The following is a 57,671-nucleotide window of genomic DNA, read 5'->3' as shown; positions in this document are numbered from 1 at the left end:
AAAAGAACGCAATATCGCTGGGATTATGACCCTTCGCGAAGAAGCCATTCTATGGACAGCTTTGGCTGCAAAAAAAATCAATACTCCAAGTATTGAACCAGAAGTAGCAGCATTAACCAGAAACAAATATCTCATGCGTCAAGCTTTTGCTAAAGCAGGCTTAAGAACACCAAAATTTCTGTATATAGATAATCCAGAAGACCTATCACAAACACAAACCTTAGACTATCCGCTCGTTATTAAACCCGTCTCTGGATGGGCGAGTACAGGCGTCATGTTAGCTAAAAATCCTGAAGAATTTTCTAAGCTCATCAAAGCTGTATGGAATATTCAGCATAAAGATATGGCACGTTTTAATGATAAAAATAAACCTGTAGGTTTAATTGTAGAACAATATTTGCCAGGAAAAGAATTTGTCGTAGAATGTTTTGTTGATACAACAGGTGTGCATGTTTTAGCCGTTGGCGACAAAGGACAACCTGAAGGACCATGGTTTGAAGAAACAATTTATCGTCAACGCTGTGATATAGATGATCCTTTAATTATTGCTTTATGTGAGGCTGCATGCTCTGGAGTCAAAGCTCTTGGTATAAATATGGGGGCTGCCCATGTAGAGCTACGCCTAGATGCTAATAATTTACCTTATATCATTGAGATCGGCGCTCGTATAGGTGGGTCAGGTGTCTCCCATTTTATTGTAGAACAAGGTACAGGAATTTCATTTGCAAAACTCTGTATGAAAGCGGCTTTAGCTGAACAAAATTTAGATCTTCCTGATGTCCTCCCAGCTAAAAAAGTGGCTGCAAATTATATTATTCCTCTTCATGGGTATGGACGCTTCTCTGGATTTTTAGGTCTCGATAAGGTCGTACAACATCCACAAACTAGCAGAACTATCATTTTCTTTGAAACGGATCATATTTCACCACCGCCACCAGCATTTGGTGGATATCCTGGTTTTATTTTCTCTGTTCATGCCTCAAACGAAGAAGCACGCAATTACCATAAATGGCTTGATGATACTTTAAGCATCATATGGCAAAATACTGACTTATAAAAACAATTTATTTTTTTGTATGTTGAATGAGCGTTCCCAATATTGAAGAACTCTCTCATCCCAACCCTGTTTATATTAAATCAGTCAAAACAATTTTCTTACACGTTACAAAAGAAGTAAAAATGCCTCTTATGCATCATCTTACGACAAGAGCTGTAGCAAAAAACATTGGAAGCTGGCAAAGTGTGTGATGGTGCCAGCTTGTTACTTCATAAGCATAAAGATGGGAGGCTCAATGGATTTACCGTTAGACTATTCAAAAACGCCGTCGCGAAAGGACTTTTGGAACGTTGAGAGAACTCTCTTTAAAACAAGCGCGTAAAACTGCACCCACTGGAAATACCACGTTTATCAATAAGCCGATAAAGATATTTCTCTTACCCTTTTCAAAACCTAATGATTGAGGAAGCGATGATCTACTTTTACACCCCATTTTAATAGACTCTCTTCAATATCTCCATATTTCAAACCATAAAGAAAACTTGTCATCGACTTTTTCGATATGATCAATCTCTTCTCCCCACGCCTTAAAGAAAGAAGAAAATCTTACCACTTTCACTCCGATTTAAAAGTTATATTTCATCTCTATTTAACAAACAAAACAACGGCCTTGTTCATCTATTCAGCAACAATTCTAACAATTTCTTCAAAGGATTTATCTTGATTTTAAAATTAAAGATAGTGAATCTTATGGTGAAAGGAAGCACACTTTACCACTTTTCTTATTCCCCACTTACAATAATGCACTCGATTCCAAAGCTTCAAAAACGCTTTTTGCAAAATTTAAAAGTAGAAAAATGCCCATTATCCATGAAACTATAGAGTTGTGCATTCTTTCCCTTCACATATCCTTAAAAGCAAAGGCTCTCAATCAGCACAAACAATATTCCCCTGCCTTTTTTCATGCCTGATATCAGCATACCTTACACAACGGTGTTTTATGGCATAATAAGATAACAATGCTGTTCTTTTAAAAAGATGATAACGAAGGTATCCCAAATATTTATAGCCAAAACAAGACAAAAAAATTTAAAATCTAATAGACCAATTTTTTAAAAGCATTTAAGAAATGCTATACTCAATAAAAATAAATCAACGTGATACCTTCATATTTATTAAAGTACATGGGACTCTTGTTAAAAAATTCTGCACAAACAGTGGTTTTAGTTCTCGACAACAGAACAAGATTTTGAAAATCACATTTATTATTTTTAAAAAGAGTGATTAAAAATGATAGCGCAATCCACCAGAAAAACGAACTCCAGAAAAACCCGCCTTTGTTAACGTATGCTGATAGCCAAGATCACTGTAAAGTGTAACTTTAGAAGAAAACTGTGAATTGACACCCAAGCCAACCTCTAAGGAAGAACCAAAAGAACTCAACTGGAAAACATCTTTAAAATGAACAAATTTTTCTTTATCAAAACAATGAGTAAGATGAATATTGCCATAAAAAGAAGTGATACGATCCTTTTCAGATGCTGAAAATGTTTTATTTAAACGCCCACCGATACGCACCAACCATTGACCTATTTTTTTCATCTCAACATCAAATCCATCAATATCACGAAACTTATTAAATTGAAGATGTTGATAAATAAGCTGAAGTTGCGGATCAAAAATAAGATCTTCATATCCTGTCATAAACACTTTACCAGCAGAAAAGGAAACGTTCAAAGGACTTGCTTTTAATGTCGCCGTCTTACCCCAAGCATGGGTAAGCACATCCCCTTTAAACAAACCATAAGATAAAAGACCATCTACATAAAAACCAGTGTTGTTTTCCACACTAGCGTATGCCGTAAATGACCATTTATTAAACGTACTCTTTTGGCTTCGTTCCACGTTACGAGGTTGTAAGGAAAGCTTTCCATAGGTTCCCATAATCCCAAAAAATGTCGTACTATATGCGCTTTCTATTGTTTTGAGCAAAATATCTGTTTTTATAGCGTTATAATCAACATGACCATCGTACCCATATTTAAGTGTAGAAAGATCTGAGACATAACGATAACGCCCACCATAACTGTGAATAGATAAAGCAAAATTCTCTTCGTTTTTTAACAATTTACGAGAAATAGACCGCGTAGCTTGCAACTGTTTTTGTTGATGACGAATATCCATGAGTCCAACATGAAACAAAGCATTTGGTAACAAAAGATAGGTCGGAACTTGTGGAACAACCTCTCTGACCTTTAACTCAGAAGGGGGAATAGCAGACACCTCTAAAACAGGCTGAATATATTTACTTTCAAGGCGGAAATCCCAAAAGTCTCCATCTCCTTCAACCAATCTTTGAGAAGTTTGTGCATTTCCAAGAGAAGAATTCGGACCATAAGCATGAAGATAATATTGGTAAGGCAAACCCTCTAATGCAATATAAGCACGATCTAACTGAAAAGAATCTTCTGCCGCTTTTCCAGAAACCTGAATAAGTGAAATACTATGAGCCTTTTCACCGGTTGCTATCTCCCCCTGATTTCCTGGAACAAATTGCACATAAACTGTGGTTTTCCCAGAAACATCACCATGTACCAAAAGTCGGTCAGTCTGTTTATTATCAAGCAAACCATCACGACTGAGATGTGTATTGAGATAAATATCTGCACTATCTTGCGCACTATAAACTTCTTTCTCTCCCTTCCCAATATAAAGTGTCTGATACTCCTGAAACATTGGCGTTTCAAAAGCAATCAAACTATCAGAAAGTTTTACAAATGAAATAAATGAACTTGTACGGTTTGCAATATGTGAATCTATCGCCCTTCTTTTTGTTACGAACCATTTTGATCCTCCTGTTAAATAAAGCTCAGCAATAGAATCATCAGCAACACGAGTTCCTCCTATCAATGAAGAAGAATCAGCCAAAATCGCTACAGCCCCCCCCTTTTCAGCTGTTAATAATAAGTCACCAAAAATTTTTGTGCCTTCTGTTACTGCAATATAACTACGACTGTTATGACTATGAATAGCTGTTCCATCTGCAACCTCAAAAACCGTCCTTTTCAAAAAAACTAGTCCTTGTTCGTACGCATTGTTCCCTCCCCCCATCTCAAAATGCATACCATGTTTGTTACCGATTGCCTTAATTGTTGAATCTTCAATATTAACCCGCGAAATTAAAATATTTTCATTCCAGCCAACATTGGATTGTGCCTTAGAATCTTGTCCAACCATTAAAACATGAACATTTGTAGAAACAATATTAGTCTTCTTCAAATAAACAGAACCACGCTGGTCTACATTGAAAACTGTATACGCAATTTTTTCATTTGTATTTTCTTTATCTTCTGTTTTTTGACGTTTTGAAGTAATGGTAACATCATCTAAAGTTGCATTTCCCCTTATACCCACATAAAGTGCAGCGGCATCATTTACATCAATAAATCCACCCGTCATCTGAATGCCCGCATCAGCACCAACGAAAAGAGCACTCTCTCGACCAATACCCTGACCTTCTACTTTAATTTTTGTATTCGTTAACCTAACAGCTGCTTCTTGCTTCTCTGCATAAGCAGCTATATGAGAAGCTTCAATTGTTCCACGATTGACCTCAATTATTCCACTATCAGCTTTAAGACCTACTGATACATTTTTAAAAGCTGAATCGCTTAAAACAATTCTTCCCCCTCGTGATACAACAGCACCATAAATATCTTCTATACCTGAAATTCCTTCAACCTCTACACGCATTGCCTGAATAACTGTATTAGGCTCCTGTACTACTATAGCAGCAGGCAATATGAGAGAACTACCTTCCCCATTCTTTTCTTTAACAGGTGCAGTGAACTTATATATTTTATCACTAATTGTATGCTTTGCACCATCTCTGCATTCATAAGGTAATTTGTTTTCATCACATGACAGTAATACAAATGAACGAGAATGTGCCTCAATATTTGTGTTTAACAAAAAAGAAAAAATAGCTGCCGTAAAAACACACGAATATAAGCGATTTTTAGATACCTTGCTTATCATTATTTTCAAAACTTTCTTTTTCTCAACAAACACAAAAAATGCCGGTAAAAAATAAACCATACATTAAATACGATAAGAATAAAATAAACAAAGTTATTTTACTATTTTACTGATAAATGACAGCATTTCATAATATGTTTTGTATTTTATGTAAAGAAAGAACAAAAAACTTAATAATACCATTTAGGATTACGCTCTCTTAAAGAACTAATCCCCCAATTGCTGAGAATGGCAACACAAAGTGTCGGAAAAATAATCTCAAAAAAACTTGAAGAAAGGCAAACTTTGGAGAGATATAATCTTAAATTTCTTTCACTACCCAAAAATAAAAATACAATAAAATGAGAATAATTGTTAAGATTTAAAAACTCAAAATGTCTTAATAAAAACACAACACTATGAAATAAACTATACAAAAGTTATAATTGCACCATTTCTTCTACAACAAAAACCTAAGGAAATGCTCACTAGCGTATAAGTTAATGTAGGTATCTAATTCTATATAAAAGCTGTAAACTACCTAGTGAAAAAATTGAATAAATTTTCTCGTAAGTTCCTATCATCAATGTTTTCAATTCATCAATAAACCACTCTAAAAGATATCATCTCGAAATAGACCATAAAATGAAAAGATATTTACATCAAAATTACTTGCATAACGCTTTAATATCTTCTGATAAAATTTAAAATACAATAAAACACTCACTTTCCTGAAATTAAAAAACATCAAAATAAAATATTTCATCAAACTCATTTCTATAAAAATAATCTATTTATTATCGTTAAAGAGGATATTTTAGCAAAGCTATTCTTTGCCATTTTTTATATTGAATAATCTTCTCTAAAAATGCTAACCATCCCCCAATATTATTATCATCTGAAAATAATACATTGCTAAGCTAGTTTCTAATGAATATAACTATATCGAGGGTAAAAGAGCAGCACTTTTACTCCCTCACCCCTATTAATATTTTCATTGAACTATTACTTTAAAGATGAATATATTTTACTGTTATGTCACTTTTTCAAAACTTTTCTATTTTTTATCATTCTGAAGACGTAACATCAAATCTTGTTTTTGTTTCAAAGTATCATTGTCCATAACCTTCTGATACCCTGCTACCATTAAATTGACTAAAAATGAATCACTTCGCGGTGTTGATGAAAAATAGATTCCCTTTGAATCCTGCAATTTGTACCGATAACCTGCTTTAGTCATACACTCATAAATTGCTGCAAATTCACTTGCACGCGAATCCATATTTTCAGAAGAAACGTAGATTGGTTTCCATCCACATTTTAACAGTGCTTGTTGAACCATAGATTTATTGACACCAGGCTTTTCCCCTCATGCCAATATCGATGGGGGAGATTTACTAACACATCCCACAGAGCTTAAAAAAAATCATAGCACTCAATAATTTCAATATTTTTTTCATTTTCCCCCTCCCTCAATATTTACGAATAAAAAAGCCTATAACTCTGTGCTAATTTTTTCACATGTAAGATTGCTAGTCTATTGAGAAAAACAATCCCGCCCCCCTTGCGAGAACAAAAATATAAGGATTATTGATTACAACAGCATCAATATTTAAGGTTGACATTCGGGCTGCTCTTTGTTCTCTTCACAATGAGGACTATTCAAGCGCCTCTCTACACTTCGCTGAGGAATAACAGCATCAGGCTGACAAATTGGAAGATTTTCATACTTTTCACACCACTTTACCCTTCCCAATTTATCTTGGAAACCTGCTTGTATCATGCATGCATTCACAGACTCCTCTGCATTGAATCTCTCATCAGTACTTGTTTCTGTATCAAAACGACCATCAAGATACTGTATTCCACACTCTAACAGAGCTTTTTTTATCTCAAGTTGATCAGCACCAGACTTTTCCCATGCATCTACAGCTGTTTGAGAAGGCTTTTCTGGATAACATCCAGCCATAACAAATAGGGTCATCCCACTTAATAATTTTAAAATCTGCTTCATTTTCCTATCCTTGAATAATTTGATATTATGAAACAATCCATAAATTACTTTACATGCTGTTTTTTCACTTCCAAAATAACGATGAACATTATCAACCTTCATGGTTATTTATCTCTTTCCGATAATTATGCCACCGATATTATATCAAAAATACAGCAAAATTACTACTTAAATCGTATTCTATCAACGTTATGCATATAATTATTCTCAATATTTTGATTACAACCAAGATAGATATTTTATATTATTGCGCCAACAGTTGTAGTCCCCATAAATAAATAGCATTGACATGCTGAATTAAGCCATCCCCACACGGGCATGAGAAACATGAAGGTAGGGATTGTTGATCGTCACAAACAGCAAGACTTAAGGTTTGCATTCAGGTGCATTTTTATATTTTTTACAAAAAGGGCTGTTTAAGCGCTTCTTGACACTGCGCTGTGGAACAACAGCGCCTGGACGACAAATCGGGAGATCTTCGGCTTTATGATTCTCGCACCAAGTCCCTCCCCCCACTTTATCACGAAATCCCGATTGAACCATACAGGCATCAATAGTTGCCCATGCATTGTAGCTGAGTTTTCTGTTTTCTGGATCGGCATCAATAAGGCTTGGCATACCACATTCTAACAAAGCTTTTCCTACCTCAGTAAAATCAGTAACACCATTTTTCTCCCACGTAGCCACCTCTCCTGGAGGAGGTTTATTAAACTGGCACCCAGCTATACCCAATAGAATTATCGCACTTAATAATTTTAAGGTTTGTTTCATTTTTTCCTCCATGATTTAATTCAAGGCTTTTGTTCTAAATGAGATGTGCCATAAAACTTTTGGCATTTCGGACCCGCATCTCCAAGACAGGTATGGGAGCTTATGGGATTCATGATCACTCTCCACCATTCTGTCCACCAGTTACTACCAGCAGGTGCTGTCTCGTAAGTATAGTCATTGCCGCCAATAATTCTGCTTACAAAGTCAAATCTATGCCCATCAAAACCTGTTTCATGCCTCTGTGAATGACCGCTATGATGGTCTGTCATGCTAACAACCGTCATACTTTCTTCCATTACATTGATATCTTGACCAGAAATCAGATGAGAAGCAATAATCGTAGCATCTCATTGTACATCCATATCAACTTTGCCTGTTACCTCAAGGATAAACGGAATCGTTGTTGTGTGTGTTTCAGAGCTATTGGAAGACTTCTCGTGTAAAAAGCCACTTTCCGATGATTGTTTTTTCTGGTCGTAGTGTTCTTGAGCGCCTTTTATGGTAATATTGAATAATTTTGCACCGAAATACAATTGCGGAGTACATTTTGTCCGCCTCCACTTGTAATAAAAACTACTCTCGTATCAATATTATAAAAAATAAGTTTGATCCTTCCTCTTGTGAGAGCAATAATAATAAGAATCGTAAAACTGTCACACGTTCATTGTTCTTTTTAATTTACTCTTCTATGAGATTTTATTGTAATATCTTGCTGCTGTTTATTAAAGTTTTTATAAAAACAATGATACAATGCCTCATGTAACTTTGTTATCCACTATTTTCTACCAACGCCAATTCTCTTTAAGAAAAAAGAATAGAAAAAAAAACTTCACCCCTTCTTTTCAAGAAAAGACATAAAGAACTTTATCTTCGTTTCTAAAAGCAATAGTAATTTTCTAAACAACAAAATTTAAGCAACCAATTTTTTAAAGAGCTTAAAAAAACAATTCTTACAATAACTTCTCTTGTAAAACAGAACTTCATTAATACGTTTAGAAAAAGATATCTGCCTATAATCTTGTATCTGGTAAAATCTATTTGCGCTGTTAGGCATTTTAACCTGAAAGACTTATATTGATAGCACAGCTCACCATCAAAAAACGCCTAATATTTATATGATTTGGTCGTTACCGTAAGCAATGGCTCACAAAAACTTCCAAAGCAAAATAATAACGAGCAGATTTTTTCAATCTAGATTGTTCTAACCTTTAGAGAATAACAATCAAACACCTGTTTTCCTGATGACATCAGCTATTTGTTTTGAGTTTTATCTCTATTCACATTTTATTGCCGTTTCTTTTGCTTAAAATTATAAAGTTTAAGTACATAGAAACAAACAACAAGCCAAGCAATCCAACTAACACCTATAATTAAAACCGGTCGTGTCTCATCAAAATACCATAAGAGAATAAAAATAAAAACCATAAATAAAATAGAAAAAATCGACCCTATTGGCCAAAATGGAATGGGAAATTTTAAACCATTCTGTGCTTCTTTAGGCATCTTAATTCGCATAGAAAATTGTGAAAGTAGAATCATCATCCAAACAAAAACTGTCGCAAATGTTGCCATTGCGGCAATAAGAAAAAAAAGCTTTTCATGATAAAAATAATTAAGGAGAGCACCAAGAAGAAAGATACCGAAGATCATCAAAATAACAAAAACTGGTATACCATTTTTTGATAAATATTGAAACTTTTTTAAAGCATAACCTTCCTGCGATAAACCATGGATCATACGACAAGCACCATACATTCCACTATTCATTGCTGAAATAGCCGCTGTAACAACAACAATATTTAAAATATTTGCTGCATACGAAATCCCAAGATTTTCAAAAATAGATACAAAAGGGCTATCCATAAGACCAATCTCATTCCAAGGATAAAGAGACATTAAAATAGCTAACGTCATGACGTAAAAAAGCAAAATACGAACTGGAGTAGAATTAATTGCCTTTGAAATCGTTTGATGAGGGTTTTGAACTTCCATAACTGCCATGCCAATAATTTCTATGCCACCAAAAGCAAAAACAACAACACTAAAGCAAGCTAAAAAACCAAACCAACCATTGGGAAAAATACCACCATTTTTCCATAAATTATGAACAGTAACGGTAGAAAAATCTGCACCTTCACCCCACCCCCAAAAAATAATTGCTATTCCTAAAATAATCATCGCAATGATAGCTATAACTTTAATAGAAGAGAGCCAAAACTCTAGTTCACCATAGACTTCTACAGCAGCTAAATTAATGCCTGTGATGATTAATGTAATACTCAGTGCCCATACCCAAGGAGCAACATCAGGATACCAAAAACCCATATAAGTCGCAAAAGCTGTAATATCAGCCAAACCAACAAGAATCATCTCAAATACATATGTCCATCCCGTTAAAAAACCTGCTAATGGTGATATGTAATTTGCCGCATAACGAGCAAAAGAACCAGGCAATGGATTATGAAGTATCATCTCTCCTAGAGCCCGCATAACCATAAAAATAGCTAAACCAGCAATACAATAGGCAATCAAAACACTGGGACCCGCAAGCTTAATTGCCTGTGCAGACCCATAAAAAAGACCTGTTCCAATAGCAGAACCAAGAGCTAAAAAAATAACTTGGCGCTTACTCATACCCCGTTTCAGTTCATTTATTGCCATTTCTTTCCTTACTTTTTGAAATGCTGACAATCCACACCACGATAACAGCCCTATGATAAATAAAGCCTCATGTTTCTTTCACAAATATATTTCAAAAAACATCGAAGACCAGCCAGTCCAACACTTTGCTCTAAACAATGAAAAAATACTTTTATTGCGAATTATTCAGCTTTTATAGCCTACAATTTCGTATTATTTTATTCAAATAAAGTGATAATGAATTTTTTCACAATTGTCATTTAATTCATTTCGTATTCTCTAGTTTTTTACAGAGAAAATTAACCTTAATGTAATCTAAACTTTTAGGCTTCTATTTCGGTGCACTGAAATAGAAGCCTAAAAATTCATAACAAACACATTAACTATGCATAAAATTAATTTTTTGTTACTTTAAGCAAACTTTCTTTGAGCCCATAAAACAAACTTTTTATGCCAATTGAATAGCTCAATCAATGATAATACGAATCTCGCAAGTCTTCAAAAGCATGAGAAAATTTATCTACAACCCATCTTTTAAGGACTCCAGCTGTCTTAACGACAAGCTTTCCAATGAAAAAAAAATATACGATAAAAAGAGCATCTTTGATTATTGGTCCGATGATAGCGTTCTCATTACCTCTGGGAATTTGCCCTGAGATAGCAATAAAATCTTTGTTTTTCGCTGAAATAAGAGGCTCTTTCTCTTGAGCCACTATCATAATGAAAACTTCCTCTGGAAAGCTAGCTCTCCTAAAATTTGCATGAATCTCAAGAATTTGAGAGAAAAAAAGAACTGTTATTGAAACACATAATTTAGCACTTTTAAACATTCTTTTCTCCTTTTTTATTTTAAATATCAAAAATGAACTATAAAATTCATAAAGTATTAAAAATAAGAAGAATATAAAATAAAAATTTTATATTTACTTGATACAATACATATATCATAATTTATATTTATAAAAATATAATATCACGAATATATAATTCGTATATATTATTTAACTTATATTAAAATTTCTGATATAAATCAGAAAATATAGGTGCTTTAATTTTATAGTTTCTATAAAATAACAAAATATCTAGTTAACTACAAAAATCAGATATATACAGTAATAAATATACATTTTATTAAATAATTCAAATATAGTATTGCTCCTCTATATTTTCATATGAGAAAGTTTCAAAATTCAATATCCCCCCTTCAGCATTGACCTTAAAACAAATACTATTGAAAACTTAATGAAGGAAAAATTGTTTCTGGTAAAACAGATAATAAATGTCCTTCACGCACAAGTATATGTACTCGATGAAGATCTGGAGCCAGATAGCGATCTTCCTTAAGAGAAGCAACATTTTTTCGTAAACATTCCATAACAGATTGCAAAAAAGTACTTGTTTTTAAAGGTGCACGATATTCAATTCCTTGTGCTGCAACAAGCGTTTCAATGCCAATAAGTGTAAAAAGGTTTTCACTCATGACCAATAACCGACGAGCGCCATGGCAAGCCATTGAAACATGATCTTCTTGATTAGCTGAAGTAGGTGTTGAATCAACGGAAGCAGGATAGGCCATTTGCTTATTTTCAGACATTAAAGCTGCTGCTGTTACTTCAGCGATCATAAAACCTGAATGAAGACCTGGATTATGCGCTAAAAAAGCTGGAAGTCCATAAGAAACAGCTGGATCAACCATAAGAGCAATACGCCGCTGAGAAATAGATCCTATTTCACACAAAGCAAGAGCGATCTGATCAGCAGCAAATGCTACAGGTTCTGCATGGAAATTCCCACCTGATACAACCTCACCATTCCTTAAAATCAAAGGATTATCTGTAACAGCATTTGCTTCAATAATAAGTGTTTTTGCTGCGGCTAACAAAATATCAAAACATGCCCCCATCACCTGTGGCTGGCAACGTATACAGTAAGGATCTTGTACACGCTCATCACCCCGTAGATGTGCTGCACGAATTTCTGAATTCTCTACAAGTTTTTCTAATGTTTTCGATACGGCAATCTGCCCATAATGTCCTCGTAAAATATGGATATCAGGATGAAATGGCGCCGTTGACCCCATGAGGGCATCTGTTGTCAAAGCTCCTGCCAGCAATCCACCACACAATGCCCGATAACCTCGAAAAAGACCGGCAAGTGCAAGGGCTGTTGAGGTTTGAGTCCCATTAATAAGAGCGAGACCTTCCTTTGCCTTTAAAATAATAGGGGACAATCCCGCTTTTTCTAACGCAGCAGCTCCACTCATACGAATATTTTTAAAAAATGCTTCTCCCTCTCCCATCATAACAGCCGCCATGTGAGCAAGTGGGGCGAGATCACCGGAAGCGCCAACAGACCCTTTTTCAGGGATGACAGGAATGACGCCCTTTGCAAGCATATTTTCCAGCAAATTTATCAATTCTAGACGAACCCCTGAAGCCCCTCTTCCTAAAGAGATAAGCTTTAAGCTCATTATCAAACGCACAATATTTTCTGCTAAAGGTTCTCCCACCCCACAACAATGGGACAAAATAAGATTTCTCTGTAAAACAGCAACATTGTCCGTATCAATTTTAATGGAAGCCAATTTCCCAAAACCAGTATTAACACCATACACTGGCTTACTTCCAGCAGCAATTTCAGAAATGCGCTGCGCTCCTTTCTCGATAGCTAAATGCGTATTATTATGAAGTTTACCCACTTCTCCATTAAAATAAATATCTTTAAGTTCACTAAGCGTTACCTCGCCCGGTTTTAGTGTAATCATCATGATTTTCTTTCTTCGTTCATTAAAGTACAATGCTTAACATTATTGATCTTTCTATAAAACAAAAAAAACTATAACGACTCTTTAAAGCGATAATGCTTTCTTAAAGGTATTCCTTACAATGGAGTCATTATCCAAAAGTAGAATAGTTGACGATAAATGAAAATGAAATATTGACAAGCACAACCAAAGTAATGGATTTCAAAAATAGATAACACTTTAATTTATAATCATAATCTAGCATGCTGCATATTAAATGAGAGGGCTGAATATCTTAAAACTCTCTCATTCCAAATCTGTGTATGTTGAATAAATCAAAACCATTCGCTTGCACGTAATAAGCGAGATTGGCGTATGGATAAAACTGTAAAAAAGGACTAAAAACTCCTCTTATGAACCGTGTCAAAGGCTGTCGCAACATTGGGAGATGAAAGTGTGGATGGTGCAGGCTTATTCTTTTATGAAGCGTAAAGATGGAAAACTCAATGGATTTATTATCAAGCTATTCTTACTAAACTTATAAAAACCTTAAATAGATAGCTGTCACAATCTATCATGATTGCAAAAATCAAACTCTATAGAAAATTAAAAACTTATTCAACACATCACAACAGAGAAGAAATTGAGCTTATTTGCCACTTCTAAAATTGTATTTAAAGCGCCAGATTAAACCTTGAAAAACACATCTTCAATAAAACCACATAAGACTTGGCCTAACCCGTTATTTAAAATAGAAAATAAAAGAAGTTTTCTTATATCAAAAAAAATAATTAATATATTGTTTTATATTATATCTTTTAAAAAGAGAAATGCTTCATATAGCATATTTATATTTTACTTTTTTGTTATACTGAATCTAAATTTAGAGATAATTTCAAAATGAGTTGTTTTTTTAAGGTTCTTCCAAGCCATTACTTTTTTACTACAAATTTCTGATTATGATAATTTTTTGTACTTTTTCAGTTATTTTTGTCAAAATTTATTAAAAACACTCTCATTTAATAATAAAAAGCAATCATAAAAACAAAGAATTATCAAACATTTCTATTCAATCTACCTCTTTCCATTTTATAAAATAATCTGTTGTTAAACTGCAGTAAAGAAAGCGCTTCGATGCTATAATGCAGAGCATAAGTTTTCTATTTAAACTCTCTCATATTAAATGAACAATGAAAATCAGCGGTAATAAGATGTCAATGTGAATGCTGAAGAAGAAAAAACCTTTCTCCCTCAAAGTCTGCCTTAATAATGCGTTAATTTTCTGAATAGCGCCCACTCTGATGTGCTAAAAGAGCAAAAGCAATCATCGATATCGGATTATCCTGCATACATATAGAGCTCACTTCGATACAAAATCTCCAAATTGCCTTGCACTTCATATTTCTTTATCAATGCGACCAATTGCCGCAAATATTCTTTTCCATGGCTCGCAATAGCGCGTTGCGCTTGCGTTGAAGAGCGGCTCATTCCAATAAAAAATTCAGACGGGATCATCATCGTCCAATTATGCGTATGGAAAGAAATTTTTTCTGCTTTTACCCCAAAGCCATCACTCATTTCCTGTAAAAAATCAAAATTACGATAATAACGGGAATAATTTGGACTCATCTTCTCTAACAATGTCTCATAAACCTCTAGAAATTCACTATGTTTGAAATCACGATTATTTTGGACAACTGCCATGACACCATTGGCTCGAAGTTGATCTGAAATAGCGCAAAGCAATTTAGGGCGATCCATCCATTGAAATGCCTGCGCTGCAACGATAAGATCTACCTTGCCTATTTGAGGCAATAGATCTTCGGCTCGGCCCTGATACCAACGCACGTTCGGAAATTTTCTTTGTCCCTGCTTAATCATATCAGCCGATACATCAATAGCATGATATTGGTGCTCGTTGCCTAAAAATTTAACAATCCCCTCTAATGCGATGCCTGTCCCAGCGCCTACATCCACGATGGACAAATTCTTTTTGTTCTTAAAAGGAAAGAGCATGGTCTTAAATAAAGTAAGGGGATAGCGAGGACGATAGCGATTATAATCATCAGCCAATCCGTCAAATTTTTCACTTTGCTGTTGGACACTTTCTATCATAGAACTTTGTCTCTCCTTACAGTTGCTGATATACATAATTAAAAAGTATTTTTATCCAATACGTTAAGCATAACTTCTAAAGGAAGAAAATAAGAACTTCCCTTACCTTCTATTTTTCTATAAAATTGATCCTTACATTTTTCTCTTTTCCAATTATTATCTGCACGTTGCGAAATCCAAAACTCCTACGAAAATAATATAATTTTCTGTAATAATAATTGATATAAATATTATTGATCTTTTATAAGATGACATCTATATTACTATTATTATTTTAATATCAACAAGTCACTTAAGCGTACCTAAAACGCATAGAGATATCAATTTATTGATAAATACGCCTGTTTATAAATTTCAAAATACTTTCCACCAAGAAAAAAGACTCTATATAATACATAAAATATCTGTGGAGACATCTTTATGTTAAATGTACAAACTTCTTCAATGTTTAGAATATTAAAACGATTTTCAATTATTATTTTTTTGGTATGGTTAGTGCCATTTTTAAGTGGTTGCGGATTCAATGCGATACCAACAAATGAAGAAAAAGCACACGCCGCATGGAGTGAAGTGCTCAATCAATATCAACGTCGTACAGACCTCATCCCTAATCTTGTAGAAACAGTTAAAGCTTACGCAGCTCATGAACAAAGCGTTTTCACAAATGTAATTGAAGCACGTGCTAAAGCAACGCAAGTCAATATTAATGCAGATATGTTGAATAATCCAGAAATTATGCAGCAATATCTCAAAAATCAAGCAAACTTATCAAGTGCACTTTCGCGGCTTATGGCTGTTGTTGAAAACTATCCGGATCTTAAAGCAAACCAAAACTTTCTTGCTCTTCAGTCACAATTAGAAGGAACAGAAAACCGTATTTCCGTTGCGCGCCGCGATTATATTGAAACAGTACGTGCCTACAATACTGCACTCAAAACAATGCCGACGATGATTTGGGCAAAGTTATGGTTTCGCGATGCTAAACCCATGCCAACTTTTACCATCGATACAGATAGCCAACAAACACCAAAGGTTAATTTTAATTAATGAAACTATTTCGATACTCTTTGCAACGTATTGTATTTCCAAAATTATGGGCTTTTATCTGCTCTCTGTATTTAGTTGCTGCATTGGGAAGTATCGCTTGTTCGCAAATAAAATTTCCTCATTTAACAGGGTATGTTAATGATGTAGCTCATTTGCTCGATAATGCAACCAAGGAAGACTTGATAAAAAAACTGGCAGCACTCGAAGAGAAAACGGGAGATCAAATTGTTCTTGTCACACTCCCTACTCTTTCGGGCAATGATATAGAAACATACAGCAATTCTCTTTTTCGTACATGGGGATTAGGCCAAAAGAAGATCAATAATGGTGTATTATTGGTCATTGCACCAAATGAACGCACAGCACGTATCGAAGTAGGCTACGGTCTGGAAGGAGAACTAACAGATGCCATTTCTTCTGTCATCATTAATAGCTTCATGATTCCTAATTTTCGTGAAGGAAATTATCAAAAAGGGATTGTCGAAGCGGTTCATGCAATTATCAAAGTAATCACACAAAGTGATGCTGATTTTTCTTTTCGAATCAATCAAAAAGCTAAAGCTGTTGAAGAACAACGTAAACAAGCTGAAAAAGAAGAAATGATTATCAATACAATCATGTTTTTCATTCTCTTTATAGTCGTTGGTTTGCCCATTCTTGCAATGATTTTTGGTAAAAAAGTAGGCCCACAAAAGTATCTTTGGATGGGGATTATCTTCACACCTTGGTTTCTTAACTTAAGTGCCGGTGGCAGATATCCTGGTGGAAAGTTCGGAGGTCCTCGAGGTGGAGGGGGATTTAGGGGTGGTGGTGGATCATCAGGTGGTGGCGGTGCAACAGGAAGATGGTAAAACGAGCATATAACGATTTTTTTATAAAATTCATTGCACTTCTTATAAACTATCTCTTAATTTTATTCTTTTTTTATTTTTCTGATTACAATATAAACTCAAACATCAAGATAAATATTACTAATGACATTTGAATTGAAACATACGGATCGTAATCACTTATCACATCATTTTAATGCAATTCTAGGCAATCCACCAGTTGAATGGAAGATAAGTGATCATCTAGTTGAGTATCCTGAAGCTCTGCGTTATATGCAAGAACGTGTAGAAAAAATTCTTGCAAAAACCGCACATGAACAAGTTTGGCTTCTTGAACACCCTTCCCTTTATACAGCGGGGACGAGTGCCAACAAAAAAGATCTTTTAGCACCCCATTTATTCCCTGTTTATGAAGCAGGACGTGGAGGTGAATTTACATATCACGGTCCAGGACAACGTATTGCTTATATCATGCTTGATCTTAAACGCCGAAAACAAGACATTCGTGCTTTCATTAGTGCATTAGAAGAATGGATCATACAGATGCTTGCAAATTTTAATATTAAAGGCGAACGACGAGAAGATCGCGTTGGTGTCTGGATTAAACAGCCTCATTGCCCATCAAAACAAAATGATCTTTCTTCTGAAAATAAAATTGCAGCTATTGGCATTCGAGTGCGCAAATGGATAAGCTTTCATGGAGTTTCTATCAATGTTAATCCTAATTTAGCCCATTATTCAGGAATTGTTCCTTGTGGAATTACAAACCATGGTGTAACAAGCTTTCTTGATCTAGGGTACTCTGTAACAATGTATGATATTGATATCGCTCTCAAACACGCTTTTGAAGAAATTTTTGGTCCAACAATTGATGTTTCCTAAGTGCATTGATTTTTAAATAAAAAACAGGCATAAAATTTATTTTAATAAATATTTTATGAGGTGGATAGTTAAACGCTATGAGCGATAACAACAAGGATCTTTTTAGTGTTTTAAATAAAGCCCAATCTCGGGTAAATACAAAAGAAAGCACTCTGCAGTCTCCAATGAAATCAAAAGCGGTGATTTCAAAAAAAAGTGCGAAAGATATGCAAGAAGATGACTATAATGCTCTCTCTATTCGAGTACTTGAGGGGTTAGAGCCCGTACGTTTACGCCCTGGAATGTATATTGGTGGAACAGACAGTAAAGCACTTCATCATTTATTTGCCGAAATTATTGATAACGCGATGGATGAAGCTGTTGCGGGTTATGCAGATTCTATTGAAGTCTCATTAGATAGGAACGGTTATATAACCGTTACAGATAATGGACGCGGTATTCCTGTCGAAAATCATCCTCAAATGCCCGAGAAATCTACTCTTGAAGTTATTATGACACAACTCCACTCAGGCGGAAAATTTGATGGAAAAGCTTATCAAACTGCTGGTGGACTTCATGGAGTAGGAATTTCTGTCGTCAATGCTCTTTCTGATGATATGGAAGTTGAAGTTGCACGAGAACGAAAACTGTACCGCCAACGTTTCTCACGCGGTATTCCTCAATCTGGATTGGAAGATCTGGGAGATGTTTATAATCGTCGTGGTACGCGCGTTCGTTTTCATCCTGATCATGAAATTTTTGGTGAAAAAGCAGCTTTTGATCCAGAAAAAATCTATAAGATGACATGCTCCAAAGCCTATCTTTTTGGTGGCGTAAAAATTCGCTGGTGTTGTGATCCCGTCATACTTGAAGGCACAAAAAATATTCCTGAAAAAGCTGTTTTTCATTTTCCCGATGGGCTTAAAGACTATTTACTTGCGTCACTAAAAGATGAATATCGAGTAACGTCAGAAATTTTTTCTGGCAAAACACAACAAAATAACGGCCATGGCTGCGTTGAATGGGCGATCGCTTGGCATGGTGGTGATTCTTGTGTGCAATCTTACTGCAATACGATTCCTACAGGAGAAGGCGGAACACACGAAATAGGATTACGCCAAGCTCTTTTGCGTGGATTGAAATCCTACGCTGAGTTAATAGGAAACAAGCGCGCAGCAATTATTACGTCTGACGATATTATGATTTCAACAGCCGCAATACTTTCAGTCTTTATCAGTAACCCTGAATTTGTTGGACAAACAAAAGATCGATTAGCAACCATTGAAGCACAGCGTATCGTTGAGAATGCAATCCGCGATCCTTTTGATCATTGGTTAGCAAATTCCCCACAAGAAGCAACAAAACTTCTCGATTGGGTTATCGAACGTGCTGAAGAACGTGTTAGACGACGCCAAGATAGAGAAATAAGTCGAAAAACTGCTGTCCGTAAATTACGTCTGCCCGGTAAACTTGCAGATTGTAGCCAGAACCATGCTTTGGGTGCTGAACTATTCATTGTTGAAGGGGATTCTGCAGGAGGATCTGCTAAACAAGCAAGAAATAGAGCAAACCAAGCAATTTTACCTCTTCGTGGTAAAATCTTAAATGTCGCTAGTGCTGCACATGAAAAAATGAACTCAAGCCAAACAATTAGCGATCTTATCCTTGCTCTTGGATGTGGAACACGCTCCAAGTATCGTGAAAAAGATCTCAGATATGAACGTATTATCATCATGACAGATGCTGATGTTGATGGTGCTCATATTGCGTCACTGCTCATTACCTTCTTCTTTCAAGAAATGCCTGACCTTATTCATCAGGGACATTTATATCTTGCCGTCCCTCCCCTTTATAGAATATCGCAAGGAGGAAAAGTTGCTTATGCTCGTGACGACATTCATAAGGATGAATTGCTCAAAACTGAATTTACTGGAAAAGCTAAAATCGAAATCGGGCGTTTTAAAGGGCTGGGTGAAATGCGCGCAGAACAACTTAAAGAAACGACTATGCATCCTCAAAAACGTACATTGCTTCGTGTTTCTATTGATGCCGTGGAAATACAAGAAACGAAAAAGACTGTAGAAAGTCTCATGGGAACAAAACCAGAAGCACGATTTCGTTTCATACAAGAAAACTCTACTTTTGCTTCTAATCTAGACATCTAATATAAAAAATATCCCTTTCAAACCACTGCGGCTGCGTCAATCACGCGCAGTTGCGGATTGATCGTTCCATTCCAATAATTCAAACTAAGATGACCAGCTAAATGAATCATTTCACCAATATTTTCAAAAAGAAAATCACCAAGTGATGTCCCTACAGCACGAAAAGCTATTCCTTGTAGTTTTTTTCCTTCAACATTAGATACAATGAGGCGAAGATGTCCTTTACCAACTTCAGATAGATTCACCAGTCGATGAGAGGGAAGAACAAAAACAGGTGTTGCATTCCCTGCCCCAAATGGCCCTGCTTTTTCAAGCAATTCAAACAGCGCTTCATTAACACCGGAAGCAGAAAGAGAACCATCTATACTAAGAGATTTTTTTGCACGCAACTGTGAAACCATTAAAGAAACTTTTTCTTCTAGCCATTTTCGAAAAATTTCAATTTTTGTTGATTGAATTGTAATTCCTGCTGCCATACTGTGTCCCCCTCCTTTTTCTAATAAATTTAATGTAACAGCTTCACGAACGAGTGCTCCTAAATCTATACCATTAATTGAGCGTCCCGACCCTACGCCATTTCCATCTTCTTTCAAAGCAATAGCAAAAACAGGACAAAAAAAACGCTCTTTGAGACGGGAAGCAAGAATACCAATAATTCCCGGATGCCATTCTTTATGAGAAATTACAAGCGACAATGGTATTTCTTGATCTTGATAAAGAGAAGTAATATAAGATTCCGCTTGTGCTAATTGAATGTTCTCCATTTCTTGGCGTTCTTGATTAAGCCGATCTAATTGTTCTGCTATTCTGTCCGCTTCATCTTTATTCTCACAACTAAGCAAACGTGCTCCCAAAGCTTGATCACCAATGCGCCCTCCTGCATTAATTCTAGGACCTAATAAAAAACCTAAATGAAAACTATTAAGCGGCTCCCCTATTCGTGCAACCTTTGTTAAAGCTGTTATTCCTAGATTATGCATAGAACGAGCAACTTGCAGCCCTTTTATCACAAAAGCACGGTTAACCCCCTGTAACGGAACAACATCACATATGGTTGCCAATGCAACAAGATCAAGCATACTGAGAAGATCAGGCAGTTTCCCTTTGAATTGTTTTTTCCGCAGTAAATGATGAACCCAAGCTAATGTAACAAAGACAACACCCGCTGCACATAAATGACCCTGTTCAGAAAAATCATCAGGACGATTAGGATTGACAAGAGCAATAGCTTCTTGATGAATCTCTGACATTTGATGATGATCTAAAATCACAACATCAGCCCCAGCAAGCCTAGCTGCTTTTACGGCATCTGGACTGTTTGCGCCACAATCAACAGTGATAATTAACCGAGCGCCTTCTTGCACAAGCATCCTCATTGCTTGTTCATTCGGACCATAGCCTTCAACAATACGATCAGGAATATAAATTTTGACTTCAATACCAAAATAACGAAAAAAACGCGCTATGAGTGCCGATGAACAAGCACCATCAACATCATAATCTCCAAACACAGCAACCTGTTCTTGATTGAGAAGAGCCTTAACAATACGCTCTGCAGCGCATTGCATATCCCTAAAACTTTCTGGATCAGGCATAAGCGTACGCAATGTTGGATTAATAAAAGCAACAGCCTCAGCTTCATCCACATCTCTTGCTGAAAGTACTCGAGCTAGCTGATCTGGAAAACCAAATTTTTGAGAAATAGCGCGCGCATTATTTATCCCTTGAACATCAAGGGCATCTAACCAAGCTTGACCACAAGCAGAAGATTCAACATTGAGAAAATAACGAGACCACTGCATTATTACTTATTTTATAATGAAGAACGATAAAATACAATCATGCGTTAAAGATAAAATAGTCTTTTGCAACATTCATTTTAAATTTAAATGATCCACAAACTTCTTTAATGTGGTATTATAATACCGCTCTCATAACACGCTGTTTTATAAAGTTTTTATTTTCTCTTGACGTCAATCAAAAGACATTATATCAGAGCAAGTAGTATGCGTTAAATATTTCGCTATGGTAACAATTTTCAACGCAAAACAGTAAAAATTCCCTTATATTAAAAGGGTTCTAATAAAGGATACTTCTATGGCAACTTTTTCACAAAAGCCAACTGAAGTGGTGAAAAAATGGGTTATTATTGACGCAGAAAACCTTGTTTTAGGTCGTCTTGCCACATTTGTTGCGAACCGCTTACGTGGCAAACATAAAGCTACATTTACTCCACATGTTGATGATGGTGACAACGTTATTGTCATTAATGCAGATAAAATAGCTCTCACTGGCAAAAAATATACGGATAAAAAATATTATTGGCATACCGGCTATATTGGTGGAATAAAACAACGTACAGCACGTCAACTTCTTGAGGGGCGTTTTCCCGAACGCGTTATTGAAAAAGCGGTAGAACGTATGATTCCTCGTGGGCCTCTTGGTCGCCGTCAATTGAAGAATCTGCGTGTTTATGCTGGAAACCAACATCCACATGAAGCACAACAGCCTGAATCTCTTGACGTTGGTGCTTTAAACCGCAAAAACAAAAGGATTGCTTGATTATGGCTGAAATTAATTCTCTTTCTGAGCTTAGCATAGTAACAAGTATTACAGAAACACATGAAAATGTTGTTTCTGTTCACGTGCAAAAGCTTGATTCACAAGGACGTGCTTACGCAACAGGAAAGCGTAAAGACGCTGTTGCACGTGTATGGATTAAACCAGGTTCTGGAAAAATCACGATCAACAATAAGGAATTTGACAAATATTTTGCTCGTCCTGTTCTTAGAATGATTCTTCGTCAACCAATTGTTGCAACAAATAGGGATACCCAATTTGATATTATTGCAACCGTCGCAGGCGGTGGTCTTTCCGGACAAGCCGGTGCAGTGCGCCATGGCATTTCCAAAGCTTTAACCTATTACGAACCAGAACTTCGCTCAATCTTGAAAAAAGGTGGGTTTCTTACCCGTGATAGCCGTGTTGTTGAACGTAAAAAGTACGGTAAAGCAAAAGCACGTCGTTCTTTCCAATTCTCAAAGCGTTAATTTCAATTTTTGCAATGCATAAAGCCTCGGACAAAAACGGGGCTTTTTCCCCTACTAAAACAAACTTTTAGATGAATGTAGGAACAAATCTATACCGATTAGAAAAAACAAGAATGCAAAACAATCCCTTCTCTTAAGATAAAAGGCAAGAAAAATAGACCGAAAGAATTCAAAACTTCAGTTTCAATTTTTAAAATCTGTTTTACTAACTTGTAATATATCCACGTGCTGAAGCACAAAAATATTTACGCGACAACTTTAACAATCTTATAAGCTTTTCAATGCTTTTTCTATCACCACTTAACAAGCTTTAGTCCAAGAAATGCTTTACCATTGTGATAAAATGAGGGACAGAAATAGGCTTTGACATATATTCTTCACATCCACTGGCACGAATTCGCTCCTCATCGCCTTTCATAGCAAAAGCTGTTACAGCAACAACGGGGATTGATCGAAGTTCTTCATCTTCTTTTAATTGTTTAATAACATCTATTCCAGAGACCTCTGGCAACTGGATATCCACAAGGATAAGAGATGGCATTGATGAACGCGCCAAATCTAATGCCATAAGACCATTACGCGTTTCAACGGTTTCATAACCACTCGCTTCTACAAGATCGCGAAATAACTTCATATTAAGCTCATTATCTTCCACGATCATGACTTTTTTTGACATTCGTATAACTCCACCCTTCTCAGATAAAATAGAGAAATAGAAATGAATTCACATTCTCTTTGCTTAAGATAAAATGATAAAATGAATTGTAAACCACAAAGAGATTAAAAGATTCCAATAAAAGCATTTTTGCAAATATTTGTAAGACGCATCGCTATACTTATTCAGTTCATCAACATAAAACCCACAAATAGTCGTAAGATTGTGTGACCTTGTATTTTTTGAGTTGATATACAAAGTTTATGGATATCTCAATTAATGCATTCGCGTTTTCATCATAAAAAAATATCAACCACAAACTTAGCTAAAATGCGCATTTTGAAGAGGAAAAAATTTAAGTAAATTTAAAAAGCAACTGATTAGCTGAATTTAATGCACCATATACTGGCATCCACAAAACAATATCTTAATGATATAAAAGGATAAACTTATCAATGTCATTAAGATTAAAAAAAATAAATAAACCGTGATTAAATATCACGATTTATTTAATATAAAACATTCAATAACAAAATAATTCAAAGTTTATCAAGGATAATATCTTTTAATTCAAAGCCCATGAACTATGAGCAAAAGCATCGAATGTTCTTCCACCTGTCTCTCTGTTAGGACTCGGCGGCTTTCTAGTAAAGAAATATACAAAATATGCGATTAAAGCAAAAATCGCTGTCTCCATCCCCATTAAACCCGCAACTTTTTGGACATTTTTCTCAGCCCCTTGTCCTCCAAACTGGCTAATAATCATACCAACAGCTTTAATAACTCTATTTTCTTGTGTCATTACAGAAATAAAACCAGCATTTTGAAATCTATCATTTAAAGAATCAGCATTGGCTCTTAAAATCTGTGAAAAGAAAATCGCTACTGCAACAAAACATACTATACAATGCTTGAATATTTTCATCATAACCACCTAATTACAATAATTTAATAAAATAAATTTTCTTTACCGCCCCTCTAAATAGAAAACATTCCGTTATCTATCAATAAAGTATATTTATCTTCTTACAATAAAAATATAATACAAAATTTAATTAATAATTTTATTTAAATTATTATTTTTATATTATATTACACTTATAATATATCCGTTACATGCTTATTTAAGAATTGTCAATTATTTTATTTGTAATTTATAATGTGTAATTTAATGATAAAAATATATTAAAATAAAGTTATTTTATTGTTTTTATTATAAATTTTGCTTTATTATCATAACTATTATTATTATTTTACAATATAAAAAATATCAATATGTTGTTTTTTATTTGCACGTAATATTTTTATAAAATAATTTTTCCTTAGTATAGATTAAGAAAAAATATTTGCCCCAGCTACAATTAGCGTAAGCACCAGCTTAATTCTTTGATTGAAAAAGCTAAATTAAGTAAGATAAGGGATAACTTTGGTGAATGCGCCAAATCTAATGCCATAAGCTATTACACATTTCAACGATTTCACAGCCATACGTTTCTACAAAAACGTGGAATAATTTTAATAAAGTTCATTGTCTTCCACAATTATAACTTTCTAACATTAATATAATTCCACAACTTTAAGATAAAATAGAGGAATAAAAATGAATACACCTTCTTTCTAACCAAGATAAAATGATTAAAAATATAAATCATAAAAAATTTAATAATGTCCAATAAAAGCATTTTTGCACAAACCTTTTGTAATGCTAATCGTTATAATTCTTCAGTTTATCAAAATGATAATCTAGAATAGCCGTAAAATGATGTGATCGTATATTTTTTGAGTTAATACGAAAAATTTATGGATATTCAAATCAGCTCATGCCCCTTTTCATCTTAGAAAAGATATCAATCACGAAAATTAGCATAGATATATATTTTGGAAAAAAATTTAAATAACGTTGATATGGATAGATTATTTGCTAGCAAACAATCTTCTCTATTAAATCAGAGTGTTCACTACTGTGATATTTTAATCTCAATCACGACAACACTTCAATAACAGACTAAAATATAGATTCACTATAAGCTTAAAATAAAAATTTTGGAATTAATCATACATACAATGAATGAACCATAAAATACAAAAGTAATCATAACACTAGAAAATGAAAAAGCTTATCACTCTTGTTCACTATTCCTTCCTCTCTCATTTTTTCTGTGTTATTTTTAAAGTCTTGTAAAAAATATGAATTACATGCAAAAAAAATTAGCCCTTTGTAATCTCTACGCCATCAATCACATTAGTTTTATTAATGATAAGCAATAACATCTGTATAGCTCTAAGCTTAGAGAACAACACCAGATTAAAATATCATTTTTATTTATTGTAAAAGAGGATGTAAAACTCCATTTTTCTCTTATCATTGTTAAGAAAAATTGAAAAATGAGCTTATTAATATTAAAAAAATAGAAAATAATTTTTTACAAAATAATATCTTATTTAATTACTGTTTAAAATAACCCATTTAAAATAATATAAATATATTATGTTTATATTGTATGTGTTTAAATTGTATATTTCTAATTAAATAATAATATTTATAATAACACTAAAATATTACATAATAAATATATTTCTATTAAATAAAATCATAACATAAAATAAGAAATTAACAATAAAATCAAGTATAATTCTCTTAGTTTACCAGTACAACAAATAAATATATTTAATTATGTTATTGAACTCAGTTGCATTACAATCGTTTTTGCCCGCTTTGCTTAGTGGATCCTTTTATTTCCAAGCAATTATTAACTGAATTTTGACTGCTCAGCATGCTGAAAAATCTCTATGTGATTGTTGTCTTGATAATTGCTATCATGTTGTTTGGCGAAGCTCTTAGCTTTCTATCGGGCAACTTAAAAGCTTTATTCTGTCAATTTTCTTATTGTTTAAGCAAAAACTCATCCACGTAATAATATATTGAATGTACCAACAAAATCCGCACGAATAACCACATTTTGCACATATAAAAATTACCCATCTTTGACAATTTTTTAGCATTATAAACGTAACAAAAATAAATTTTGCTCAGATGAGAAAACACTACTAATATTGTACACCATCTTACCATTGGCTTGTGTCATCAAGCAGCCATCTAAACTCAAACTAATCTAAAACCAAGAAATTTAATTCTCTGATTTTTATTGTAAATTCTTTGCTCATAGCTATAGAAATACAACTGATTTTATGCATGAATATGTCTAATAAAAATCCTCATGTGTAAATTTTACATGCCCTATACCACCAGCATAAATAACGATAATCTACGCTATAATAGAATTATTCACTCAATTTTTTATTTTTATAATCATGATGATTTTTATATCATCCCCCTAATCCATTAAATTTAATAATTGTTTTCTTATAGATTATGAAAGTCATGACTATAGAAAGAAAAGTGCTCGACAGAAGATATCCAATATTCCATTCGCCTTTACCAAGTAACAGGGATACAGGAAAAGAAGCAGAAAAAGCCATGGGAAGCATAAACAAAAGCCATTTTACAATGCTTGAGGGATAAATTCCTATTGGTACAAATGAAAGCTCGTAAATCATTTCATGAAAATATTCGACAGGCATCTTACGGCTAATAATAAATGTCACAAAATTAAACATCATGAAAAAACAAATATTGACGATAAAAACACAAAATATTGCAACAATAAAAGAGATCCATCTGAGCTTAAGATCATACATATCCGGTAATGATACGAACAAATAGGCACTAACATAAAGAACAAATAGCTTTATCAGATTAAGTGGTTTGCACCAACCAAACAACATCAACAACCAGATTGAAACAGGCTTTATCAAGTAGGGTTCAATTTTACCATCTGCTACTTTTTCAAAAAACGTTTCAATAGAATGAGTAAAAATATTCAAAAATATCCCAAGTAAAACAAAGACAACAAAGATAAAATGAATTTCATCTCTGCTATAGTTACCAATCTTTCCTGAAAAAGAAGATATTCTATCAATAAATATGAATTGAATAAAATAATAGCATAGAGAAAGAATAAACTCCCCAGCCAAATTCTTACCATAAACAATCTGTCGGCAGATATTCAGGCTGATAAAATGAAGGATTATTTTCATCTCAACCGCCCGCTCCATAATACATCTTCATTCCTTTATTCCAAGCAATATGAATTAAGCATAAAAGACACAAAATATAAGCAAAACTTCCGAAAAAAAACTGCTGAAACAACGCTAAATTTTGCGTCGCGAAAAACTCGGCAGGAGCTGATATCATGAAACGATAAGGATTAAATTGCATGAGTGGAATAAGCCACACCGGCCAAAAAGATGGTGGTAAAAGAACACCCCCAAGAAGCGTTGAACTGAGAATACTGAAAGAGAGTAATATATTGTACTCAATCACCCAAAAACTTAATAAGGCAATCCCGAAAGAGAGTAAAAAACAAAGCAATTGTGATAGAATAACCATGAGAAAAAAGAACAGAAAAGAGATGACCAATCCCAGAATATTTTCATAGGATAAAACAAGCTTTGCAACAAAAAGAGCCAATAACGGAATGCAATATAATACACTCTCTCCTAAAAAAGTAAAAAGTATTTGTGTCATATAACTAAAGGGTTTTGTGAGATAGACTTCTAATTGACCTTCCCTAACATGATGAGAAAAAAACTTAATCACATTATAACCATTATTTAAACGTCCTAAGACTAAAGCAAAAGCATAATAATACATCATATCATGAAAGCTAAAGCCATTTATGGTGTTTCCCATATCAGAGAAAAGTGCATTCCATAATAGAAGTTGAATAATAAATGGCGAAAGTGTCCCAATGACAATATCAGTAAAAAACATGGCTCTATCACTTAGAATAGAGAGTAATCCATTCCTTGCATAAAAAAACATGCCAAAACAATAATTAAATAAATTCTTTAAATTTAACACGGAGCATCTCCTCAAATGAGGGAGTGGACACAGAAAACGTACAGTTGAATTTAGTTGTCATTTCCCGTATGAAATGCGAATAATCTCCACGAGGTAACGAAATTTCCAATGAACATTCTTCATTGTTCAGTTTTTTATTTTTTAAAGGAGCGGACAATTTTAACGAAAGTTCATCCATTCTCTTTACAACAGCATAAAGCGCCTGCAAGTGTTCACAAAAAAATGTCACTTTCACCAAAGAAGGAAGCATATTTTTAAATGCATCAATATCACCGTAAAAGTGTTTGTTTCCTTTATGCAAGAGAAGAATATCATCAACGTAACCATCAATATCCCCCATATCATGACTTGTGATGATGTATCCCATCCCTCGCTCTCTTTTAAGTTTTGTAAGTAGCTCCCTAATTTCATGCTTAGAAGTAATATCAAGACCAATAGTTGGTTCATCTAGGAACAATAATTTAGGTCTAAAAGATAAATTAAATGCCAATTCACTTTTGACTCTCTCACCCAAACTCAGCATTCGCACTGGCTTGTCCATGATATGCGCAATACCAAGCAACTCTGCAATCTCTTTAAGGTCGCGGATAAAAGAGGTTCGTTCAATACCATATAAGGGTTGCACCATATCCAAACTGTAACGTAGAGGTAAATCCCACCATAAACAACTCTTATGACCAAAGACCACACCCAACTGTCTAAACAGATCTTTCTTGGTTTTATACGGATTAAATCCCAAGACTTTAACACTTCCCTTATCAACGAATTGTATACCAGCAAGTATTTTAATCAGTGTTGATTTACCTGCCCCGTTAGCTCCAAGGATAGCAAGAGATTGTCCTGAAAAAAGGGTAAAACTGATATCTTTCAGCACGTGATAATTCGTATATACTGGCTTAAAGAGAGAAAGCACTCTGTTTTTGAAAGAAGTTCCTCTGTCCATGCTACGGTATATTTTTGAGACGTTATTAACGTCAATCAATAATGATCCCATCAGTCACTCCTCATTTCAACTTATCCCCTCTTGGAATGTTCCCATAATCTTTGAATATCTGTTTTTTCACTGGAAAAAACGACCATGTTCTCCCCCTCCTAAAGAGCAATAAACGCACCTAAAGCTTTAATCTCCAATTTTTGGTATAGCATATTTCTTCAATCTGATGCATTCACTGAAATAAAGCATTAAGAATGCTAAAAGTTGTTTCTTCTTTTACGAAAGAAAATCTTTCGAACAAATTCAGATAAATAAAGTAAGTAGAAAAATAATTGATCATCGAAAGGAGAGCTTTGTTAATAAATCTTCATGGTGTAAGCAAAGGTACAAATAGTAAATCTATCATAAGTATATCAAATCACATTGATAACAAAACAAACCTCCTTAACAACAGGATTTTTTTGAGAGGCTACTTTTCCTCAGCATTACTATAAAATGCCTCCTTTATCTCCCATGAAAAATTAAAAAGCGCCTTTACACATTTCAGCAAATATCCTTCAGATTTTATCTCATTCATCTTCCTCAACAGACACGCCTCCCCAATATACAGCCCTACAGATAAATTCAAAGGAGCAGCTTCATCAACTCAGATTATTAAACGATACACCTTATCTAGAGATAATAATACAATCAATATGGATAAAGAACTGTAGAAAGAAAATTTATGATATTTCAAAATTCATCACTCAAAAACACCATTTTCTCATAGCGATTACTAAAGCTCTCTTCAAATGAAGCCCTATCCATCTCATCAAATTTATAGACAAAATTTTTACCAATCAAAAAGGATAAACGAAGCTTTTTTACTCTGTTTCAGCATCACTCTCATTAAAAGACAAAAGATTGAAACTTTGAACCATATGAGGTGGTAAAGGTGCAACAATGTCCAATATTCCTCCTGAAGGATGAGGAATACGAATACGACGTGCATGAAGATGAAGACGATTTTGAATTCCTCCTGGTAATGTCCAATTACTATCAGAAAAAAAATATTTTGAATCGCCAATGATAGGATGATCCATATGGGCAGCATGAACACGAAGCTGATGTGTTCTCCCTGTATAGGGTTCCATTTCAAGCCACGAAAGAGCCCGCCCTCGCGTATCTAAAACGCGATAGTAGGAAACCGCATGATGTGAATCTGGCTCCCCATGTTCACAAACACGCATTTTGTCACCTTGTGCAGTCATTTCCTTAACCATCCACGTTGAAATTTTATCCTGCTTTTTTTTAGGTACGCCCCGAACCAACGCCCAATAAGTCTTTTTTGTTTCTCGCGCTCTAAAAGCAGCTGTTAAGGACTGAGCAGCTCCCCTTGATCGCGCAACAATAAGCACACCCGACGTCTCACGATCAAGACGATGAACCAAACGCGGCTTTTCACCTTTTTTATTGCGCCATACCTCAAGCATACTATCCATATGACGTGTTAAACCAGAGCCTCCTTGTACAGCCAACCCAGCTGGTTTATTAAAAACAAATACCTTTGGATCTTCATAAAGCAGCATTTTTTTCAAAACGGTCCCATCATCCTGCCCATGAAGTGTTTTATCCGTTATTGAAAGATTTTCTTTGTCATTAATAGGGAGAGGTGGAATACGGACAGCCTGTCCCATACAAAGACGCGTATCGGCTTTAACACGTCCACCATCAACCCGTATCTGACCAGAACGCAACAGTTTTTGCAAGACTCCAAAACCAAGTCCTGGATAATGCACTTTAAACCAGCGATCTAAGCGCATTCCATTTTCATCTGCCTCAACTTTTTTTATTTCTACGCCTGCCATGAAAGTTCCCTTGCCTGATAATTTTATTGATCTATTTTTGCGCCTTTATAAGCACAAATATAAACACAAAAATTCATATTTTAGTTGGCTTTATCACACCATATTACAGTTAGTATCCAAAATTGCCTTTTCTTAACGTCCAAATTTTATTAGCTAAAAATTAAGCGTTATAAAAAAATCAATAGCCTTTACGCTTAACAGCGAATGGAGATAATTAACAGTGTCCTTATTCAAAACCTATGCACGTGTTCTCACTTACCTAAACAGAGAAAAAAATGCATCCCTTTTAATCTGTACCGCTAATGTTATGTTAGCGATTATCACCATTGCAGAACCTATTTTATTTGGACGGGTTATCGATTCTATTACAGAAAAAGCAGGTATCATCTCTACTCTTGCCATTTGGGTTTGTTTTGGACTTTCACATATTATCGCTTATGTCCTTGTTGCTCGCGGTGCAGACCGCTTAGCCCATAGACGTCGCTTAACGGTTTTAACAGAATCTTTCGAACGTATCATTGCCATGCCGTTAATTTGGCATCAACAACGCGGAACATCTAACGCACTCCATACACTTTTGCGCGCTATAGATTCCATGTCAACCATATGGCTTGATTTTATGCGACAACATCTCTCAACGCTTGTCGCCTTATTGGTTCTCATCCCCATAGCCTTTAATATGAATTGGCGCCTTTCAATAGTCTTGGTTGTGCTTGCCATCATCTATGTATTAATTGCACGTTTAGTGATGCGAAAAACAAAAGACGGACAAGCCGCTGTAGAATGCTATCATCATAACCTTTTTAAACATGTCAGTGATTCAATCTCTAATGTTTCCATTGTACAAAGTTATAACCGAATAAAAGAAGAAACTTTCATACTGCACCAACATACAAATGCTCTGCTTAAAGCACAAAATCCTGTTCTCAATTGGTGGGCGCTCGCCAGTGGCTTAAATCGAATGGCTTCAACGATTTCAATCGTTTGTGTTCTTCTCCTTGGAGCTTTTTTTGTTGCAAAAAGTCAACTACGAGTAGGTGACGTCGTTGCTTTTGTTGGATTTGCACAACTCATGATTAGCCGCCTAGACCAAATGAGCAATTTTATTCATTGTGCAATATCCTCACAAGCAAAACTGCAAGAGTTTTTTGAAATGGAAGACTCAACCTTTCGTATCAACGAACCGCAGAATCTTCCCTCCCTCCAAAATGTTAAAGGCACCATACAATTTCATCACGTGACCTATAAATTTCCAAATTCTTCTCAAGGTGTTTTTGATATTTCTTTTGAGGTTAAAGCAGGACAAACTGTTGCGATTGTAGGACCAACAGGAGCTGGAAAAACAACGTTGATCAATCTGTTGCAGCGCGTATACGACCCTACCTTTGGGCATATCTCCATTGATGGAATAAATATATGCTCGATCAATCGCGAATCTTTACGCAAATCTCTAGCAACAGTATTTCAAGACTCAGGTCTTTTCAACCGTACTATTCATGACAATATTTCAATAGGAAAAGCGAGCGCAACGAATGAAGAACTTTATGAAGCAGCAAAAATAGCAGAAGCTCACGATTTTATTCTAAAAAAAGCTGATTATTATAACACAATGGTGGGCGAACGAGGATCTCAATTATCAGGTGGAGAAAAACAGCGACTAGCAATTGCACGCGCTGTTTTAAAAAATGCCCCTATTCTCATTCTAGATGAAGCAACAAGCGCTCTTGATGTTGAAACAGAAGCACGTGTCAAAAATGCCCTTGATTGCATAAGCCATAATCGCACCACTTTCATTATAGCACATCGCCTCTCAACAGTACGCAATGCTGATGTAGTACTCTTTCTAGAACATGGTCATTTAATTGAAAAAGGAAGCTTTCAAGAATTAATCGAGAGAGACGGCCGTTTCTCTCGATTCTTAAAAGCCAGTGGTTTAACAATCAAATCACCAGAAAGAGAAAGAGAAGGAGAAAATGAAAACGTCATCCTCTTACATGAAGCCATAGCATCATAAAAATGATACTCTTCACAAATCTCATGTAAAAAATACCTCTTCAATACACCCCAAATACTTTATTGATACAAATAAAAGGTTACTAAGAATATCACAATCCATTTTTGACGCGAGATCTTTGAAAAAATATTAAAACAAAATTTCGCACTTTTTCTACTGTTGAAATTTTACTCGATTGAAACAAAATTATTGCGTATATCTTTGCATATTAATGAGTATACAATCGAATTTAAGGAAAATGCAAAGGTAAAAAAGCTTCCAGTTTTACCATCTTCTTTTAACTCAGCTTTACAACTTTCAAAACTATCTAAAACAGTGTTTTTTTAATAATGGATATGACGTATTGCTTCACACTTTTGTTTATCATGTTTTTTGTAGAATCATCCCCTCGCCAAGAACAAAATGTCATTGTGTTGTACATTCATCACGTGCTTTTTTAAGAAATATTTCTCAATACTCCTAAGCCTATTTTTCACAACAATTCTTGTGAATGGTTTTGATTGATTCAATATACATAGATTTAAAATGAGAAAATCCTACGAATATTTGGAGCTCTTACTCAAGATATAAAAATAAATTATCATTATAAATCAATATATTGAGTAAATAGCATCATAATAAATCAGACATTAATATACCTCTTTAAATTTATGCGATATTCCTTTTTATAAAATAGGATAGAGATGTTTCTTTAAAAAAATCTGTAAGAGCCACACAATGACTGCTCTTCTTCGTAAAAATATACTACAAAGCAAAGTGTAAAATGCTGCATAATCTTTCTTATTTTGAAAGGTAACTCCCAAAATTCTTGAAAAACATAAAATCAAATGAAACAATGATGATAAAGATAAACACTGTTTTTATCTCTAACAATTTTGTACAAGCCCCCATTACGCTATATCTGGATTTCAGCAAGACATCGGACAGATACTCGTGATACTTATACACCAATCCAACATAAAAATATAAAAAACACCGATGAGAAAAGATTTTGCTTTTTAAATTTTTTCAAGAAAATCTTTTAGTGCTGCAAATGCCTCACCAGCCTTGTTACCCTCAGGACCACCAGCCTGCGCCATATCAGGACGACCACCACCACCTCGACCACCAAGCACAACTGAAAGAATACGAACGAGATCAACAGCATTCAACTTATCCGTTAAATCATCCGTAACGCCAACAACAGCACTGCCTTTTCCATCCTCCGAAACACTAATAAAAGCAACGACTCCAGACTCAATTTGTTTTTTTCCAGAATCGACGAATGCCTTAAGATCCCGTGGTAAAATATTTTTGACAATGCGTCCGAGAAAAGAAAGCCCATTAATGATGGTAATATCATCTTGACTACTTTCTGTTATACCACCACTCAACACCATTTTTTTGCGTACATCATTCAACTCTTTTTCAAGTTTACGACGATCATCAAGCAAAATTCGCACCCGTTCTTCTAAACCAGAAGAAGACGTTTTTAAAAGATCAGCGATCTCATGAATACGCTCATCTTGGCGACAAAGATAAAAACGTGCTTCTTGGCCAGTTAAGGCTTCAATACGACGTACTCCTGCTGAAACAGAACTTTCAGAAACAATATGGATCAAACCAATATCGCCTGTTCGCTCCACATGTGTGCCCCCACAAAGCTCTATTGACCAATGCTTTTTTAATCCCTCTAGGTGACACTGTTTCCCCATAGAAACAACGCGAACTTCATCACCATATTTTTCACCAAATAATGCCATGGCTCCTTTAGAAATGGCTTCATCCACGTCCATGAGATGCGTTACGACCTTACTATTTTGCAAAACAATCTCATTGGCTAAATCTTCTATTTTTTTCAATTCTTCCAAAGAAACAGACTTTGGATGAGAAAAATCAAAACGTAACCGATCTGGCGATACAAGAGAGCCCTTTTGAGTAACATGGTCCCCCAATATTTGCCGTAAAGCCTCGTGTAATAAATGGGTAGCAGAATGATTTGCACGAATTTTTTTACGACGAATACCATCAACGGTTAATTCTACACAATCAGACCTCGATGCCTGACCAGATTTTACTTCTCCAATATGGATAAAAACACCATCACCCTTTTTCTGAGTATCATGCACCTCAAAAACAAAATCTTCACTAGAAATGATACCGCTATCACCAATTTGCCCGCCAGATTCACCATAAAAAGGAGTCTGATTTACCACAAGAATAGCTTTTTGCCCCGAAGAAATATGATCAACAATTTTACCATCACACACAAGAGCTGTAAGAATGCCTTCAGCTTTTTCTGTTTCATAACCTAAAAATTCTGTCGCCCCTACCTTATCACGAACAGAAAACCAAATTGTCTCCGTTATAGCTTCACCAGAACCAGACCAATGAGCACGCGCTTCCTCTTTTTGGTGTTCCATCGCTTTATCAAAAGCATCAACATCAACAGATATTCCGCGACGCCGAAGCATATCTTGCGTCAAATCAAGCGGAAAACCATAGGTATCATAAAGCTTGAAAGCAACTTCACCATTTAAATGATCTCCCTCTTTAAGAAGACTACTCGCTTCATTTAACAAACCAAGTCCTCGTTCAAGTGTTTTACGAAAGCGTATTTCTTCTAACTTCAAAATTTCTGAAATCAAAGACTCAGCACGCACTAATTCAGGATAGGCTTGTCCCATTTCGCGAATTAAAGCAGGCAAAAGCCGCCACATTAAAGGCTCTTTAGCACCAAGAAGATGGGCATGACGCATAGCACGACGCATAATGCGACGTAAAACATATCCTCTTCCTTCGTTGGAAGGAAGAACACCATCAGCAATCAAAAATGCGCACGAGCGAAGATGATCAGCAATGACACGATGGCTGGCAATAAAATCACCCTTTGCCTCAATCCCTGTAATTTCTTCTGAAGCAGCAATTAATGCACGAAAAAGATCAATGTCATAATTATCATGAACACCCTGTAAAACAGCAGCAATACGCTCTAACCCCATGCCTGTATCAATAGAAGGATGAGGTAAATCAACACGTTCTTCCTTGGAAATCTGCTCATACTGCATAAAAACAAGATTCCAAATCTCAATAAAGCGATCCCCATCTTCATGAGCACTTCCAGGAGGCCCCCCCCAGATTTCATCACCATGATCATAAAAAATCTCTGAACAAGGACCGCAGGGTCCTGTATCGCCCATCGCCCAAAAATTATCAGCCGTCGCAATACGGACAATTTTTTCATCTGGAAGACCTGAAATTTTACGCCATAGTTCAGCAGCAACATCATCACTCTGATAAACTGTCACCAACAGTTTATCTTTTGGCAGGCAAAATTCTTTTGTTAAAAGGTTCCATGACAAAAAAATAGCTTCTTCTTTAAAATAATCACCGAAAGAAAAATTACCCAGCATTTCAAAAAATGTATGATGGCGTGCCGTATAACCAACATTATCAAGATCATTATGCTTTCCACCCGCACGAACACATTTTTGTGCCGTTGTTGCCTGCTTATAAGGGGGCTTTTCAAGTCCAGTAAAAACATTTTTAAACTGCACCATTCCTGCATTTGTAAACATAAGTGTAGGATCATTACGTGGAACAAGTGGGCTAGAAGAAAGAACTTTATGCCCATTACGATGAAAATAATCCAAAAATGTTGACCGAATGTTATTAACACTATTCATATCGACACCTGCTCAATACAGTACAAAACCATAAAAGAAAAATCCCCCTCATTAAATATCCTCTTTGCCACGCATGGAGTCAATTTAATCAAAGAATAGAATATTTGTTCAAAAAAATTGAGAAAAAATGACTGTATATTTAAAAACTCAAACAAATAAAAACAGAAAAAATCTTAAATGAAAAAAATTATAGATGAAAAAACGCTCCATCAAATGGCTTCATCGCTCTCTGTATTTTCTGAACCTGCATTTTCTAACAATTCAATGGCAATCAAACCAGCATTTTGGCGCAAAGCTGCTTCAATTTCTGTAGCAACTTCCGCATGTTCACGTAAAAACTGCTTTGCATTTTCACGCCCCTGTCCTAAACGCTGAGAATTATAAGAAAACCATGCACCAGATTTTTCCACAATACCAACCTTAACACCCAAATCAATCAATTCACCTACCTTAGAAATGCCTTCACCATAAATAATATCAAACTCAACCTGTTTGAACGGAGGTGCCAATTTATTTTTCACCACTTTAACACGCGTCTGATTACCAACGATTGCATCCCTATCTTTAATAGACCCAATGCGACGAATATCCAAACGAACAGAAGCATAAAACTTTAAAGCGTTTCCCCCTGTTGTTGTTTCAGGCGAACCAAACATCACCCCAATTTTCATGCGAATTTGATTAATAAAAACAACCATACAATTAGAGCGAAAAATCGCTGCTGTTAATTTTCGCAATGCTTTACTCATCAATCGCGCTTGCAATCCAGGCAAAGCATCCCCCATTTCACCATCGATTTCCGCACGCGGTGTTAAAGCTGCAACAGAATCCACAACAAGCACATCAACTGCACCAGAACGAACCAACGTCTCTGTAATTTCCAATGCCTGTTCACCAGTATCTGGTTGAGAAATGAACAAATTTTCTAAATCAACACCAAGCTTACGCGCATAAATAGGATCAAGTGCATGCTCTGCATCAATAAAAGCACAAATCCCACCACTTTTCTGTGCCTCAGCAATAGCATGGAGAGCCAATGTTGTTTTCCCAGAACTTTCTGGTCCATAAATCTCAACAATGCGCCCCTTGGGTAATCCACCAATCCCTAAAGCAATATCCAAGGATAATGACCCTGTTGGAACTGTTTCAATTTCAACAACCTGCTCTTTTTGCCCAAGACGCATAATCGAGCCTTTACCAAAAGAACGTTCAATTTGTGAGAGAGCAGCATCGAGAGCTTTTGTTTTATCCACGATTATATCCTTGACCGAATTCATAAATAATCTAACACTTAAATTTTACACTGTACTTTTAATTTAACTAAAGTCTTGAGTTTAGATTTTCACAGACTATTTGCATTCCTATCTCCACATTATGTCCATAAACATTCATGACTATCACAATAAAGAATTGGCATTGCTTATCTTATGACACAAAAAATAAATTCTAATAAAACAATACTTCCTAAGAGAGCAAGTTAACACATTTATATCTCTCTAGAAAAGGAACAATTTAAATTTCAACACAATGTTCTATAGCCCTTCTGCTTATCCCTTTGATTAAATACTTGAGAGACTAAGAATTCTCCCGCTATTGATCACATAAAAACGCATCACCAATTAAAATCACACCATATTGCATCGAAGAACAAAACGCCATTGTGTTGCGTATTCATACACTTAATTTAAGAAACACCTCTCAAAACTTCCAAGCTCACTTCGTGACAACACCTATGAATGTGGTATACTGTAAGACTTTTTGACGCCACCATCTTTACACTATAGAAGGAGAAAGCTGGCACCATCACACTATTTATCATCCCCTAAGGTTGCGACAGCTCTCGGCATTTGAGACGATTCATAAGAGGAATTTTTAGTCCTTTCTTGTACGGTTTTTATCACACGCTAATCCTGCTTGTAACATGCAACCGAATAACCTGATTGCTTCAACAAATAACGGACTTGGGATGAGAGAAATTTACGGTATTTGAAACTTTCATTCAACTTACGAAACAGTCAATTATCATTATAAGTTAATATATTATTTAATAAAAACCAAAAAAAATAAAGCAGCTTAAAAGTTGAATGACATATTTAAATTTGAAAAAATATGCAATTTTGAAGATATCAAAAAAAATCTCTACAAGCAATGCAATAAATGTTTAAAATATAAACTAAATTTCTCATATAATAACATAAGAGATAAAAAATAAATCTGAGATTAATAAAAAACATATTTCAACTCAAATTTTATTTTGATCTTTACGTTTTTTGCGCAACTGTTGCCACCACTCAAGACGTTTCACAATTTCACGCTCAAAACCACGCTCAACTGGTTTATAATAACTCTGACGCCCAAGTTTTTCGGGAAAATATTCTTGTCCTGAAAAAGCGTCTGGTTCATCATGGTCATAACAATAACCACTTCCATACCCTTCTTCTTTCATAAATTTCGTAGGAGCATTAAGAATATGCTTAGGGGGTGGTAAAGAGCCATTTTTGCGCGCACAACGCAGTGCTGCTTTATACGCAAGATATGCTGCATTTGACTTTGGCGCAGTTGCAACATAAAGACATGCTTGCGCCAAAGCCAATTCTCCTTCTGGTGATCCTAAATAATCATAGGCATCTTTTGCTGCATTACAAATGATAAGAGCTTGAGGATCCGCCAAACCAACATCTTCAACAGCCATACGAACCAACCTTCGCCCAATATAGAGAGGATCTTCACCAGCATCCAACATACGTGCCAAATAATAAAGCGCAGCATCAGGATCAGATCCACGAACGGATTTATGCAACGCTGAAATGAGATTATAATGCCCATCTCGTCCTTTATCATAAATGGGCGCACGACGCTGAATAACTTTTTGCAAAGCAACAACATCAAGAACCTCTCCCAATGGTGCAATAGACCAAACTTCCTCTGCCAATGTTAACGCAACCCGCGCATCACCATCAGACATCTCTATCAAAACGTCTCTGGCATCATTATCCAAGGGAAGAGTTTTTTCCTCAACTTCTTCAGCACGCCTCAAAAGCAGGTTCAAACTTTCATGATCATGAGAAAGAAATGTTAAAACACGTGCACGCGAAAGAAGGGCAGCATTCAGTTCAAAAGAAGGATTTTCGGTTGTTGCGCCTATAAGTACCACAGTACCCTCTTCCATCACAGAAAGAAAACTATCCTGCTGAGCACGATTAAACCGATGAATTTCATCAACAAAAAGAAGTGTTTTATCCCCAGATATAAAACGCCTCTGCGCAACTTCAAAAATCTTTTTAAGTTCAGAAACTCCGGTAAAAATAGCAGAAACCTGCTCAAACGCGAAATTTGTTTCAAGGGCTAACAAACGTGCAACAGTCGTTTTTCCCGTCCCTGGAGGTCCCCAAAAAATCATCGATCCAATTGAGCCAGTTGCCGCCATACGTGAAAGCAAACCATCCTCTCCAATCAAATGCTTTTGCCCCACAACATCATTGAGAGAACAAGGACGCATTCTTTCTGCAAGTGGCCGATTTTTATGAACTTGAAGATCAAGCGACGAAGTAAAAAAATCTTTCTTCAAAAAAAACCTCAACGAATAAATTGGCGAATATACATACCATCACGTTCATATTCCAATTGCCAAGTACGCGAACGAGCTTGCATAAGAATCTTTTTCAACTGATGAACTGTTTGAATTTTATGGCCATTGATCACACGTAGAATATCTCCTGACCGAAAAATTCCAGCAGCATTGCTCATTTCATCAAGATTGGTAATCACAACACCTTTTGCAGATATAGGAAGATTAAAACGTCGACTATTTTGCGGCGTTAAATCTAACACTTCAGCACCAGCAAGAGGATTTTCACCCGTAATTTTTTCAGATTTTAAAAATTCAGTTTCCGAAATCGATGAAAGCATTATTTGTGTTTTTAAAGTTTTTCCACTTCGTAAATATTCTAAATCAAGACTATGCCCAATACCCGCAATCATCAAACGATACCCAAGACTATCTGGACTATCAACGCGCATCCCCTGCACACTCAAAATGACATCGCCCACTTTCAAACCAGCTTTTTCAGCGGGACTATCTTTGATAACTTCAACAATAAGAGCACCATAGGGACGTTCTAAACCTAACCCACCAGCAATATCAGGCGTAACATTTTGAAAAGATGCCCCAATATAAGGCGGCACAAAATATTTTCCACCGCGTTTAACAGTATCAAGCATCACTTTTACAAGATTAACTGGAATAGCAAAACCAATCCCTACAGAACCACCCGAACGCGAATAAATAGCCGTATTAATCCCGATTAACTCACCTTTCATATCAATTAAAGCGCCACCAGAATTCCCTGGATTAATGGCAGCGTCTGTTTGAATAAAAAAGTCAAAATCAGAAATTCCAACACGTGTACGCGCTTGCGCTGAAACAATTCCACTAGTAACCGTTTGACCAACACCAAAAGGATTACCAATAGCAAGAACAAGATCACCAACTTCAACAGCATCAGAATTTCCCAAAGGCAAAACGGGAAATTGAGCATCTTTTGCATCAACTTCAAGAACAGCAATATCAGTTGCTTCATCTTTGAGTACGATCTTGCTCTCAAACTCGCGCCCATCAGAAAAAGCCACTTTAATTTCGCTTGCATCTTTAATGACGTGGTAATTTGTAACAATCAAACCCCGTGCATCAACAATCACCCCTGATCCTAATGACGATTGCTTACGGACAGGAAAATTATTTTGAAAACGACCAAAAAATTGCTCAAAAAATGGATCACCCTCAAAAGGTGATCGTGCTCTAATTTGTCGAGCTGCATAAATATTTACAACAGATGGAACTGTCTTTTTAACTAACGGAGCAAATGAAAGAGTCATTTCTTTTTGTGTTTGAGGGATATGAGCATATGCATGATCAAATGATATCGGTATCATAATCGCCCAAAAAAGCCGCACCCAAAAAGAATACCTCATAATCTACTCCTTATAAAATCAGCACATTCTGTTGAAAATTAATAGAATTAAAAAAACACATCCCCGCAAATTAAGGACCTCTATTAATATTTCATAATAGAGAATAAAAACAACCTATTTAAACAATAAATATTATAAAAATAAAATAATTCAATATTCTATAACTTTCTCTCTGCATCTATTATTTCAAGTAAAATAACTTAAAAATTCCCGCAAAAAAACCGCCCAAAGACAAGGCGGCCTTTTAAAATTCAACAGAATAAAAAAACTTTACGAAGAAGTTTCCTTTTCATTCTCAGAAGCTTCCATACGAATGCGATCCCCAGCCCCTTTCGCTTCGACATCACGATCAACAAATTCTATAACAGCCATGGGCGCATTATCACCGGTACGAAACCCTGCTTTCATAATACGTAAATACCCACCGTTGCGTGATGCATAACGTGGCGCAAGCGTATCAAATAATTTTGCAACCTTCCCTGCATCACGAAGTGCTGCAATTGCTTGTCGACGCGCATGCAAACCACCACGCTTACCAAGAGTAACGAGTTTTTCAACAATAGGACGAATTTCCTTAGCCTTTGGCAATGTTGTTACAATCTGCTCATGCTCAATCAACGAAGTTGCCATATTTGCAAACATCGCTTTACGGTGACTGGCAGTCCGATTCAACTTGCGGCCTGACTTACTATGGCGCATAAGCCCTCTCCTTAAATTCTAATTTTAATACTGATCTTCATAGCGTTTAGCAAGATCATCAATGTTTTCAGGCGGCCATGCAGGAATTTCCATCCCAAGATGTAAACCCATACACGCCAAAACTTCTTTAATTTCATTCAACGATTTGCGACCAAAATTTGGTGTCCGAAGCATTTCAGTCTCCGTTTTTTGAATAAGATCACCAATATAAACAATATTATCATTTTTAAGACAATTTGCTGAACGAACTGAAAGTTCTAATTCATCCACTTTTTTGAGAAGTGCAGGATTAAAAGAAAGCTCAGAATCAGTCTCTTCAACAGCCTCCTTCTGTGGCTCTTCAAAGTTAATAAATAATGATAATTGATCTTGAAGAATACGTGCGGCAAAAGCAACAGCATCTTCTCCATTAACAGCACCATTTGTTTCAATCGTCAACGTTAATTTATCATAATCCAGAACTTGACCTTCACGCGTATTTTCTACCTTGTAAGATACTTTACGAATTGGTGAATAGAGACTATCAATTGGAATAAGTCCTATGCGCGCATCATCAACACAATTACGATCCGATGGAACATAGCCTTTTCCTGTATTAACAATAAACTCCATACGAATTTCAGCATCTTCATCAAGAGTACAAATAACATGATCTGGATTTAGAATTTCCATATCTCCAACGGTATTGATATCTCCCGCTCTCACAACACCAGGACCCTCTTTATAAACAACGACACGCTTAGGCCCCTCTTCTTGCATACGAAGCGCAATCTCTTTGATATTCAAAATAATATCTGTAACATCTTCACGAACACCAGGAATTGACGAAAATTCATGTAAGACACCGTCAATCTGCACAGCAGTAATAGCCGCACCACGAAGCGAAGATAACAAGACACGACGAAGCGCATTTCCTAACGTTAAGCCAAAGCCCCGCTCAAGAGGTTCAGCAATCACGCTCGTAATATTTGGATTATCATGCGCACATGACTCAACCTTATTGGGTTTAATAAGTTCCTGCCAGTTTTTCTGGATCATATTTTTATTCCCGTTCTTTAGTTCCGTTACCATTCAATCGTAACGACCAATGTGAACATCAGAGAAATCTCCGACAACAAAAAAACAACACCCAATTAAACACGCCGCCTTTTTCGAGGACGACATCCATTATGAGGAATTGGTGTTACATCACGAATAGAAGTAATGACAAAACCAACAGATTGCAACGCACGTAGAGCAGATTCACGCCCTGAGCCAGGACCACAAACTTCAACTTCCAAAGAACGCATACCGTGCTCTTGCGCTTTCCTCGCACAATCTTCCGCAGCAACTTGAGCGGCAAAAGGTGTAGATTTACGGGCCCCTTTAAATCCCTGAGCACCAGCAGACGACCATGCAATCGCATTTCCCTGAGCATCAGTAATAGTAATCATTGTGTTATTAAATGTTGAATTAATATGTACAACACCCGATGAAATATTTTTACGTTCGCGACGACGAACACGTGTGGCTTCCTTGGCCATAATTTCCCTTTCAACGATCTCATCACTGCCGTAACATCAGCAGCTCCACCTTACTTTTCCTTGTCAAACAAATAGAACAAAAAAAGAATATATAAAAAACCTTATACAAATACCCTTATTTCTTCTTACCGGCAATTGCCTTAGCAGGCCCCTTACGCGTACGAGCATTCGTATGCGTACGCTGTCCTCGGACAGGCAAAGACCGACGATGCCGCAATCCACGATAACAACCAAGGTCCATCAAACGCTTAACATTCATAGCCACTTCACGACGAAGATCACCTTCAACTTGATAGCCCTGATCTATCGCCTCACGAATCTGCAACACTTCGGCATCTGAAAGTTCATGCACACGACGCCCTATGGGAATGCCAACCCGTTCAATAATTTCCTGAGCAAATTTTGGTCCAATCCCGTGGATATATTGAAGTGCAATAATTACACGCTTATTTGTCGGGATATTGACTCCAGCAATACGAGCCACGTTCACTCTCCTTAGTTATGTTGACAAATTGGCATCAAATACCTGATGTACCTTACAAAAAAATAGACTCAGAATAAAATTCTTCCGAATCCTCTTACTTCACTGAAATAAATTGAATTTATTTGTGATAGATTTCATCTCAAAAGTCAACTCTTTTCATTTACTTCTAAAAAAATCTTATGAAAGAAACCCTCTAATCATACGTGCCACTTCAGCAACACCAATCATTCCATCAACGACCTTTAACATTCCCCTCTCCGAATAAAATTTTGATAAGGGAGCTGTTTTTTCACGATATTCTACTAATCTTTTTGCAAAAACAACAGGATTGTCATCTAAGCGAACCTGTCCACCAGCCGCTATTGTTTCCTGAACACGCATCTTCATACGTTCAATCAACACGTCTTCATCAACACGTAACTCAATAACAGCATCAAGCTGCATGTTTTTTAACTCTAATATCTGTTGTAACGCTTCTGCCTGCTGCACAGTTCGTGGATACCCATCCAAAACAAAACCATTTATACAATCAGTTTCATCAATCCGATCTGATACGATTTGGTTAACAATGCTATCAGGAACTAAAGAACCAGAGCTTATAATACTCTTAGTTTTTTTACCAATTTCCGTTTCTTTAGTAATAACCTCACGCAACATATCTCCTGTTGATAAATGAGGAATGTTATATTCTTCAGTCAACATTTTAGCTTGCGTCCCTTTCCCCGCTCCAGGAGGACCTAAAAGAATAATCCTCATCGATTCCTTCTACCTCCACGAAGTTTTGATTTTTTTATCAACCCTTCATATTGGTGAGCAACAAGGTATCCCTGAATTTGAGCAACTGTATCAAGTGTGACAGTAACAACAATCAACAAGGACGTCCCCCCAAGATAAAAAGGAACCTGTAATGCAGATATCATAAATTCAGGCAACAAACAAACCAAGATGATATAAAGTGCCCCCACAACAGTAATACGTGTCAAAACGTAATCAATATATTGGGCTGTGCGTTCACCTGGACGAATCCCTGGAATAAAACCAGAATGTTTTTTCAACTGATCTGCAGTATCACTTGGATTAAACACTATCGCCGTATAAAAAAAGCAGAAAAACGCCATTAAAAATGCATAAACGATCATATAAAGTGGCTGTCCATGACCAAGAGAATAAGAAATAGCCTGAACCCATTGTGGCATTTTATCAGAAAAGTTATTAATAGTAGCTGGTAATAACAATAAAGATGAAGCAAAAATAGGTGGAATAACACCAGCAGTATTCAACTTTAAAGGAAGATGCGACATATCGCCTTGAAACATTTGATTACCAACCTGACGCTTCGGGTACTGAATAAGAATTCGCCGTTGCGCACGCTCTATAAAAACAATAAGTCCGATAACCGAAACAGCAATAAGGACGATCCCTATTAAAAGAAAAGTTGATAAATCAGCTTGGCTATGAGCTGTTAAAAGCTGAGCAAAAGTAGAAGGAAAGTTAGCTACAATTCCTGTAAAAATGATGAGAGAAACCCCATTACCAACACCGCGTGACGTAATTTGCTCGCCAAGCCACATGAGAAACATTGTCCCACCAACAAGTGTAATAACAGAAGAGATACGAAACATCAGACCTGGTTCTAAAACAATTTGAAGCCCTGTCCCTATACCGCTTTCAAGCGCAACCGCGATACCGAAAGCTTGTAGAATTGCCAATACAACTGTTACATAACGCGTATACTGATTAATAATCTTACGACCTAATTCCCCTTCTTTTTTAAGAGTCTCCAAAGAAGGAATAATAGATGTTAACAACTGTACAATAATAGATGCTGAGATATAAGGCATGATACCCAGCGCAAAAATCGCCATACGCCCAACAGCACCTCCTGCAAACATATTAAAGAGTCCTAATACACCTGATGCATGATGTTCAAAGGTTTGCCGTAAAGCATCAATATTAATACCTGGAAGAGAGATATAAGTGCCAAAACGATAGACAAGAAGTGCCGCCAGAGTAAACCAGATGCGTTTCTTTAATTCAGTTGCACGCGAAAAGGTACCGAAGTTTATATTGGAAGCAAATTGCTCTGCTGCTGATGCCATAAAACGTCTCCACTTCACACTCCAGTTCTTTAAATCACAGAAGTATAACCCTAAAACTCATATCTTTATACAAGAATAAATGCGGAACTTAAAAAATTCCACACAAAACATTTTGCAGAATATATATAACCCTTCTTCAGATCTCTACTCATATCAAAAAAATTATTGAACAACATCAGGAAAAATAATCTGACCACCCACTTTTTCAACTTTAACACGAGTAGCTTCTGAAGCTCCAGAAACATGAAAGATAATCTTAGCTTTCAAATCACCATCAGAAAGAAGACGAACCCCATCCTTTTTACGACGAATAATACCAGCCTCTTTCAAAGCAATCATATCAACAGGCTTTTCAATATCCAACTTTCCTGCATCAACGGCTGACTGAATACGTCCCAAAGAAACTTCATTATAGGTTTTGGCGAAGAAATTCTTAAATCCACGTTTCGGTAAACGACGATAGATAGGCATTTGCCCACCTTCAAAACCATTAAGGGAAACACCAGAACGTGACCTTTGTCCTTTGACACCGCGACCACCAGTCTTACCAATACCCGAGCCAATACCTCGTCCAACACGCTTACGATTTTTTGTTGCGCCTTCGCAATCACGCAGTTCATTGAGTTTCATATCTAATACTCCTGCAACCCTTAATCTTCATCTATAACGCGAACAAGATGCCGAACCTGAGCAATCATACCCCGTACACAAAGTGTATCTTCTAAAACACGCCGCCGACGCATCTTATTTAATCCAAGCCCTTTTAAGGTTGCACGCTGAATCTGTGATTTTCGAATAGGGCTTCCAATTTGCTCTACCATCACAGTTTTACCACTCTGAGATTTTTTTTGAACCATTTCCTAATTCCTTTTCTGATAATCTCAGAAACTACCCTTCTACATCAACTAAATGGCGACGACGCGCCTGCAAAGTTGAGTATTTTATACCACGCTGAGCAGCAATATCTCGAGGATGCATTTGATGTTTCAATGCATCAAATGTTGCACGAACCATGTTATAAGGGTTCGAAGATCCTAATGATTTTGCAACAACATCCTGCATACCAAGAGCTTCAAAAATAGCCCGCATCGGCCCCCCAGCAATAATCCCAGTACCCGCAGAAGCTGAACGCAATAAAACACGCCCCGCTCCGTGACGACCTTCAAGATCATGATGCAATGTGCGTCCAGACCGAAGCGGAACATAAATCATCCCACGCTTTGCAGATTCCGTTGCTTTACGAACAGCTTCCGGAACTTCACGAGCTTTACCATGACCAAAACCCACACGCCCTTTTTGATCTCCAACAACAACAAGAGCAGCAAAACCAAAACGCCGTCCACCCTTTACAACTTTAGCAACACGATTAATATGAACGAGCCTATCGACAAACTCACTATCGCGTTCTTCTCTTTCACTACGTTCTTTTTGTGCCATTCCTCATTCCTTTTTCTTTTCCGGAAGCACGATAATAAAGCTCCTCATCAAACCAGAAGAACCTAAATGAAATGCTCTAAACTCTCCTTACGCACTCATAAAGAGGAAATTTTAGAAATTCAAACCACCTTCACGAGCAGCTTCAGCCAAAGCCTTGACACGACCGTGGTACACATAGGCTCCACGATCAAAAACCACGTCGCTCACACCAACTTGCTTCGCACGTTCAGCAATTAACTTACCAACAGCAAAGGCAGCTTCTTTATCAGCACCACTCTTTAACGACTTCTTTAAATCACTTTCAAGAGTAGAAGCTGAAACAAGTGTACATCCCCGTAAATCATCGATAACTTGAGCATAAATATTCTGATTTGAACGATAAATACTAAGTCGAGGACGATTATGAGAAACCATTTTGATCCTACGACGAACACGTCTTGCACGACGCCGGATAATGTCCTTAGATGAAACCATAATACAAAATCCTTATTTCTTTTTACCTTCTTTACGGAAGATATGTTCATCTGCATGTTTAACGCCTTTACCCTTATAAGGCTCAGGTCTACGATACTCGCGAATCTCTGCTGCGACTTGCCCAACTTGCTGTTTATTAATTCCAGAAACAACAATCTCCGTGGGCTTAGGAACAGTTACAGTAACACCTGATGGAACTTTATAAACCACATCATGCGAAAAACCTAAAGATAGTTGAACATCCTTACCCTGCAAAGCAGCACGATAACCAACCCCATTGATTTCCAATCTCTTTTCAAAACCATCTTTTACACCACAAAAAATGTTTTCAATCATTGAGCGCGACATACCCCATTTAGAGCGCGCATCTTTTGATTGATCCCGCGGCGCAACTGATATAACATTTTCCTCAAGTTTGACTAAGACTTCATCATTAACGACGTAACTGAGTTCACCTTTTGGACCTTTTGCCTTAACCAGCTGACCTTCAACAGTAGCAGTAACTCCAGAAGGAATTGAAATGGGTTTCTTTCCAATACGAGACATTGTTCTAACCTACTTTTTCTTCCGTTTTCTTGACATAACTTAGAAAACACGACAAAGGAGTTCTCCACCAACATTCTGTTCACGCGCTTCATGATCCGCCATAACGCCTTTAGGAGTCGATAAAATCGAAATACCTAAACCATTTGCCACCTGCGGAAGCGACTTAGCGGAAACATACACACGACGACCTGGCTTTGACACACGTGAAATCTCACGAATAGCAGCCAACCCTTCAAAATACTTCAACTCGATTTCAATTTCAGCTTTTCCATCACCTAAATCAACGCGATTATATCCCCGAATATAACCTTCTGACTGCAAAACATCAAGAACGTGTGCACGAAGCTTCGAAGCCGGAGTAACCACTTTGCCTTTTTTACGACCAAGTGCATTACGAATACGTGTTAACATATCACCAAGAGGATCTGACATAGACATTGAATAATCTCCTCTTACCAACTAGACTTTACAATACCAGGGATATGGCCTACAGAGCCAAGTTCACGCAATGCAATTCGCGACATTTTTAACTTACGGTAATAAGCCCGTGGACGACCTGAAACCTCACAGCGATTACGAACACGAACTTTTGCAGAATTACGTGGCAATTCTGCTAATTGAACGGAAGCTTTAAAGCGTTCTTCAAGAGAAACCTTCTGATCCATCACTATTGCTTTCAAACGTGCACGACGTGCAGCATAACGCTTCACCATCACCTCACGACGTTTATTTTTTTCAACGGCACTTACTTTGGCCATAATTTCACCTCGCTACGTTTGCCGTTACGAACGAAAAGGAAAATTAAAAGCACGCAATAGTTCACGAGCTTCATCATCCGTTTTTGCTGTCGTACAAACGATAATATCCATGCCCCAAATTTGATCAACTTTATCATAGTTAATTTCTGGAAACACAATGTGTTCTTTAATACCCATAGCAAAATTGCCACGACCATCAAAGCTTTTTGGATTTAAACCACGAAAGTCACGAACCCGCGGAAGAGCAATCGTAACAAGACGATCTAAAAACTCAAACATACGATCTTTACGCAATGTAACTTTAGCCCCAAGAGGCATTCCTTCACGAACCTTAAAGGTTGCAATAGAATTACGTGCACGCGTAATAACGGCCTTCTGTCCTGTTATAAGTCCTAAATCCTCAGCAGCAAGGGAAGGCTTTTTCGAATCAGCAGTCGCTTCACCTATCCCCATATTTATCACAATTTTATCAATCCGCGGAATTTGCATCGCATTTTTGTAATTAAACTTTTCTTGAAGTGTTTTACGGATCACTTCAAAATAATGCGCTTTCATACGCGGTATTTGTCTTTCCTCAGCCATTAATCAACTCTCCCGAACGCTTGGCAAAACGCACTTTATTACCATCTGCATTCATACGAAAACCTACACGTGTAGGCTTACCATCTTTAGGATCAGCAATCGCCAAATTAGACAGATGAATTGGAGCTTCCTTAGAAATAATTCCAGCCTCTTGCTTCTGCGTTTGACGTTGATGACGTTTAATCATATTAACCCCACGAACAAAAGCCTTATTATCTTTCGGATTAACCTTAATTACTTCACCACTACATCCTTTATCCTTACCGGATAAAACAACAACTTTATCACCTTTTCGAATCTTCTGCATAACATCTACTCCTTACAGCACTTCAGGAGCGAGAGAGATGATCTTCATATGATTCCTACCACGCAATTCACGAGGAACAGGTCCAAAAATACGCGTACCGATCGGCTCTTTTTTATTATCCACTAAAACCGCAGCATTACTATCAAAACGAATGACACTACCATCTGCGCGACGAATATCCTTAGCAGTACGAACCACAACAGCTTTCATAACATCACCTTTTTTAACACGGCCACGAGGAATTGCATCCTTAACCGAAACAACAATAATGTCACCGACCGAAGCATATTTCCGCTTTGAACCGCCTAACACTTTGATGCACATGACACGACGCGCTCCAGAATTATCAGCAACGTCGAGGTTTGTTTGCATCTGAATCATGACTGGCCACCTTCTCTTAACACATATATCCGATTGTATCTTTTACACACTCGGATTTGCCTGCCAAATAACGATAAAGTTATCGCCTTCAAATTTATCAATGATAACCACACTGTTAAATTCTAAAACAATAAGCTTAACTCATTACGCTACATTGTCTTTTACAACAATCCAACATTTATCTTTCGAAATTGGTCTAGATTCTTGAATAGAAACTTGATCCCCAATCTTGAATTGGTTGTTTTCGTCATGCGCTTTATAATTTTTAGACTGCCGAACAGTCTTCTTAAGAAGCGGATGAGAATAACGGCGTTCAACTTTGACAACAACAGTCTTATCACTTTTGTCGCTAATAACAACACCCTGCAAAACGCGTTTAGGCATCTCTTATTTCCTTAAACCTTACTTTCACTTATCTTTTGACGAAGAAAAGTTTTAATACGCGCAATATCACGACGAACTTGTCTAACGCGCGCAGTCTTTTCTAATTGACCTGTTGCTTTTTGAAAACGCAAATTAAATTGCTCTTTCTTTAACTTAGCCAATTCATCTTTCATTTGATCGAGCGTTTGCGCCCGTAATTCTGTGGCTCTCATCGCTTAACCTCATTATTCAGCAATACGCTGGATGAAACGCGTTTTTATAGGCAACTTTGCAGCACCCAATCTTAGTGCTTCACGTGCAACATCCTCCGGAACACCATCAAGCTCAAACATGACGCGCCCAGGAGCAACACGTGCAGCCCAATAATCAACACTTCCCTTACCTTTACCCATACGAACTTCAGTCGGTTTAGATGTAACCGGAAGATCTGGAAAAATGCGAATCCACACACGACCAGAACGCTTCATATAACGTGTAATCGCACGACGCGCCGCTTCAATTTGACGAGCAGTAACCCGCTCCGGCTCAACAGCCTTCAAACCGTAGGCACCGAAATTCAAATCCGTACCACCCTTCGAAAAACCGTGAATACGGCCTTTGAACTGTTTACGGAACTTTGTGCGCTTTGGCTGCAACATTGTTCTCTACTCCAAAATTTAGTTCAATCTCAAAAACTAAGCATTTTCGCGGCGACGATTCGATGAAGAACCAGATTGATCAACTTCCGTAGCACGACGTTCTGAAGCCATCGGATCATGCTCAAGAATCTCACCCTTAAAGACCCAAACTTTAATACCACAAATACCATAAGCGGTCTTAGCTTCTGCTGTACCGTAATCAACATCAGAACGCAAGGTATGAAGTGGAACACGACCTTCACGATACCATTCCATACGAGCAATTTCAGCACCACCAAGACGGCCAGAACAATTGATACGAATACCTTCCGCACCAAGACGCATAGCAGACTGAACAGCACGCTTCATTGCACGACGAAAAGCAACACGACGCTCTAACTGTTGAGCAATTGATTGCGCAATAATTGTTGCATCAATCTCCGGTTTACGAATCTCCACAATATTCAATGAAGTTTCAGCATCCGTCATTTCTGAGAGTTTATGACGAAGCTTTTCGATATCAGCACCTTTTTTACCAATAATCAAACCAGGACGTGCAGAATGAATCGTAATACGACACTTTTTATGAGGACGCTCAATAACGACCTTAGAAATAGCCGCCTGTTTAAGCTCCTCAAGCACATACGAACGAATTTTCAAATCTTCATGAAGAAGACGTCCATATTCACCACTATCAGCATACCAACGAGAGTCCCAAGTCCGATTAACACCAAGACGAAGTCCTATTGGATTGATCTTCTGACCCATTACGCGGCCTCCACTTTTTCGGTAACTTCACGAACAATAACAGTAAGATGCGAAAATGGACGTTCAATTCTACTCGCACGCCCTCGACCACGAACATGAAAGCGCTTCATCACTATCGACTTACCAACATAAGCTTCCGCCACAACAAGCGAATCAATATCAAGATCGTGGTTATTCTCTGCATTTGCAATTGCTGATTCAAGCGTTTTTTTCACAGTAGCAGCAATACGCTTACGTGAAAACATCAAATCAGCGAGTGCGACATTAACTCTTTTACCACGAATCATTGCAGCAACTAAATTAAGTTTCTGCGGACTAACACGAATTGTCCGCGTGACAGCTCTTGCTTCATTATCTTTAAGTTGGCGCGAAACTTTAGCTTTTCCCATTCCTACTTCCTCTTTGCTTTTTTATCGGCACCATGACCATAATAAGTCCGGGTAGGAGCGAACTCACCAAACTTATGCCCAACCATCTCTTCAGAAACAGAAACAGGAATGTGCTTATTACCGTTGTAAACACCAAAAGTTAAACCAACAAATTGCGGCAAAATAGTAGAGCGACGACTCCATATTTTTATAACTTCATTGCGCCCACTTGCACGTACCTTCTCTGCTTTACCAAGAAGATAGCCGTCAACAAACGGACCTTTCCAAACTGAACGAACCACTTCAGACTACCTTTCTCATTTCTTGCGTTGATGACGCGTACGCATAATAAACTTATCAGTGGCTTTATTAGAGCGCGTACGCTTACCTTTCGTAGGTTTACCCCAAGGAGATACTGGATGGCGCCCCCCTGATGTACGACCTTCACCGCCACCGTGTGGATGATCAACAGGGTTCATAGCAACACCGCGAACATGTGGACGCTTACCACGCCAACGTGACCGACCTGCTTTACCATCATTAATATTCCCATGATCAGGATTTGAAACAGCGCCAACAGTTGCAAAACAGCTACTGGGAACCAAACGCTGTTCACCAGAATTTAAACGAAGAATAGCCATACCATGATCTCGTCCAACCAACTGCGCATAAGCACCTGCTGAACGTGCAATCTGCCCGCCTTTTCCTGGCTTCATCTCAACATTATGAATAATTGTACCTACAGGCATATTAGCAAGAGGCATAGCATTACCCGGCTTAACATCTACATTTAAACCAGCCATAACAGAATCACCAACACCAAGACGCTGTGGTGCAAGAATATAACTCAATTGCCCATCCTCATAACGGATTAAAGCAATAAAAGCGGTACGATTAGGATCATACTCTAAACGCTCAACCTTTGCTGAAACATCACGTTTAAGACGCTTAAAGTCGACAAACCGATAACTACGTTTATGTCCACCACCCTGAAAACGAGCAGTAACACGACCGCGATTATTACGTCCACCCTTTGAAGACAAACCTTCAGTTAATATCTTTACAGGTTTCCCCTTATAAAGGCAAGAACGTTCCACAATAACAAGCTGACGCTGCCCAGGTGTCGTTGGATTAAACTGCTTAAGTGCCATTATTCCTATCTCCGAGCCTCTTAAAGACCTGTCGAAACGTCGATAGTCTGACCACTGGCCAGAGTTACGATCGCTTTTTTGACATCACTCTGCCGACCAACTATACCTTTGAAACGTTTCACTTTACCCTTACGGACTATCGTGTTAACTGCTTTAACTTTTACGCTAAAAAGCGCTTCAACAGCAGCCTTAATCTCAGGCTTCGTCGCTTTCGGCGCGACATTAAAAGCAACTTGATTGTATTCAGAAATCATAGTCGCCTTTTCAGTAATAACTGGACTAATAATTATATCATAATGGCGAAGATCTGTCATTTAAAACGCTCCTCAAGAGCCTCAACAGCTGCTTTTGATAAAACAAGTTTGCTGCGACGCAAAATATCATAAACATTAATTCCCTGAATAGGCAAAATGTCAATATTAGGGATATTAGAGGCTGCACGAAAAAAGTTAATATCAATCTCCTTACCACCAATCAAGAGAGCGTTATTAAATCCAAGCTTAGAAAAATGAGAAACAAGTATTTTCGTTTTAGCATCCTTAACAGTCAACTCATCCACAATAATTAAATCTTTTGCTTTTAATTTCGCAGATAACGCAAGACGCAATCCAAGAGCACGAATTTTTTTAGGAAGATCATGCGCATGGCTACGAACCACCGGTCCATGTGCCTTACCCCCACCTCTAAACTGCGGCGCACGTGCAGATGAATGTCGAGCACGCCCAGTTCCTTTCTGTTTAAACATTTTTGCCCCTGTTCGCGACACATCAGAACGACCTTGGGATTGATGACTTCCCTGCTGACGACGTGCAAGCTGCCAACGAACAACACGTTGCAAAATATCCTCACGCGGAACAAGATCAAAAATAGCTTCAGAAACCTTTAATTTGCCAGCTTCATTACCATCAAGAGTTTTAATTACAAGATCCATTATTAGGCTCCCTCAACTTCAGAGGTTTCCGTCACCGGAGTAACCATTTCCGCTTTCTCCTTCACAAGACGGCGAATACCAGCAGGCTTTGGAGCATTATCAGGAAGACGCTTCTTCACAGCATCCCGTATCAAAATCCAAGAACCTTTAGAACCAGAAACAGCACCACGCACTAAAATTAAACCACGCTCACTATCAGTGGAAATAACTTCAATATTCTGTGTTGTTACACGCACTTGCCCCATATGGCCAGCCATTTTTTTGCCTTTAAAAACTTTACCAGGATCTTGGCACTGCCCTGTAGAACCATGAGCACGATGTGTGATCGAATTACCATGAGAAGCACGATGTCCACCAAAGTTATGTCGTTTCATAACACCAGCAAACCCCTTACCAATACTGGTACCAGTCACATCAACTCTTTGTCCTGGAACAAAATGTTCCACTGTAATCTCAGTACCAACATCAAGAAGATTGTCGGGACTCACACGAAACTCTGCTATTTTGGCTTTAGGCTCAACAGAAGCCTTAGCAAAATGTCCACGAAGAGCTTGTGAAGTATTCTTAACCTTAGCAAAGCCTACACCTAATTGAACAGCAGTATAACCATTCTTTTCAACTGTACGCTGAGCAACGACTTGACAATTCTCCAAACGAAGTACCGTCACCGGCACATGCTCACCAGCATCATTATAAATACGGGTCATGCCCAGCTTCTGTGCTATTACACCTGAACGCATCGGGTCTGTTCCTTCTGTCCTCAAACCTCAGAGCTTAATTTCTACATCCACACCAGCAGAAAGATCGAGCTTCATAAGCGCATCCACTGTTTGCGGCGTTGGATCAACAATATCAAGAAGACGCTTATGTGTTCGCATCTCAAACTGCTCACGACTTTTCTTATCGATATGCGGTCCACGATTGACCGTAAACTTCTCAATCCGCGTAGGAAGCGGAATGGGACCACGGACATTTGCACCGGTACGTTTAGCAGTCGATACGATCTCACGCGTCGACGTATCAAGAATTCTATGATCAAACGCTTTCAAGCGAATGCGAATATTCTGACTGTTCATGCTCTTTATTTCCCTGTTATACAAAGTGCCTTCAATAATCAAAGCACTCAACAAGCATTATTTATTCAATGATCTTAGAGACGATACCGGCACCAACAGTACGACCACCTTCACGAATAGCAAAACGAAGTTTTTCCTCCATCGCTATTGGAACGATCAACGAAACATCCATGGCAACATTATCACCGGGCATAACCATTTCTGTTCCTTCTGGAAGCGTAACAATCCCTGTAACATCCGTCGTACGGAAGTAAAACTGTGGACGATAATTCGTGAAAAAGGGCGTATGACGACCACCTTCATCTTTCGTCAAAATATAAGCCTCTGCTTTAAAGCGGGTATGAGGCGTAACTGATCCTGGCTTCGCCAAAACTTGACCTCGCTCAATCCCTTCACGGTCAACACCACGAAGCAGAGCCCCAATATTATCTCCCGCTTGACCTTGATCCAAAAGCTTGCGGAACATTTCAACACCCGTAACCGTCGTTTTAGATGTCGGACGAATACCGATAATTTCGATCTCCTCTCCAACTTTAATAACTCCACGCTCAACACGACCCGTAACAACAGTCCCACGACCCGAAATCGAAAAAACATCCTCTATCGGCATCAAAAATGGTTGATCAACAGGACGCTCAGGGGTTGGGATATAATTATCAACTTCACTCATTAAAAGACGAACCGCATCTTCACCAATGCTTTTATCTTTATCCTCAAGCGCCGCCAACGCAGAACCCTTAACGATTGGAATATCATCGCCTGGGAAATCATATTTGGATAAAAGTTCCCGAACTTCAAGCTCTACAAGCTCCAAAAGTTCTGCATC

General features: G+C 37.0%; 58 protein-coding genes (1 of these 58 running past the window's edge). 9 read left to right on the top strand and 49 right to left on the bottom strand.

Features of this window, described 5'->3' with window-relative positions:
- Positions 1-1,057 carry the 3' portion of an acetyl-CoA carboxylase biotin carboxylase subunit family protein gene (locus tag ACFIM1_RS05960; RefSeq protein ID WP_375694502.1) on the top strand. It extends 206 nt beyond the left edge of the window, so 1,057 of the gene's 1,263 nt are visible here — the last part of the coding sequence; the start codon falls outside the window, past its left edge; the stop codon is at positions 1,055-1,057.
- A gap of 256 nt (positions 1,058-1,313) precedes the next feature.
- Here the strand turns inward: ACFIM1_RS05960 and ACFIM1_RS05955 are convergent, their stop codons facing one another.
- The 10 genes from ACFIM1_RS05955 to ACFIM1_RS05910 all read right to left on the bottom strand — a co-directional run bounded on the left by ACFIM1_RS05955 (position 1,314) and on the right by ACFIM1_RS05910 (position 15,297).
- A complete protein-coding gene (locus tag ACFIM1_RS05955) occupies positions 1,314-1,490 on the bottom strand; it encodes a hypothetical protein (RefSeq protein WP_375609456.1) in 177 nt (58 codons plus the stop codon).
- Positions 1,491-2,281: 791 nt separating this feature from the next.
- A complete protein-coding gene (locus ACFIM1_RS05950) occupies positions 2,282-5,035 on the bottom strand; it encodes an autotransporter outer membrane beta-barrel domain-containing protein (protein ID WP_375609455.1) in 2,754 nt (917 codons plus the stop codon).
- Positions 5,036-6,071: 1,036 nt separating this feature from the next.
- A complete protein-coding gene (locus ACFIM1_RS05945) occupies positions 6,072-6,356 on the bottom strand; it encodes a hypothetical protein (RefSeq protein ID WP_375608699.1) in 285 nt (94 codons plus the stop codon).
- 270 nt (positions 6,357-6,626) lie between these two features.
- Positions 6,627-7,028, bottom strand: coding sequence for a hypothetical protein (locus tag ACFIM1_RS05940; RefSeq protein WP_375606682.1), 402 nt, complete (start codon positions 7,026-7,028; stop codon positions 6,627-6,629).
- Between the two features lie 366 nt (positions 7,029-7,394).
- Positions 7,395-7,799: a hypothetical protein gene (locus ACFIM1_RS05935; protein ID WP_375606683.1), complete on the bottom strand. Its 405-nt coding sequence runs from the start codon at positions 7,797-7,799 to the stop codon at positions 7,395-7,397.
- A gap of 20 nt (positions 7,800-7,819) precedes the next feature.
- Positions 7,820-8,083: a hypothetical protein gene (locus tag ACFIM1_RS05930; protein ID WP_375606684.1), complete on the bottom strand. Its 264-nt coding sequence runs from the start codon at positions 8,081-8,083 to the stop codon at positions 7,820-7,822.
- Positions 8,084-9,083: 1,000 nt separating this feature from the next.
- Complete coding sequence (locus tag ACFIM1_RS05925) at positions 9,084-10,460, bottom strand: amino acid permease (RefSeq protein ID WP_375606685.1); 1,377 nt, start codon at positions 10,458-10,460, stop codon at positions 9,084-9,086.
- 449 nt (positions 10,461-10,909) lie between these two features.
- A complete protein-coding gene (locus ACFIM1_RS05920; protein ID WP_375609454.1) occupies positions 10,910-11,269 on the bottom strand; it encodes a hypothetical protein in 360 nt (119 codons plus the stop codon).
- A gap of 398 nt (positions 11,270-11,667) precedes the next feature.
- Entirely contained in the window at positions 11,668-13,206 is a 1,539-nt protein-coding gene (hutH, locus tag ACFIM1_RS05915) for a histidine ammonia-lyase (protein WP_375608697.1), read from the bottom strand.
- A gap of 1,314 nt (positions 13,207-14,520) precedes the next feature.
- Positions 14,521-15,297: a class I SAM-dependent methyltransferase gene (locus tag ACFIM1_RS05910; RefSeq protein ID WP_375609453.1), complete on the bottom strand. Its 777-nt coding sequence runs from the start codon at positions 15,295-15,297 to the stop codon at positions 14,521-14,523.
- Between the two features lie 420 nt (positions 15,298-15,717).
- Between ACFIM1_RS05910 and ACFIM1_RS05905 the strand changes: the two genes are divergently transcribed.
- From ACFIM1_RS05905 to parE, 4 genes are all read left to right on the top strand, one after another.
- On the top strand, positions 15,718-16,344 hold the full coding sequence (locus tag ACFIM1_RS05905) for a LemA family protein (RefSeq protein ID WP_375606689.1): 627 nt from the start codon (positions 15,718-15,720) through the stop codon (positions 16,342-16,344).
- Entirely contained in the window at positions 16,344-17,195 is an 852-nt protein-coding gene (locus tag ACFIM1_RS05900; RefSeq protein ID WP_375606690.1) for a TPM domain-containing protein, read from the top strand. Before ACFIM1_RS05905 ends, ACFIM1_RS05900 begins: the two co-directional genes overlap by 1 nt.
- A gap of 123 nt (positions 17,196-17,318) precedes the next feature.
- The gene (lipB, locus tag ACFIM1_RS05895; RefSeq protein ID WP_375606691.1) at positions 17,319-18,056 is read left to right on the top strand and encodes a lipoyl(octanoyl) transferase LipB; all 738 of its coding nucleotides are present in this window, start codon (positions 17,319-17,321) and stop codon (positions 18,054-18,056) included.
- Positions 18,057-18,133: 77 nt separating this feature from the next.
- Complete coding sequence (parE, locus tag ACFIM1_RS05890; RefSeq protein WP_375606692.1) at positions 18,134-20,200, top strand: DNA topoisomerase IV subunit B; 2,067 nt, start codon at positions 18,134-18,136, stop codon at positions 20,198-20,200.
- Positions 20,201-20,217: 17 nt separating this feature from the next.
- On the opposite strand, the gene recJ is transcribed toward parE, so the two are convergent.
- Complete coding sequence (recJ, locus tag ACFIM1_RS05885) at positions 20,218-22,002, bottom strand: single-stranded-DNA-specific exonuclease RecJ (protein ID WP_375609452.1); 1,785 nt, start codon at positions 22,000-22,002, stop codon at positions 20,218-20,220.
- A gap of 295 nt (positions 22,003-22,297) precedes the next feature.
- Here recJ and rplM point away from each other — a divergent pair, with 295 nt between their 5' ends.
- The 3 genes from rplM to ACFIM1_RS05870 all read left to right on the top strand — a co-directional run bounded on the left by rplM (position 22,298) and on the right by ACFIM1_RS05870 (position 23,482).
- A complete protein-coding gene (rplM, locus tag ACFIM1_RS05880; protein WP_375606694.1) occupies positions 22,298-22,762 on the top strand; it encodes a 50S ribosomal protein L13 in 465 nt (154 codons plus the stop codon).
- Between the two features lie 2 nt (positions 22,763-22,764).
- Entirely contained in the window at positions 22,765-23,250 is a 486-nt protein-coding gene (rpsI, locus tag ACFIM1_RS05875; RefSeq protein ID WP_375606695.1) for a 30S ribosomal protein S9, read from the top strand.
- Positions 23,251-23,404: 154 nt separating this feature from the next.
- Positions 23,405-23,482: a hypothetical protein gene (locus tag ACFIM1_RS05870; RefSeq protein ID WP_375606729.1), complete on the top strand. Its 78-nt coding sequence runs from the start codon at positions 23,405-23,407 to the stop codon at positions 23,480-23,482.
- A 78-nt stretch (positions 23,483-23,560) separates the two neighbouring features.
- On the opposite strand, the gene ACFIM1_RS05865 is transcribed toward ACFIM1_RS05870, so the two are convergent.
- The 6 genes from ACFIM1_RS05865 to ACFIM1_RS05840 all read right to left on the bottom strand — a co-directional run bounded on the left by ACFIM1_RS05865 (position 23,561) and on the right by ACFIM1_RS05840 (position 31,610).
- Positions 23,561-23,926 carry a response regulator gene (locus ACFIM1_RS05865; RefSeq protein ID WP_273724078.1) on the bottom strand — a complete coding sequence of 122 codons (366 nt, stop codon included), beginning with the start codon at positions 23,924-23,926 and terminating at the stop codon, positions 23,561-23,563.
- A 544-nt stretch (positions 23,927-24,470) separates the two neighbouring features.
- A complete protein-coding gene (locus ACFIM1_RS05860; protein ID WP_375606730.1) occupies positions 24,471-24,830 on the bottom strand; it encodes a hypothetical protein in 360 nt (119 codons plus the stop codon).
- A 2,402-nt stretch (positions 24,831-27,232) separates the two neighbouring features.
- Positions 27,233-28,021, bottom strand: coding sequence for an ABC-2 family transporter protein (locus tag ACFIM1_RS05855; protein ID WP_375608634.1), 789 nt, complete (start codon positions 28,019-28,021; stop codon positions 27,233-27,235).
- Positions 28,005-28,739 carry an ABC-2 family transporter protein gene (locus ACFIM1_RS05850; protein WP_375608633.1) on the bottom strand — a complete coding sequence of 245 codons (735 nt, stop codon included), beginning with the start codon at positions 28,737-28,739 and terminating at the stop codon, positions 28,005-28,007. Before ACFIM1_RS05850 ends, ACFIM1_RS05855 begins: the two co-directional genes overlap by 17 nt.
- 64 nt (positions 28,740-28,803) lie before the next feature.
- Positions 28,804-29,823: an ATP-binding cassette domain-containing protein gene (locus ACFIM1_RS05845; RefSeq protein ID WP_375606698.1), complete on the bottom strand. Its 1,020-nt coding sequence runs from the start codon at positions 29,821-29,823 to the stop codon at positions 28,804-28,806.
- Positions 29,824-30,626: 803 nt separating this feature from the next.
- Positions 30,627-31,610: an RluA family pseudouridine synthase gene (locus ACFIM1_RS05840; protein WP_375608632.1), complete on the bottom strand. Its 984-nt coding sequence runs from the start codon at positions 31,608-31,610 to the stop codon at positions 30,627-30,629.
- Positions 31,611-31,830: 220 nt separating this feature from the next.
- On the opposite strand from ACFIM1_RS05840, the gene ACFIM1_RS05835 reads away from it, so the two are divergent.
- Positions 31,831-33,624 (top strand): glucan ABC transporter ATP-binding protein/ permease, encoded by a 1,794-nt coding sequence (locus ACFIM1_RS05835; protein WP_375608631.1) that lies wholly within the window; start codon positions 31,831-31,833, stop codon positions 33,622-33,624.
- Positions 33,625-34,622: 998 nt separating this feature from the next.
- On the opposite strand, the gene alaS is transcribed toward ACFIM1_RS05835, so the two are convergent.
- The 32 genes from alaS to ACFIM1_RS05675 form a co-directional block, all read right to left on the bottom strand.
- Positions 34,623-37,289 carry an alanine--tRNA ligase gene (gene alaS / locus ACFIM1_RS05830; RefSeq protein ID WP_375609450.1) on the bottom strand — a complete coding sequence of 889 codons (2,667 nt, stop codon included), beginning with the start codon at positions 37,287-37,289 and terminating at the stop codon, positions 34,623-34,625.
- Positions 37,290-37,498: 209 nt separating this feature from the next.
- The gene (gene recA / locus ACFIM1_RS05825; protein WP_375606702.1) at positions 37,499-38,542 is read right to left on the bottom strand and encodes a recombinase RecA; all 1,044 of its coding nucleotides are present in this window, start codon (positions 38,540-38,542) and stop codon (positions 37,499-37,501) included.
- A 989-nt stretch (positions 38,543-39,531) separates the two neighbouring features.
- Positions 39,532-40,857: a replication-associated recombination protein A gene (locus ACFIM1_RS05820; RefSeq protein WP_375609449.1), complete on the bottom strand. Its 1,326-nt coding sequence runs from the start codon at positions 40,855-40,857 to the stop codon at positions 39,532-39,534.
- Between the two features lie 8 nt (positions 40,858-40,865).
- Positions 40,866-42,260 carry a DegQ family serine endoprotease gene (locus tag ACFIM1_RS05815; RefSeq protein ID WP_375609448.1) on the bottom strand — a complete coding sequence of 465 codons (1,395 nt, stop codon included), beginning with the start codon at positions 42,258-42,260 and terminating at the stop codon, positions 40,866-40,868.
- Positions 42,261-42,530: 270 nt separating this feature from the next.
- Positions 42,531-42,959 (bottom strand): 50S ribosomal protein L17, encoded by a 429-nt coding sequence (rplQ, locus tag ACFIM1_RS05810; RefSeq protein WP_375606705.1) that lies wholly within the window; start codon positions 42,957-42,959, stop codon positions 42,531-42,533.
- 24 nt (positions 42,960-42,983) lie between these two features.
- Entirely contained in the window at positions 42,984-43,997 is a 1,014-nt protein-coding gene (locus ACFIM1_RS05805; RefSeq protein ID WP_375609447.1) for a DNA-directed RNA polymerase subunit alpha, read from the bottom strand.
- A gap of 95 nt (positions 43,998-44,092) precedes the next feature.
- Complete coding sequence (rpsK, locus tag ACFIM1_RS05800) at positions 44,093-44,482, bottom strand: 30S ribosomal protein S11 (protein WP_007347762.1); 390 nt, start codon at positions 44,480-44,482, stop codon at positions 44,093-44,095.
- Between the two features lie 115 nt (positions 44,483-44,597).
- Positions 44,598-44,966, bottom strand: coding sequence for a 30S ribosomal protein S13 (gene rpsM / locus ACFIM1_RS05795; protein ID WP_375608626.1), 369 nt, complete (start codon positions 44,964-44,966; stop codon positions 44,598-44,600).
- A 177-nt stretch (positions 44,967-45,143) separates the two neighbouring features.
- A complete protein-coding gene (locus tag ACFIM1_RS05790; protein ID WP_375608625.1) occupies positions 45,144-45,722 on the bottom strand; it encodes an adenylate kinase in 579 nt (192 codons plus the stop codon).
- A complete protein-coding gene (gene secY / locus ACFIM1_RS05785) occupies positions 45,719-47,065 on the bottom strand; it encodes a preprotein translocase subunit SecY (protein WP_375609486.1) in 1,347 nt (448 codons plus the stop codon). The genes ACFIM1_RS05790 and secY overlap by 4 nt, the downstream gene beginning before the upstream one ends.
- A gap of 162 nt (positions 47,066-47,227) precedes the next feature.
- Entirely contained in the window at positions 47,228-47,695 is a 468-nt protein-coding gene (gene rplO, locus ACFIM1_RS05780) for a 50S ribosomal protein L15 (RefSeq protein ID WP_375606708.1), read from the bottom strand.
- A gap of 20 nt (positions 47,696-47,715) precedes the next feature.
- Positions 47,716-47,922, bottom strand: a complete 207-nt coding sequence (gene rpmD, locus ACFIM1_RS05775) for a 50S ribosomal protein L30 (RefSeq protein WP_375606709.1) — start codon at positions 47,920-47,922, stop codon at positions 47,716-47,718.
- A 31-nt stretch (positions 47,923-47,953) separates the two neighbouring features.
- Positions 47,954-48,502: a 30S ribosomal protein S5 gene (gene rpsE / locus ACFIM1_RS05770; protein WP_375609446.1), complete on the bottom strand. Its 549-nt coding sequence runs from the start codon at positions 48,500-48,502 to the stop codon at positions 47,954-47,956.
- Positions 48,503-48,613: 111 nt separating this feature from the next.
- The gene (rplR, locus tag ACFIM1_RS05765) at positions 48,614-48,976 is read right to left on the bottom strand and encodes a 50S ribosomal protein L18 (RefSeq protein WP_375608623.1); all 363 of its coding nucleotides are present in this window, start codon (positions 48,974-48,976) and stop codon (positions 48,614-48,616) included.
- A gap of 12 nt (positions 48,977-48,988) precedes the next feature.
- Positions 48,989-49,522, bottom strand: a complete 534-nt coding sequence (rplF, locus tag ACFIM1_RS05760; protein WP_375608622.1) for a 50S ribosomal protein L6 — start codon at positions 49,520-49,522, stop codon at positions 48,989-48,991.
- Positions 49,523-49,561: 39 nt separating this feature from the next.
- Positions 49,562-49,960 (bottom strand): 30S ribosomal protein S8, encoded by a 399-nt coding sequence (gene rpsH, locus ACFIM1_RS05755; RefSeq protein ID WP_375606711.1) that lies wholly within the window; start codon positions 49,958-49,960, stop codon positions 49,562-49,564.
- A 14-nt stretch (positions 49,961-49,974) separates the two neighbouring features.
- A complete protein-coding gene (rpsN, locus tag ACFIM1_RS05750) occupies positions 49,975-50,280 on the bottom strand; it encodes a 30S ribosomal protein S14 (protein ID WP_375606712.1) in 306 nt (101 codons plus the stop codon).
- A 24-nt stretch (positions 50,281-50,304) separates the two neighbouring features.
- Positions 50,305-50,862, bottom strand: coding sequence for a 50S ribosomal protein L5 (gene rplE / locus ACFIM1_RS05745; protein WP_375606713.1), 558 nt, complete (start codon positions 50,860-50,862; stop codon positions 50,305-50,307).
- On the bottom strand, positions 50,855-51,169 hold the full coding sequence (gene rplX, locus ACFIM1_RS05740; RefSeq protein WP_273760562.1) for a 50S ribosomal protein L24: 315 nt from the start codon (positions 51,167-51,169) through the stop codon (positions 50,855-50,857). The genes rplE and rplX overlap by 8 nt, the downstream gene beginning before the upstream one ends.
- 12 nt (positions 51,170-51,181) lie before the next feature.
- The gene (gene rplN / locus ACFIM1_RS05735) at positions 51,182-51,550 is read right to left on the bottom strand and encodes a 50S ribosomal protein L14 (protein ID WP_004855715.1); all 369 of its coding nucleotides are present in this window, start codon (positions 51,548-51,550) and stop codon (positions 51,182-51,184) included.
- A gap of 144 nt (positions 51,551-51,694) precedes the next feature.
- The gene (rpsQ, locus tag ACFIM1_RS05730; protein WP_012231991.1) at positions 51,695-51,934 is read right to left on the bottom strand and encodes a 30S ribosomal protein S17; all 240 of its coding nucleotides are present in this window, start codon (positions 51,932-51,934) and stop codon (positions 51,695-51,697) included.
- An 11-nt stretch (positions 51,935-51,945) separates the two neighbouring features.
- A complete protein-coding gene (gene rpmC, locus ACFIM1_RS05725; RefSeq protein ID WP_375606714.1) occupies positions 51,946-52,146 on the bottom strand; it encodes a 50S ribosomal protein L29 in 201 nt (66 codons plus the stop codon).
- A 12-nt stretch (positions 52,147-52,158) separates the two neighbouring features.
- Complete coding sequence (gene rplP, locus ACFIM1_RS05720; RefSeq protein WP_375606715.1) at positions 52,159-52,572, bottom strand: 50S ribosomal protein L16; 414 nt, start codon at positions 52,570-52,572, stop codon at positions 52,159-52,161.
- A 36-nt stretch (positions 52,573-52,608) separates the two neighbouring features.
- On the bottom strand, positions 52,609-53,319 hold the full coding sequence (rpsC, locus tag ACFIM1_RS05715; RefSeq protein WP_375606716.1) for a 30S ribosomal protein S3: 711 nt from the start codon (positions 53,317-53,319) through the stop codon (positions 52,609-52,611).
- Complete coding sequence (gene rplV / locus ACFIM1_RS05710) at positions 53,319-53,708, bottom strand: 50S ribosomal protein L22 (protein ID WP_273791407.1); 390 nt, start codon at positions 53,706-53,708, stop codon at positions 53,319-53,321. The genes rpsC and rplV overlap by 1 nt, the downstream gene beginning before the upstream one ends.
- A 2-nt stretch (positions 53,709-53,710) precedes the next feature.
- Positions 53,711-53,989 carry a 30S ribosomal protein S19 gene (rpsS, locus tag ACFIM1_RS05705; RefSeq protein ID WP_004855734.1) on the bottom strand — a complete coding sequence of 93 codons (279 nt, stop codon included), beginning with the start codon at positions 53,987-53,989 and terminating at the stop codon, positions 53,711-53,713.
- A gap of 15 nt (positions 53,990-54,004) precedes the next feature.
- Positions 54,005-54,838, bottom strand: a complete 834-nt coding sequence (gene rplB, locus ACFIM1_RS05700) for a 50S ribosomal protein L2 (protein WP_375609445.1) — start codon at positions 54,836-54,838, stop codon at positions 54,005-54,007.
- A 20-nt stretch (positions 54,839-54,858) separates the two neighbouring features.
- Complete coding sequence (locus tag ACFIM1_RS05695; protein WP_375606718.1) at positions 54,859-55,152, bottom strand: 50S ribosomal protein L23; 294 nt, start codon at positions 55,150-55,152, stop codon at positions 54,859-54,861.
- On the bottom strand, positions 55,149-55,769 hold the full coding sequence (gene rplD, locus ACFIM1_RS05690) for a 50S ribosomal protein L4 (protein ID WP_375609444.1): 621 nt from the start codon (positions 55,767-55,769) through the stop codon (positions 55,149-55,151). Before rplD ends, ACFIM1_RS05695 begins: the two co-directional genes overlap by 4 nt.
- Positions 55,770-55,771: 2 nt before the next feature.
- Entirely contained in the window at positions 55,772-56,509 is a 738-nt protein-coding gene (gene rplC / locus ACFIM1_RS05685; protein ID WP_273791404.1) for a 50S ribosomal protein L3, read from the bottom strand.
- A gap of 27 nt (positions 56,510-56,536) precedes the next feature.
- Positions 56,537-56,845 carry a 30S ribosomal protein S10 gene (rpsJ, locus tag ACFIM1_RS05680; protein WP_005773267.1) on the bottom strand — a complete coding sequence of 103 codons (309 nt, stop codon included), beginning with the start codon at positions 56,843-56,845 and terminating at the stop codon, positions 56,537-56,539.
- Between the two features lie 61 nt (positions 56,846-56,906).
- On the bottom strand, positions 56,907-57,671 hold a 765-nt coding region (locus ACFIM1_RS05675), incomplete at its 5' end, for an elongation factor Tu (protein ID WP_375609443.1).

The organism is Bartonella sp. AC158YNML, assembly GCF_042196725.1.
GTDB lineage: Bacteria > Pseudomonadota > Alphaproteobacteria > Rhizobiales > Rhizobiaceae > Bartonella.
Note: the sequence above shows the minus strand (reverse complement) of the source record. Positions and strands in the feature narration are given on the sequence as shown.

Bases quoted from the DNA above. Each gene is read 5' to 3' on its own strand.
- ACFIM1_RS05955 (WP_375609456.1), bottom strand. From the start codon at position 1,490: ATGGGGTGTAAAAGTAGATCATCGCTTCCTCAATCATTAGGTTTTGAA.
- ACFIM1_RS05950 (WP_375609455.1), bottom strand. From the start codon at position 5,035: ATGATAAGCAAGGTATCTAAAAATCGCTTATATTCGTGTGTTTTTACG.
- ACFIM1_RS05945 (WP_375608699.1), bottom strand. From the start codon at position 6,356: ATGGTTCAACAAGCACTGTTAAAATGTGGATGGAAACCAATCTACGTT.
- ACFIM1_RS05940 (WP_375606682.1), bottom strand. From the start codon at position 7,028: ATGAAGCAGATTTTAAAATTATTAAGTGGGATGACCCTATTTGTTATG.
- ACFIM1_RS05935 (WP_375606683.1), bottom strand. From the start codon at position 7,799: ATGAAACAAACCTTAAAATTATTAAGTGCGATAATTCTATTGGGTATA.
- ACFIM1_RS05930 (WP_375606684.1), bottom strand. From the start codon at position 8,083: ATGACGGTTGTTAGCATGACAGACCATCATAGCGGTCATTCACAGAGG.
- ACFIM1_RS05925 (WP_375606685.1), bottom strand. From the start codon at position 10,460: ATGGCAATAAATGAACTGAAACGGGGTATGAGTAAGCGCCAAGTTATT.
- ACFIM1_RS05920 (WP_375609454.1), bottom strand. From the start codon at position 11,269: ATGTTTAAAAGTGCTAAATTATGTGTTTCAATAACAGTTCTTTTTTTC.
- hutH (WP_375608697.1), bottom strand. From the start codon at position 13,206: ATGATGATTACACTAAAACCGGGCGAGGTAACGCTTAGTGAACTTAAA.
- ACFIM1_RS05910 (WP_375609453.1), bottom strand. From the start codon at position 15,297: ATGATAGAAAGTGTCCAACAGCAAAGTGAAAAATTTGACGGATTGGCT.
- ACFIM1_RS05905 (WP_375606689.1), top strand. From the start codon at position 15,718: ATGTTAAATGTACAAACTTCTTCAATGTTTAGAATATTAAAACGATTT.
- ACFIM1_RS05900 (WP_375606690.1), top strand. From the start codon at position 16,344: ATGAAACTATTTCGATACTCTTTGCAACGTATTGTATTTCCAAAATTA.
- lipB (WP_375606691.1), top strand. From the start codon at position 17,319: ATGACATTTGAATTGAAACATACGGATCGTAATCACTTATCACATCAT.
- parE (WP_375606692.1), top strand. From the start codon at position 18,134: ATGAGCGATAACAACAAGGATCTTTTTAGTGTTTTAAATAAAGCCCAA.
- recJ (WP_375609452.1), bottom strand. From the start codon at position 22,002: ATGCAGTGGTCTCGTTATTTTCTCAATGTTGAATCTTCTGCTTGTGGT.
- rplM (WP_375606694.1), top strand. From the start codon at position 22,298: ATGGCAACTTTTTCACAAAAGCCAACTGAAGTGGTGAAAAAATGGGTT.
- rpsI (WP_375606695.1), top strand. From the start codon at position 22,765: ATGGCTGAAATTAATTCTCTTTCTGAGCTTAGCATAGTAACAAGTATT.
- ACFIM1_RS05865 (WP_273724078.1), bottom strand. From the start codon at position 23,926: ATGTCAAAAAAAGTCATGATCGTGGAAGATAATGAGCTTAATATGAAG.
- ACFIM1_RS05860 (WP_375606730.1), bottom strand. From the start codon at position 24,830: ATGAAAATATTCAAGCATTGTATAGTATGTTTTGTTGCAGTAGCGATT.
- ACFIM1_RS05855 (WP_375608634.1), bottom strand. From the start codon at position 28,021: ATGGAGCGGGCGGTTGAGATGAAAATAATCCTTCATTTTATCAGCCTG.
- ACFIM1_RS05850 (WP_375608633.1), bottom strand. From the start codon at position 28,739: ATGTTTTTTACTGATATTGTCATTGGGACACTTTCGCCATTTATTATT.
- ACFIM1_RS05845 (WP_375606698.1), bottom strand. From the start codon at position 29,823: ATGGGATCATTATTGATTGACGTTAATAACGTCTCAAAAATATACCGT.
- ACFIM1_RS05840 (WP_375608632.1), bottom strand. From the start codon at position 31,610: ATGGCAGGCGTAGAAATAAAAAAAGTTGAGGCAGATGAAAATGGAATG.
- alaS (WP_375609450.1), bottom strand. From the start codon at position 37,289: ATGAATAGTGTTAATAACATTCGGTCAACATTTTTGGATTATTTTCAT.
- ACFIM1_RS05815 (WP_375609448.1), bottom strand. From the start codon at position 42,260: ATGAGGTATTCTTTTTGGGTGCGGCTTTTTTGGGCGATTATGATACCG.
- rplQ (WP_375606705.1), bottom strand. From the start codon at position 42,959: ATGCGCCATAGTAAGTCAGGCCGCAAGTTGAATCGGACTGCCAGTCAC.
- ACFIM1_RS05805 (WP_375609447.1), bottom strand. From the start codon at position 43,997: ATGATCCAGAAAAACTGGCAGGAACTTATTAAACCCAATAAGGTTGAG.
- rpsK (WP_007347762.1), bottom strand. From the start codon at position 44,482: ATGGCCAAGGAAGCCACACGTGTTCGTCGTCGCGAACGTAAAAATATT.
- ACFIM1_RS05790 (WP_375608625.1), bottom strand. From the start codon at position 45,722: ATGAGGATTATTCTTTTAGGTCCTCCTGGAGCGGGGAAAGGGACGCAA.
- secY (WP_375609486.1), bottom strand. From the start codon at position 47,065: ATGGCATCAGCAGCAGAGCAATTTGCTTCCAATATAAACTTCGGTACC.
- rplO (WP_375606708.1), bottom strand. From the start codon at position 47,695: ATGAAACTCAATGAACTGCGTGATTGCGAAGGCGCAACAAAAAATCGT.
- rpmD (WP_375606709.1), bottom strand. From the start codon at position 47,922: ATGGTTCAAAAAAAATCTCAGAGTGGTAAAACTGTGATGGTAGAGCAA.
- rpsE (WP_375609446.1), bottom strand. From the start codon at position 48,502: ATGGCACAAAAAGAACGTAGTGAAAGAGAAGAACGCGATAGTGAGTTT.
- rplR (WP_375608623.1), bottom strand. From the start codon at position 48,976: ATGGTTTCATCTAAGGACATTATCCGGCGTCGTGCAAGACGTGTTCGT.
- rplF (WP_375608622.1), bottom strand. From the start codon at position 49,522: ATGTCTCGTATTGGAAAGAAACCCATTTCAATTCCTTCTGGAGTTACT.
- rpsH (WP_375606711.1), bottom strand. From the start codon at position 49,960: ATGTCTATGTCAGATCCTCTTGGTGATATGTTAACACGTATTCGTAAT.
- rpsN (WP_375606712.1), bottom strand. From the start codon at position 50,280: ATGGCCAAAGTAAGTGCCGTTGAAAAAAATAAACGTCGTGAGGTGATG.
- rplE (WP_375606713.1), bottom strand. From the start codon at position 50,862: ATGGCTGAGGAAAGACAAATACCGCGTATGAAAGCGCATTATTTTGAA.
- rplX (WP_273760562.1), bottom strand. From the start codon at position 51,169: ATGCAGAAGATTCGAAAAGGTGATAAAGTTGTTGTTTTATCCGGTAAG.
- rplN (WP_004855715.1), bottom strand. From the start codon at position 51,550: ATGATTCAGATGCAAACAAACCTCGACGTTGCTGATAATTCTGGAGCG.
- rpsQ (WP_012231991.1), bottom strand. From the start codon at position 51,934: ATGCCTAAACGCGTTTTGCAGGGTGTTGTTATTAGCGACAAAAGTGAT.
- rpmC (WP_375606714.1), bottom strand. From the start codon at position 52,146: ATGAGAGCCACAGAATTACGGGCGCAAACGCTCGATCAAATGAAAGAT.
- rplP (WP_375606715.1), bottom strand. From the start codon at position 52,572: ATGTTGCAGCCAAAGCGCACAAAGTTCCGTAAACAGTTCAAAGGCCGT.
- rpsC (WP_375606716.1), bottom strand. From the start codon at position 53,319: ATGGGTCAGAAGATCAATCCAATAGGACTTCGTCTTGGTGTTAATCGG.
- rplV (WP_273791407.1), bottom strand. From the start codon at position 53,708: ATGGGAAAAGCTAAAGTTTCGCGCCAACTTAAAGATAATGAAGCAAGA.
- rplB (WP_375609445.1), bottom strand. From the start codon at position 54,838: ATGGCACTTAAGCAGTTTAATCCAACGACACCTGGGCAGCGTCAGCTT.
- ACFIM1_RS05695 (WP_375606718.1), bottom strand. From the start codon at position 55,152: ATGACAGATCTTCGCCATTATGATATAATTATTAGTCCAGTTATTACT.
- rplD (WP_375609444.1), bottom strand. From the start codon at position 55,769: ATGGATCTTGTAATTAAAACTCTTGATGGTAATGAAGCTGGCAAATTA.
- rplC (WP_273791404.1), bottom strand. From the start codon at position 56,509: ATGCGTTCAGGTGTAATAGCACAGAAGCTGGGCATGACCCGTATTTAT.
- rpsJ (WP_005773267.1), bottom strand. From the start codon at position 56,845: ATGAACAGTCAGAATATTCGCATTCGCTTGAAAGCGTTTGATCATAGA.